The organism is Mesorhizobium sp. B2-4-3, assembly GCF_006442815.1.
Classification (GTDB): Bacteria; Pseudomonadota; Alphaproteobacteria; order Rhizobiales; family Rhizobiaceae; genus Mesorhizobium.
In genome coordinates, this window is the sequence record NZ_VFVL01000018.1 from 54,994 (window position 1) to 112,430 (window position 57,437).

47 protein-coding genes and 1 tRNA gene (2 of these 48 only partly in view) are annotated in these 57,437 nt (G+C 65.3%); 27 read left to right on the forward strand and 21 right to left on the reverse strand.

The features are described 5' to 3' along the window. The 4 genes from FJ956_RS17890 to hisS form a co-directional block, all read right to left on the reverse strand. On the reverse strand, window positions 1–1,627 hold the 5' portion of the coding sequence (locus FJ956_RS17890; protein WP_140679236.1) for an AMP-binding protein. The gene continues 140 nt to the left of window position 1, outside the view; 1,627 of the gene's 1,767 nt are visible here — the first part of the coding sequence; its start codon is at window positions 1,625–1,627; the stop codon falls past the left edge of the window. A gap of 206 nt (window positions 1,628–1,833) precedes the next feature. Beyond that, window positions 1,834–2,532 carry an ATP phosphoribosyltransferase gene (gene hisG, locus FJ956_RS17895; protein ID WP_140679237.1) on the reverse strand — a complete coding sequence of 233 codons (699 nt, stop codon included), beginning with the start codon at window positions 2,530–2,532 and terminating at the stop codon, window positions 1,834–1,836. After that, complete coding sequence (locus tag FJ956_RS17900; protein ID WP_140679239.1) at window positions 2,529–3,647, reverse strand: ATP phosphoribosyltransferase regulatory subunit; 1,119 nt, start codon at window positions 3,645–3,647, stop codon at window positions 2,529–2,531. The genes hisG and FJ956_RS17900 overlap by 4 nt, the downstream gene beginning before the upstream one ends. Window positions 3,648–3,893: 246 nt before the next feature. After that, window positions 3,894–5,459: a histidine--tRNA ligase gene (gene hisS, locus FJ956_RS17910; RefSeq protein ID WP_140679241.1), complete on the reverse strand. Its 1,566-nt coding sequence runs from the start codon at window positions 5,457–5,459 to the stop codon at window positions 3,894–3,896. A gap of 209 nt (window positions 5,460–5,668) precedes the next feature. Here hisS and FJ956_RS17915 point away from each other — a divergent pair, with 209 nt between their 5' ends. After that, window positions 5,669–5,896 carry a hypothetical protein gene (locus FJ956_RS17915; protein ID WP_140679243.1) on the forward strand — a complete coding sequence of 76 codons (228 nt, stop codon included), beginning with the start codon at window positions 5,669–5,671 and terminating at the stop codon, window positions 5,894–5,896. Between the two features lie 27 nt (window positions 5,897–5,923). Next, window positions 5,924–6,295 (forward strand): hypothetical protein, encoded by a 372-nt coding sequence (locus FJ956_RS17920; RefSeq protein ID WP_140679245.1) that lies wholly within the window; start codon window positions 5,924–5,926, stop codon window positions 6,293–6,295. Between the two features lie 46 nt (window positions 6,296–6,341). Here the strand turns inward: FJ956_RS17920 and FJ956_RS17925 are convergent, their stop codons facing one another. Next, window positions 6,342–6,980 (reverse strand): DNA-3-methyladenine glycosylase I, encoded by a 639-nt coding sequence (locus FJ956_RS17925; protein ID WP_140679247.1) that lies wholly within the window; start codon window positions 6,978–6,980, stop codon window positions 6,342–6,344. Between the two features lie 212 nt (window positions 6,981–7,192). Here FJ956_RS17925 and FJ956_RS17930 point away from each other — a divergent pair, with 212 nt between their 5' ends. Together FJ956_RS17930 and FJ956_RS17935 are read left to right on the forward strand one after the other, a co-directional pair. Next, window positions 7,193–7,933: a L,D-transpeptidase gene (locus FJ956_RS17930; RefSeq protein ID WP_140679250.1), complete on the forward strand. Its 741-nt coding sequence runs from the start codon at window positions 7,193–7,195 to the stop codon at window positions 7,931–7,933. A 370-nt stretch (window positions 7,934–8,303) separates the two neighbouring features. Beyond that, window positions 8,304–9,224 (forward strand): bifunctional 5,10-methylenetetrahydrofolate dehydrogenase/5,10-methenyltetrahydrofolate cyclohydrolase, encoded by a 921-nt coding sequence (locus FJ956_RS17935; protein ID WP_140679252.1) that lies wholly within the window; start codon window positions 8,304–8,306, stop codon window positions 9,222–9,224. A gap of 153 nt (window positions 9,225–9,377) precedes the next feature. On the opposite strand, the gene glcF is transcribed toward FJ956_RS17935, so the two are convergent. From glcF to FJ956_RS17955, 4 genes are all read right to left on the reverse strand, one after another. Then, window positions 9,378–10,703: a glycolate oxidase subunit GlcF gene (gene glcF, locus FJ956_RS17940; protein ID WP_140679254.1), complete on the reverse strand. Its 1,326-nt coding sequence runs from the start codon at window positions 10,701–10,703 to the stop codon at window positions 9,378–9,380. Window positions 10,704–10,712: 9 nt separating this feature from the next. After that, window positions 10,713–11,930 (reverse strand): glycolate oxidase subunit GlcE, encoded by a 1,218-nt coding sequence (gene glcE, locus FJ956_RS17945; protein WP_140679256.1) that lies wholly within the window; start codon window positions 11,928–11,930, stop codon window positions 10,713–10,715. A gap of 118 nt (window positions 11,931–12,048) precedes the next feature. Next, a complete protein-coding gene (locus FJ956_RS17950; RefSeq protein WP_140679258.1) occupies window positions 12,049–13,545 on the reverse strand; it encodes an FAD-linked oxidase C-terminal domain-containing protein in 1,497 nt (498 codons plus the stop codon). Window positions 13,546–13,707: 162 nt separating this feature from the next. Then, entirely contained in the window at window positions 13,708–15,030 is a 1,323-nt protein-coding gene (locus tag FJ956_RS17955) for a DUF3422 family protein (protein WP_140679260.1), read from the reverse strand. Between the two features lie 207 nt (window positions 15,031–15,237). Here FJ956_RS17955 and FJ956_RS17960 point away from each other — a divergent pair, with 207 nt between their 5' ends. The 3 genes from FJ956_RS17960 to FJ956_RS17970 all read left to right on the forward strand — a co-directional run bounded on the left by FJ956_RS17960 (window position 15,238) and on the right by FJ956_RS17970 (window position 18,029). Continuing rightward, window positions 15,238–16,041: an FCD domain-containing protein gene (locus FJ956_RS17960; RefSeq protein WP_140679262.1), complete on the forward strand. Its 804-nt coding sequence runs from the start codon at window positions 15,238–15,240 to the stop codon at window positions 16,039–16,041. 20 nt (window positions 16,042–16,061) lie between these two features. Continuing rightward, entirely contained in the window at window positions 16,062–17,198 is a 1,137-nt protein-coding gene (locus tag FJ956_RS17965) for an alpha-hydroxy acid oxidase (protein ID WP_140679264.1), read from the forward strand. Window positions 17,199–17,261: 63 nt separating this feature from the next. Then, window positions 17,262–18,029, forward strand: coding sequence for a metallophosphoesterase (locus FJ956_RS17970; RefSeq protein WP_140679266.1), 768 nt, complete (start codon window positions 17,262–17,264; stop codon window positions 18,027–18,029). A gap of 41 nt (window positions 18,030–18,070) precedes the next feature. Here the strand turns inward: FJ956_RS17970 and FJ956_RS31035 are convergent, their stop codons facing one another. Together FJ956_RS31035 and FJ956_RS17980 are read right to left on the reverse strand one after the other, a co-directional pair. Further along, window positions 18,071–18,202 (reverse strand): hypothetical protein, encoded by a 132-nt coding sequence (locus FJ956_RS31035; RefSeq protein ID WP_281405622.1) that lies wholly within the window; start codon window positions 18,200–18,202, stop codon window positions 18,071–18,073. A 292-nt stretch (window positions 18,203–18,494) separates the two neighbouring features. Beyond that, a complete protein-coding gene (locus FJ956_RS17980; RefSeq protein ID WP_140679270.1) occupies window positions 18,495–19,193 on the reverse strand; it encodes a type 1 glutamine amidotransferase in 699 nt (232 codons plus the stop codon). 85 nt (window positions 19,194–19,278) lie between these two features. On the opposite strand from FJ956_RS17980, the gene FJ956_RS17985 reads away from it, so the two are divergent. The 4 genes from FJ956_RS17985 (at window position 19,279) to FJ956_RS18000 (ending at window position 23,421) form a co-directional block, all read left to right on the forward strand. Continuing rightward, complete coding sequence (locus FJ956_RS17985; RefSeq protein ID WP_140679272.1) at window positions 19,279–19,926, forward strand: hypothetical protein; 648 nt, start codon at window positions 19,279–19,281, stop codon at window positions 19,924–19,926. A 31-nt stretch (window positions 19,927–19,957) separates the two neighbouring features. Beyond that, a complete protein-coding gene (locus FJ956_RS17990) occupies window positions 19,958–20,692 on the forward strand; it encodes a 16S rRNA (uracil(1498)-N(3))-methyltransferase (RefSeq protein ID WP_140679274.1) in 735 nt (244 codons plus the stop codon). Between the two features lie 206 nt (window positions 20,693–20,898). Then, complete coding sequence (locus FJ956_RS17995; protein WP_140643885.1) at window positions 20,899–22,272, forward strand: glutamate--cysteine ligase; 1,374 nt, start codon at window positions 20,899–20,901, stop codon at window positions 22,270–22,272. 102 nt (window positions 22,273–22,374) lie between these two features. Next, window positions 22,375–23,421 (forward strand): DUF937 domain-containing protein, encoded by a 1,047-nt coding sequence (locus FJ956_RS18000; protein WP_140679276.1) that lies wholly within the window; start codon window positions 22,375–22,377, stop codon window positions 23,419–23,421. Between the two features lie 221 nt (window positions 23,422–23,642). Here the strand turns inward: FJ956_RS18000 and FJ956_RS18005 are convergent, their stop codons facing one another. Then, window positions 23,643–23,933, reverse strand: coding sequence for a DUF1127 domain-containing protein (locus FJ956_RS18005; protein ID WP_140679278.1), 291 nt, complete (start codon window positions 23,931–23,933; stop codon window positions 23,643–23,645). A gap of 236 nt (window positions 23,934–24,169) precedes the next feature. On the opposite strand from FJ956_RS18005, the gene FJ956_RS18010 reads away from it, so the two are divergent. Beyond that, window positions 24,170–25,126: a LysR substrate-binding domain-containing protein gene (locus FJ956_RS18010; protein ID WP_140643877.1), complete on the forward strand. Its 957-nt coding sequence runs from the start codon at window positions 24,170–24,172 to the stop codon at window positions 25,124–25,126. Window positions 25,127–25,128: 2 nt separating this feature from the next. On the opposite strand, the gene FJ956_RS18015 is transcribed toward FJ956_RS18010, so the two are convergent. Further along, on the reverse strand, window positions 25,129–27,339 hold the full coding sequence (locus FJ956_RS18015; RefSeq protein WP_140679280.1) for an EAL domain-containing protein: 2,211 nt from the start codon (window positions 27,337–27,339) through the stop codon (window positions 25,129–25,131). 122 nt (window positions 27,340–27,461) lie between these two features. On the opposite strand from FJ956_RS18015, the gene xseA reads away from it, so the two are divergent. After that, window positions 27,462–29,027 carry an exodeoxyribonuclease VII large subunit gene (gene xseA / locus FJ956_RS18020; RefSeq protein ID WP_140679282.1) on the forward strand — a complete coding sequence of 522 codons (1,566 nt, stop codon included), beginning with the start codon at window positions 27,462–27,464 and terminating at the stop codon, window positions 29,025–29,027. A gap of 7 nt (window positions 29,028–29,034) precedes the next feature. Further along, window positions 29,035–30,153: a P1 family peptidase gene (locus FJ956_RS18025; protein ID WP_140679284.1), complete on the forward strand. Its 1,119-nt coding sequence runs from the start codon at window positions 29,035–29,037 to the stop codon at window positions 30,151–30,153. A 110-nt stretch (window positions 30,154–30,263) separates the two neighbouring features. Here the strand turns inward: FJ956_RS18025 and FJ956_RS18030 are convergent, their stop codons facing one another. Continuing rightward, entirely contained in the window at window positions 30,264–30,515 is a 252-nt protein-coding gene (locus tag FJ956_RS18030) for a DUF768 domain-containing protein (RefSeq protein WP_140643874.1), read from the reverse strand. Window positions 30,516–30,879: 364 nt separating this feature from the next. Beyond that, complete coding sequence (locus FJ956_RS18040; protein ID WP_140679288.1) at window positions 30,880–31,551, reverse strand: FCD domain-containing protein; 672 nt, start codon at window positions 31,549–31,551, stop codon at window positions 30,880–30,882. A 224-nt stretch (window positions 31,552–31,775) separates the two neighbouring features. Between FJ956_RS18040 and FJ956_RS18045 the strand changes: the two genes are divergently transcribed. From FJ956_RS18045 to FJ956_RS18100, 11 genes are all read left to right on the forward strand, one after another. After that, complete coding sequence (locus FJ956_RS18045; RefSeq protein ID WP_140679292.1) at window positions 31,776–32,654, forward strand: fumarylacetoacetate hydrolase family protein; 879 nt, start codon at window positions 31,776–31,778, stop codon at window positions 32,652–32,654. Further along, a complete protein-coding gene (locus FJ956_RS18050; RefSeq protein WP_140679295.1) occupies window positions 32,651–33,430 on the forward strand; it encodes an alpha/beta fold hydrolase in 780 nt (259 codons plus the stop codon). Before FJ956_RS18045 ends, FJ956_RS18050 begins: the two co-directional genes overlap by 4 nt. 52 nt (window positions 33,431–33,482) lie before the next feature. Beyond that, window positions 33,483–34,823, forward strand: a complete 1,341-nt coding sequence (locus FJ956_RS18055) for an amidohydrolase family protein (RefSeq protein WP_140679298.1) — start codon at window positions 33,483–33,485, stop codon at window positions 34,821–34,823. 47 nt (window positions 34,824–34,870) lie between these two features. Continuing rightward, a complete protein-coding gene (locus FJ956_RS18060; RefSeq protein WP_181170250.1) occupies window positions 34,871–35,872 on the forward strand; it encodes a branched-chain amino acid ABC transporter permease in 1,002 nt (333 codons plus the stop codon). Beyond that, a complete protein-coding gene (locus FJ956_RS18065; RefSeq protein WP_140679302.1) occupies window positions 35,869–36,897 on the forward strand; it encodes a branched-chain amino acid ABC transporter permease in 1,029 nt (342 codons plus the stop codon). The genes FJ956_RS18060 and FJ956_RS18065 overlap by 4 nt, the downstream gene beginning before the upstream one ends. 51 nt (window positions 36,898–36,948) lie before the next feature. Continuing rightward, entirely contained in the window at window positions 36,949–38,190 is a 1,242-nt protein-coding gene (locus FJ956_RS18070; protein WP_140679304.1) for an ABC transporter substrate-binding protein, read from the forward strand. A gap of 24 nt (window positions 38,191–38,214) precedes the next feature. Beyond that, a complete protein-coding gene (locus tag FJ956_RS18075) occupies window positions 38,215–39,000 on the forward strand; it encodes an ABC transporter ATP-binding protein (protein ID WP_140679306.1) in 786 nt (261 codons plus the stop codon). Next, entirely contained in the window at window positions 38,993–41,212 is a 2,220-nt protein-coding gene (locus FJ956_RS18080) for an ABC transporter permease (RefSeq protein WP_140679309.1), read from the forward strand. Before FJ956_RS18075 ends, FJ956_RS18080 begins: the two co-directional genes overlap by 8 nt. Window positions 41,213–41,301: 89 nt before the next feature. Continuing rightward, the gene (locus tag FJ956_RS18085) at window positions 41,302–43,506 is read left to right on the forward strand and encodes a flotillin family protein (protein WP_140679311.1); all 2,205 of its coding nucleotides are present in this window, start codon (window positions 41,302–41,304) and stop codon (window positions 43,504–43,506) included. Between the two features lie 306 nt (window positions 43,507–43,812). Beyond that, window positions 43,813–44,250 (forward strand): SRPBCC family protein, encoded by a 438-nt coding sequence (locus FJ956_RS18095; protein ID WP_140679313.1) that lies wholly within the window; start codon window positions 43,813–43,815, stop codon window positions 44,248–44,250. Between the two features lie 10 nt (window positions 44,251–44,260). Then, window positions 44,261–45,796, forward strand: a complete 1,536-nt coding sequence (locus FJ956_RS18100) for an SRPBCC family protein (RefSeq protein ID WP_140679315.1) — start codon at window positions 44,261–44,263, stop codon at window positions 45,794–45,796. A 164-nt stretch (window positions 45,797–45,960) separates the two neighbouring features. Here FJ956_RS18100 and FJ956_RS18105 read toward each other — a convergent pair. After that, window positions 45,961–46,037: transfer RNA gene (locus FJ956_RS18105), tRNA-His, on the reverse strand. Between the two features lie 339 nt (window positions 46,038–46,376). Further along, a complete protein-coding gene (locus tag FJ956_RS18110) occupies window positions 46,377–46,841 on the reverse strand; it encodes a phasin (RefSeq protein WP_140679318.1) in 465 nt (154 codons plus the stop codon). A 262-nt stretch (window positions 46,842–47,103) separates the two neighbouring features. Here FJ956_RS18110 and FJ956_RS18115 point away from each other — a divergent pair, with 262 nt between their 5' ends. Beyond that, complete coding sequence (locus FJ956_RS18115) at window positions 47,104–51,168, forward strand: PAS domain S-box protein (protein ID WP_140679320.1); 4,065 nt, start codon at window positions 47,104–47,106, stop codon at window positions 51,166–51,168. A 252-nt stretch (window positions 51,169–51,420) separates the two neighbouring features. Here FJ956_RS18115 and FJ956_RS18120 read toward each other — a convergent pair whose 3' ends face one another. Next, a complete protein-coding gene (locus tag FJ956_RS18120; RefSeq protein ID WP_140679322.1) occupies window positions 51,421–53,379 on the reverse strand; it encodes an acetoacetate--CoA ligase in 1,959 nt (652 codons plus the stop codon). Window positions 53,380–53,645: 266 nt separating this feature from the next. Here FJ956_RS18120 and FJ956_RS18125 point away from each other — a divergent pair, with 266 nt between their 5' ends. Next, window positions 53,646–55,523 (forward strand): AsmA family protein, encoded by a 1,878-nt coding sequence (locus FJ956_RS18125; protein WP_140679324.1) that lies wholly within the window; start codon window positions 53,646–53,648, stop codon window positions 55,521–55,523. A gap of 32 nt (window positions 55,524–55,555) precedes the next feature. On the opposite strand, the gene FJ956_RS18130 is transcribed toward FJ956_RS18125, so the two are convergent. The 3 genes in view from FJ956_RS18130 to FJ956_RS18140 are tightly spaced (at most 9 nt apart) and all read right to left on the reverse strand, a layout consistent with a single transcriptional unit that may run on beyond the window. Beyond that, complete coding sequence (locus FJ956_RS18130; protein WP_140679326.1) at window positions 55,556–56,374, reverse strand: ABC transporter permease subunit; 819 nt, start codon at window positions 56,372–56,374, stop codon at window positions 55,556–55,558. Further along, a complete protein-coding gene (locus tag FJ956_RS18135; RefSeq protein ID WP_140679328.1) occupies window positions 56,371–57,333 on the reverse strand; it encodes an ABC transporter permease subunit in 963 nt (320 codons plus the stop codon). The genes FJ956_RS18130 and FJ956_RS18135 overlap by 4 nt, the downstream gene beginning before the upstream one ends. 9 nt (window positions 57,334–57,342) lie before the next feature. Beyond that, window positions 57,343–57,437: the 3' end of an ABC transporter ATP-binding protein gene (locus FJ956_RS18140; protein ID WP_140679330.1), read on the reverse strand. The gene runs 1,045 nt beyond the window's last position; 95 of the gene's 1,140 nt are visible here — the last part of the coding sequence; its start codon lies off the right edge, out of view; the stop codon is at window positions 57,343–57,345.

Genomic DNA, 57,437 nt, shown 5'->3' on the forward strand with positions numbered 1-57,437 from the left:
GGCCGGCGCAGAAGGCCTTGATCTCCTCGGCGGTGGCGATCTGATCGGGCTTCAGCACGATCCAGGCGCAGAGCTCCTCGCCATATTTATCGTCCGGGATACCGAAAACCTGCACTTCCTTGATCTTGGGATGGCGATAGAGGAATTCCTCGACCTCGCGCGGATAGACGTTCTCGCCGCCGCGGATGACCATGTCCTTCACCCGGCCGACAATGTTGCAATAGCCCTCGGCGTCGATCGTGGCGAGGTCGCCCGTGTGCATCCAGCCGTCGACGTCGATCGCCTCGCGGGTCTTGTCGGCGTCGTCCCAATAGCCCTTCATCACCGAATAGCCGCGCGTGCAGAGCTCGCCAGGCTCGCCGACCGCGACGGTGCCGCCGTCGGCGCCGATCGCCTTGACCTCGACATGCGGGTGGATGCGGCCGACGGTGGAGACGCGTTTTTCCAGCGGATCGTCGACGCTGCTCTGGAAGGAGACGGGACTGGTCTCCGTCATGCCATAGGCGATGGTCACTTGCGCCATATGCATGAGCGAGACGACCTTCTTCATCACCTCGATCGGGCATGGCGAGCCGGCCATGATGCCGGTGCGCAGGCTGGAGAGATCGAAGCTGGAAAAATCGACATGGTCGAGCATGGCGACGAACATGGTCGGTACGCCGTAGAGCCCGGTGCAGCGCTCCTGCGCGACCGCTTTCAGCGTCGCGCCGGCATCGAAACCCTCGCCCGGGAAGACCATGGTGGCGCCGTTGGAGACGCAGCCCATCGTGCCCATCGACATGCCGAAGCAATGGTAGAGCGGCACCGGGATGCAGAGCCGGTCGTCGGCGGTGAGCCTGATCGCCGAAGTCACGAAATTGCCATTGTTGACGATGTTGGAATGCGTCAGCGTCGCGCCTTTCGGCGCGCCCGTCGTGCCTGAGGTGAACTGGATGTTGATGGCGTCGCCGGGCTTCAGGCCTTCCGAGATGCGGTCGAGGCTGTCATGCTCGTCACGCCCGGCCATGGCGAGCACGTCGCCGAAATTGAACATGCCGGGCGAGTTGTCGTCGCCCATCCGGATGACGATCTTCAGCGCCGGCAGTTTCTTGGCCTTGAGCTTACCGGGCTCGGCGGCGGCTAGTTCCGGAGCCAATGTCTCGATCATGCCGAGATAATCGGAGGTCTTGAACTGCGCGGCGGTGACCAGCGCCTTGCAGCTGACTTTGTTCAGCGCGTATTCCAGCTCGGTCAGCCGGTAGGCCGGATTGATGTTGACGAGGATCAGGCCGATGCGCGCGGTGGCGAACTGCGTCACCAGCCATTCCCAACGGTTCGGCGACCAGATACCGACGCGGTCGCCTTTTTCCAGACCCAGCGCCAGGAAGCCGGCGGCCAAGGCGTCGACGGCATCCGACAGCTCGCTCCAGGTGAAACGCTTGTCCTGACCGACGAAAACGGCGGCGTCGAGCGTGGCGTATCTGCTCACCGTGTCGGAAAACAGTTCGGGAATAGTCTTGTCGAGCAGGGGCACTAAGCGATCGCCCGATACATGCGCCTTGCCGCCCGGCGGGGCAATGAAGGTGCCGCTGGCGCCGCGCCCGCGCAGATTGGTGGCGTTCATGAGCTCGTCGAGTTTGATCGCCATCGCCGTTTCCTCCCGGGATGATCGAGCCTATCAGCCCGCAAAGGCGGTGGAAACCCGCCGAAGGTACTGCCGCTCACCCAGCCTCCGCTTCGCTCGGCTGACCTCTCCCCACTGGGGAGAGGAGATTGTCAGCGTCGTGGCCAACCTCTTCTCCCCGACGCGGAGAAGGTGGCCGCGAAGCGGCCGGATGAGGGAGAGCGCCGACGCTACCCCGTTATTGCTGACATCTTCGCGGCGATATCGCGCAGCTGCGCTTCATCTTTCGCGTCACGCGCCTTCTTCGAAGCCACTAGGCAGGCCTGCGACTTCAGGATCGTGCCGTCGCCCAGCACCTTGAGGTGATTGGCGCGCAGCGTCGAGCCGGTGGTGGTGATGTCGACGATGACGTCGGCCAGGCCTGCAGCTGGGGCGCCTTCGGTGGCGCCGAGGCTTTCGACGATGCGGTAGACCTGGATGCCGTGCTTGAGTGAAAAGAACTGCTGCGTCAGGCGCCAGTATTTGGTGGCGATCCTGAGCCGCCGGCCGTGGCGCTGGCGGAAATCGGCGGCGACGTCGTCGAGGTCGGCCATGGTGTCGACATCGAGCCAGATGGCGGGCACCGCGACCACGACATCGGCATGGCCGAAGCCGAGGCGGGCGACGATCTCGGCGCGCGCTTCCCAATCGGCGAGGTTCTCGCGCAAAAGGTCCTCGCCGGTGATGCCGAGATCGACCGCGCCCTGGCCGATCTCGCCGGCGATCTCGGACGCGGACAGGAAGGCCACCTCGACATCGTCGAGGCCGTCGATGCGGGCACGGTATTTGCGGTCGTCCTCAGGCAAGGTGACGGCCAAGCCGGCCTTGGCCAGCACTTCGAGGGACTGCTCCTTGAGACGGCCCTTCGACGGGATCGCCAGCGTGATCATCTCGCGCGCTCCTGCAAGGCTTCGATGCGATCGAGCCAGACCGAAAAGCCGACGCCGGGTATAGGCTTCCTGGCGCCGAGCAGCGTCAGCAGCCTATCGTAGCGGCCGCCGCCGGCCAGCGGGCGGTCGCTGTCGCCGGCGGCAATCTCGAAGACGAGGCCGGTATAGTAATCGAGCGGACGGCCGAAAGCGGCGTCATAGCGGATTTGCGCCGCGGACAGGCCATGCGCCTCTATCGCCTTGGCGCGGGCGGCGAAATTCTCCAGCGCCGGTCCCAGCGAGAGGCCGGCATCGGCGGCGAATTTTTCCAGCGCCGCGGTCGCGCCGCTGAGCGCGACGTCGATCTCGAGAAAACCTTTCAGCGCCGAAAACGCCTCGTCGGACAGCCGCACGCTGCGCAGCTGCGCTTTCTCGATCAGCCGGCGCGCGATGTCGACCGGGGCGCGGCCGGACGATGCCGACAGCCCGGCCTCCTCGATGCCGGCAGAGATATGCGCGGCGAGGCCTTCCGCATCGCCGTCGAGCGCAAGCAGGGCGACCGGACCGGAGAGCTGGCTGTTGCGCGGCGGATTGGCGAGATCGGCAAGCGCTGCTTCCAGCATCGGCGCCGAGCCGAAGGCGCGCGCGAGCCGCATGCGCCAGCCGCGTGGCAGGCCAAGCGCTGCCAGCACGGCCTCGAACAGGGTCTGGTCGCCGAGCGTGATGGCAAGTGTCTGGCCGGGCAGCACCAGCGATAGCAGCGCATGCGCATCGGCCAGCGAGCGGGCGTCGGCGGCGGCCATGTCGCGATCACCGAGATCCTCGATGCCGGCCTGGAAGAACTCGTTGCCGCCGTCGCGGCGCTGGCGGAACACCTCGCCCAGATAGGAATAGCGGCGCGGCGTGCCGGCCTGGCTGCCGATGTGGTCGAGGCAGACCGGAATGGTGAATTCGGGCCTTAGGCACAGCGTCTTGCCGGTCTCGCTTTCGGTCAGGAAGATGCGGCGCCGCAGGTCCTCGCCGGCCATGTCGAGGAACGGATCGGCCGGCTGCAGCACGGCGACTTCGACCGCGTGGGTGTCGCGGGTGGCGAAGAGTTTGACGATGTCGGCGGCGATGGCGGGACGGGAGGTCAACTTGCCCGCTCCATTCCGCGCACCCCTGCTTTGGGATCAGGGGGCCTATCGCCGAAGGTTGGCGCTCTACGGCGCCCCCCTCTGTCCTGCCGGACATCTCCCCCACTAGGGGGGAGATTGGCAGCTCGGGTTCCGCGCCTCTTCCTGCAACGTTCAAAATTGGCGAAAGCCGGCGTGACATCCGATCTCCCCCCTTGTGGGGGAGATGTCCGGCAGGACAGAGGGGGGCGCGACAGAACGCGGCCTCTACTTCCCACGTGCACGCTCCTCGGCCTGCGCCGCGAGTATCTTCCTCACCTCGGCAACCAGCTCCCCCTCCGCCACCGTCACTTGCGCCGGCCGTGCCGCCCGCCATTCGGCATTGTCGGTGATCTCGGCCGACAGGCGCGCGCCTTCGATCAGGTCCTTGATCTGCAGCTCGCCCTTGGCGCGCTCGTCGCCGCCCTGGATGATGGCGACCGGGCTGCCGCGGCGGTCGGCGTATTTCAGCTGCGCCTTCATGCCGGCGCCGCCGAGATACATTTCGGAGCGGATGCCGGCGGCGCGCAGGTCCGCGACCATCTTCTGGTAGCGGCCGAGGCTTGTCGTGTCCTTGTCCATGACCAGCACCACGACCGGGGCAATGACGTCGGAGATATCGAGCTTGCCGAGGTTCTTCAGCGCCGTCATCAGCCGGGAGACGCCGATGGAGAAGCCGGTCGCCGGCACCGGCTCGCCGCGGAAGCGCGAGACCAGCCCGTCATAGCGCCCGCCGCCGCCGACCGAGCCGAAGCGCACGATCTGGCCTTCATCATTGGGGATTTCGGCCAGGAGCTCGGCCTCGAGGACCGGGCCGGTGTAGTATTCGAGGCCACGCACGACGGAGGTGTCGACGAGCACGCGGCCCGCGTAGCCGGCGGTATCCACCATGGCCGCAATCGCCGCCAATTCCTCGACGCCTTCGCGGCCGGTATCGGCAAAATAGTCCAACGTCTTCAGCCAGCGGATCTGAGCAGCATTTGGCGAGATGTCAGTTGCCACCTCAAGCTTGCGCCATTCGCCGGCCACCGGGCCAGGTTCGTAATTCATGAAATAGAGAACGGTCTCGATCGCCCTGTGTTCGAGCCCGGCGCCCTTGGTGAAATCGCCGCTCTCGTCCTTGCGGCCGGCGCCCAGCAGTTGGGCGATGCCTTCGGGTCCGATCTTGTCGAGCTTGTCGATGGCGCGCAGCACCGTCAGCCGGCGGCCGGCATTCTGGTCGCCGCCGAGGCCGATCGCCTCCAGCACCCCATCCAGCACTTTGCGGTTGTTGACGCGGATGACATAGTCGCCGCGCTTGATGCCGAGCGCTTCCATGACATCGGCCATCATCATCGCCATCTCGGCATCGGCGGCGACACCTGCAACACCATTCGGCGTGCCGATGGTGTCGGCGTCGAACTGCATGAACTGGCGGAAGCGGCCGGGGCCGGGCTTCTCGTTGCGGAACACCCAGCCGGAACGGTAGCTGCGATAGGGTTTCGGCAGCTTGTCGAAATTCTCCGCCACGAAACGCGCCGTCGGCGCGGTCAGGTCGTAACGCAGCGACAGCCACTGGTCGTCATCGTCCTGGAAGGAAAAGACGCCTTCGTTCGGTCGGTCCTGGTCGGGCAGGAATTTGCCCAGCGCATCCGTATATTCGATCAGCGGCTGGTCGGCCGGCTCGAAACCATAGAGCTCAAAGACCGAGCGGATGGTCGCCATCATCTTCTCGACGGCGCGGATGTCTTCGGCGCTGCGGTCGGCAAAACCGCGCGGCAGCCGCGCTTTCGTCTTTTCGGATTTGTCGGCCATGGGATCGATCTTTTCTGGTAATGGGCGCGCGTTTCCTAAACGATGCCGCTTGGAGCAGCAAGGGTTAGCGCTTCTCCTTCTCTCCTTGCGGGTGAAGGAAGATCTGAAACAAAACCCGCGCCAAAAACGAAACAATTCCGCCGCGGGCGCGGCATGCTGCCGACACAATCGACGACCATAAAGCGCGTCGAAACAAGGGGTTCGGGGCCATGACGACGGCTAAAGACATCATCGAGAGCGGCACATCGGCCAGGCTGCGGCCCGCCGGCGGCACGCTGAAGCCGGCACAGCAGCCGGCCGGGCCGTTCGAGGCTGCGGCGGCCAAGCCGAGCGCCCGCGACGCACTGGTGACTGGCCTGCTGGTGATCTATCCGGCCTTCGCGGCCGTGGCGGCGATCCTGGCCGGGCTGTTCCTGGTCGGCGCCGGCAGCCTCTGACTTTTGCTCAACGATCGGGGGATCATCATGCAGTTGCGACTTGCGTGCGCGCTTTTCTGTGGCATGCCCGTTACCGCCAACGCGTGCCGGCCGGGCGATGTCCGTCTTGCCGGCCATTATTACCTGAACGGCGTCATGGAAGTCGGTTCCGAGCTGCTTTTGAAGAAAGACGGCAGCTTCGAATTCGCGCTCGCCTATGGCGCCAACGACCAGTACGGCAAGGGCTGCTGGGTGAGGAAGGGCTCGACCGTCGAGGTCATCCCGGCCGGCCGCAGCTCCGCCTCCACGCATCACACGCCCGACGACAGCGGCTTCAGTGGACTGGTGCTGACCGTGTCCGGCTCCAGCCTTGTCTGGGACATCAACGGCAGTGGCCATAAGGCAAGGTTCGAGAAATAGCGCGCCTTCTTCCTTCTCCCCCAGGGGGAGAAGGTGAGTCTGCGCCCTACTTCGGCCGCTTCAGCTTCTTGCGCTCTTTCTCCACCTCGGCGCGGCAGTAGCAGCCTTCGAGATGGTCGTTGACCAGGCCCATGGCCTGCATGAAGGCGTAAACTGTCGTCGGACCGACAAAGCTCCAGCCGCGCTTCTTCAACTCCTTCGAGATCCTGACCGACACCGCCGTCGTCGGGTTGGCGCGCAGATGCGCGAGGTCGACGATTTCGGGCCGCTCCTGCGGACCTGGCTCGAACTTCCAGAACCAGGCGGCAAGCGAGCCGAACTCGTCGACCATCTCGCGGGCGCGCTTGGCGTTGTTGATGGTCGAAACGATCTTGCCGCGGTGGCGGATGATGCCGGCATTGCCGAGCAGACGCTCGACATCCGCGTCTGTGAACGCCGCCACCTTGTCGAAGTCGAAACCGGCGAAGGCCTCGCGAAAATTCTCGCGCTTGCGCAGGATGGTCAGCCAAGACAGTCCCGACTGGAAACCTTCGAGGCATATTTTCTCGAACAGCCGCTGATCATTGGTGACAGGCCGGCCCCATTCATGGTCGTGATAGTGAAGATAATCCGGCAAATTGCCGTGCCAGAAGCAGCGCGCCTTGCCGTCGGGGCCGTCGAGAATGCCGCCATGTTCAGTCGCCATCGCTACCAAATCCGTTCGTTAACGCGCCTCGGCGCCAAGTTTACGGTGGCTTTACCAGATTCCTGAACCTGCCGGTAACCACACCAAAAGGTTTACTGACAAAGCGGCATTTTACGCATTCCGATTCATGCTTTGCTTGCCGCTCCGCGCCAAGGATCGCGAAGCCGAGGCCCTCCCTGCCCGGACGAGTTCGACGATCAAGGTGCGTTCCGATGAAGACAGCGTTTTGTTCCCTGCTAGGTGCCGCGGCGATCCTTGCCGCCGGCGCCACGACCTCCCTTGCCAATGACCGCTATGCCGACCGGCCGCCGGTCATGGTGAGCCCCGACCTTTCGGCGCCCTGGGTGCTGCAGCTTGGCCAGGCACCGGGCATCGTGCGCCCTGCCCGCCAGGCAACGCAGCCGCCGCTGCGCCACCTGTTCCAGGCGCAGCCCGACCGGCAGCGCACCGCGGCCGTGCAGCAGCCGGCCAAGCGCATGGTGATGCGGCCGCAGATCAATCCGGTCTTCCTGCCCCAGGAAGTCGCCTATGACGGGCCGGCGAAGCCGGGCACCATCATCATCGATACGCATCAGAACTTCCTCTTCCTGGTCGAGAAGAACGGCAAGGCGCGGCGCTACGGCGTCGGAACCGGCAAGCCCGGCTTCGAATGGTCGGGTACCCACAAGATCACCGACAAGAAGGTGTGGCCAGATTGGCGTCCGCCGGCGCAGATGATCAAGCGCGAGGCGGCCAAGGGCCGTTACCTGCCGACCTATCTTGCCGGCGGCATCGAGAACCCGCTCGGCGCGCGCGCGCTCTATCTCGGCACCACCGAATACCGCATCCACGGCACCAACCAGCCCTGGACGATCGGCGGCGCGGTCTCTTCCGGCTGCATCCGCATGCGTAACGAAGATGTCGTCGACCTTTACGAACGCGTGAATGTCGGAACCACGGTCGAGGTGATATAGTCATAGCGAATCAGCCGGTTAGACGGCGCAGCACTTTTAATTCCTGCTGTTGCCGCCAAGTCATAGTGCAATCCTGCGGGATGTGCTTAAACCGGCGGCAGAGTTTACGGGGGACGGGCCGTGTGGGGATACGGCCGGTCACGAAAGGGCAGCGCGGGCAACCGCGCTGCCCTTTTCATTTTTGAGCTTTTCTTCTGATGCGGGGCGCGGCAAGTCGCCCCGAAAGCAAGCGGTTTCGCTTTCGGGGCTGATTTCCCGGCACTCCTCTGCTATTGCAGCGCACAAAATCTCAGTTGTTACGCAATTCCAGACAGAAAGCCGCTCTCGCGCCTGTCCCCTGAATTGCTCAAGAAGGCAAAAGGTGCCAGCCATGACCCGGACCGACGACAGCCGCTTCCTGAAAGGCGGCCCGGTCGCCCAGCGCATCATCGCTTCGGTGCGCGAGGACGCAGCGATCGCCACGGCCGAGGGCTTCCCGCCGAAGCTGGTTTCGATCACCGTCGGCGATACCGCAGCGGTCGATGTCTATGTGCGCAACCAGCGCGCCAAGGCAGCCCTTGCCGGCATCTCCTTCGAGGAGCGACGCTTTTCAGCCGACATCACCGCCGGCGAGCTGGAGGCCGCTATCCACGGCCTCAACGCCGACCCGCGCGTCACCGGCATCATCATCCAGCGGCCGGTGCCGGCGCATATCCCGATCAAGACGCTGCAGGCGGCGGTGCATCCGTTGAAGGACGTTGAGGGCATGCATCCGGCCTCGATCGGCAACATCGTCTACAACCAGCTCGACCTGGCGCCCTGCACGGCTGCGGCCTCGGTCGAACTGCTGAAGGAGACCGGCCTCGAGCTCAAGGGGCTCGAAGTGGTCGTCGTCGGCCATTCCGAGATCGTCGGCAAGCCGATCGCCTTCCTGTTGATGAGCGAGGGCGCGACGGTGACGGTGTGCCACCACATGACGCGCTCGCTGGCAGCCCATGCGCGCCGCGCCGATGCGCTGTTCGTCGCCGTCGGCAAGCCCAGGCTGATCAAGGCCGACATGGTGAAGCCGGGCGCTGCCGTCATCGACATCGGCATCAATTCCGAGGTCGGGCCTGACGGCGAAACCCGTATCGTCGGCGACGTCGACACCGACAGCGTCAAGGAAGTGGCCTCCTGGATCACGCCGGTGCCGGGTGGCGTCGGCCCGCTCACGGTCGCGATCCTCTTGCGCAACACCATGGTGGCGCTCAACCGCCAGCGCGCGCTTTATCGCGCCACCTACGGCGTGCCGGATCAACTCGCGGCGGAGTAGGCCGGTACACGCCCCCTCACCCAGCCTCCGCTTCGCTCGGCTGACCTCTCCCCGGCGGGGAGAGGAGATTGTCGGCGCCAGCGCCAAACTCTTCTCCCCTCGGGGAGAAGGTGGCCGCAAAGCGGCCGGATGAGGGGGCGCCGGCGACGAAGATCACTCTGCGGCCGCAAGCCCTCGCTCAGAAACGCCTTCCGGCTTCGGACCGCCATAGGCCCAGTCGAGCAATTTTATCGTGTGCACCACCGGCAGCTTCGCAGCGGATGCGATCTGCGTGATGCAGCCGATATTGCCGGTGGCGACGATTTCGGCGCCTGTCGCCTCGATGTTTTTGACCTTGCGGTCGCGCAGCTTGGCGGAAATCTCGGGCTGCAGGATGTTGTAGGTGCCGGCCGAGCCGCAGCACAGATGCCCCTCGCGCGGCTCGCGCACGACGAAGCCCGCCTTGGTGAGAAGCTCCATCGGCTGGCGCGTGATCTTCTGGCCATGCTGCATCGAGCAGGCAGAGTGATAGGCGACGACCGTGCCCGGCTTGTGCACCGGCTCCGGCAGGTCGAGCGCGGCGAGATATTCGGTGATGTCCTTGGCGAGGGCCGAGACGCGTGCGGCCTTTTCGGCATAGGCGGGATCGAGGCGCAGCATGAAGCCATAGTCCTTGATGGTGGTGCCGCAGCCGGACGCGGTGATGACGATAGCGTCGAGCCCGTCCTTCTCGATGGCGCGCGTCCAGGCATCGACATTCCGCCTCGCCGAGGCAAGGGCCTGGTCCTCGCGGCCCATGTGGTGGACCAGCGCCCCACAGCAGCCCTCGCCGTCCGGCACCACGACCTCGACTCCCAACCTTGTCAGCAGGGAGATGGTGGTTTCGTTGATGGCAGGGTCGAGCACCGATTGCGCGCAGCCGGTCAGGATCGCCACGCGACCACGCGGTATGCCTTGCCCGGCATGCGTGCCTGGTTTCGCCATCGGCGATGCCGACGGGATCGCGGACGGCGCAAGCTTCAGCATCGCCGCGACCGGCTTCAGCGCCGGCAGCTTTTCGAACAAGCCGATGAACGGCCGGCCGAGCCCGGCAAGCTTCAACGCGGCGCGGAAGCGGGTCGGGTAAGGCAGCACGAAAGCCAGCATGGCACGCGTCAGCCGGTCGAGCAGCGGTCGCTTGTAAGTCTCCTGGATATGCGCGCGGGCATGGTCGACCAGATGCATGTAGTTCACGCCAGAAGGACAGGTCGTCATGCAGGCAAGGCAGGACAGGCAGCGATCGATATGGGTGACGATCTCCTTGTCCGCCGGCCGGCCGTTCTCCAGCATGTCCTTGATGAGGTAGATGCGGCCGCGCGGGGAATCCAGCTCGTTGCCCAATGTCACATAGGTCGGGCAGGTGGCGGTGCAGAAGCCGCAATGCACGCATTTGCGCAGGATCTTTTCCGATTCCGCGACATGCGGGTCGGCGAGCTGCGCGGCTGAGAAATTGGTCTGCATGTCGCGGTCCTAACCCATGCGGCCGGGATTGAGGATATTCTTCGGGTCGAACTCAGCCTTGAGCCGCGCCGACAATGCCGCGAGATGCGGCGGCTGCGGCTCGAACACCGGCAGCGCCGCACGGTGCGGGGCGGCGGCGCGCACCAGCGTCGCGTGGCCGCCGCCATATTTGCGGATCAAGCCGCGCAGCAGCTCGGCCTCTGGATCGTCCTCGCGCATCGACAGCCACACCAGGCCGCCCTGCCAGTCATAGAAGGCATCGACCGCCGCCTGCATACGCAGCGCCATCACCATGTGATGCGCCTCAGACGGCGCCATCGAGACGCGCCAGACCGGCCGCGTGCCGCCATCGGCGAAAGGCCGGCAATCGCGGATATCGCGCCAGATCATCTTCGACGCCTCGCCCGCGATCTCTTCGAGCGGACCCGCCTTGCCGAGCAGTTGCTTCAACGCCTCGATGCGATAGACGACCGAAGGCCCAAACCCCTCGACCCGCAGCAGCGTGGCGGCATCGCTGCGGTGCTTGCCGCCGGCAACGCGCGCGGCGATGCGCTCCGGCAGATGCGCGGCGCTCGACACTTCGGCGCTGGAGCCGAGCGCCAGCGCCATGGCGGCGAAGGCGGCATCGTCGAGCAAGCCGCGGATGGCCAGGGTCACCTCGGTTTCCGCCGCCGGCAGGACCTTGAAGGTCACGTCGGTCAGCACGGCGAGCGTGCCCCAGCTTCCCGCCATCAGTTTTGAGAGGTCGTAGCCGGTGACGTTCTTGACGACGCGGCCGCCCGATTTGAACGCCTCGCCGCGCCCCGAGACGGCAGCGACGCCAAGGATATGGTCGCGCGCCGCGCCCGCCTTCAGCCGTCGCGGGCCGGACAGGTTCGAAGCCAGCACGCCGCCGATCGTGCCGTTCTTACCCCCTTGGCCCGGCTCGCCGCCGAGCAGCGGGCCGTAGTCCATCGGCTCGAAGGCGAATTGCTGGCCGTTTTCGGTCAGCAGCGCTTCGAGCTCGGTGAGCGAAGTGCCGGCGCGGGCCGACAGCACCAGTTCGGCCGGCTCGTAGAGGGTGACGCCGGTGAGGCGCGAGAGGTCGAGTGTGTGCTCGGTCTGCAATGGGCGACCGATGTCGCGCTTCGAGCCGTGGCCGAGGATTTCCAGAGGCGTTTCCTCCGACGCTGCCCATTGGACGGTGGAGAGGATTTCGGCGGAAGAGGATGGAGCGAAGGTGGTCATTTTGCCTGGACCTGGTTCCTCGCCCCCGCAACGCGGGGGAGAGGTGGCTCGGGCGAAGCCCGAGACAGGCCGAGTTCCTTCGCGCGAAGGAACGCCGACATGCGAATTTGAGCCCCCATCAAAACCTCGGAATATCCGGAAACGCCACCTGGCCGCGATGCACGTGCATCCTTCCCAGTTCCGCACATCGGCGCAGTTGCGGAAACACCTTGCCGGGGTTGAGCAGATGGTTGGGGTCGAAAGCGCATTTCACCCGCATCTGCTGGTCGAGGTCGATCTGGTTGAACATTTCCGGCATCAGGTCGCGTTTCTCGACGCCGACGCCGTGCTCGCCGGTCAAGACGCCGCCGACCTCGACGCAGAGCCGCAAGATGTCGGCGCCGAAGCTTTCGGCCTTGTCGAGCTCGCCCGGCACGTTGGCGTCATAGAGGATCAGCGGGTGCAGATTGCCGTCGCCGGCATGGAAGACATTGGCGACGCCCAGCCCGTATTTCTGCGAAAGGTCGCGCATGCCGGCAAGCACCCTGGGCAGTTCCTTGCGCGGGATGGTGCCGTCCATGCAGTAGTAGTCGGGCGAGATGCGGCCGACGGCCGGGAAAGCTGCCTTGCGGCCGGCCCAGAAGCTCAGCCGCTCCTGCTCGGACTGAGAGATGCGGCAGGTGGTCGAGCCGTTGCGATAGGCGATCGCCTCGACGAGGCCGATCAGGTGATCGACCTCGACGCCTGGACCATCGAGCTCGACGATGAGCAGCGCCTCGACATCGAGCGGATAGCCGGCATGGACGAAATCTTCCGCCGCGTGGATCGCCGGGCGGTCCATCATCTCCATGCCGCCGGGAATGATGCCGGCGCCGATGATGTCGGCGACGCACTGGCCGCCCTCTTCGCTGGTCGGAAAGCCGATCAGCAGCGCGCGCGCCGTTTCCGGCTTCTTCAGGATGCGCACGGTGACCTCGGTGACGACACCGAGCAGGCCTTCGGAGCCGGTCATCACGCCGAGCAGGTCATAGCCTTCCTGGTCGAGATGGCTGCCGCCGAGGCGCACCACCTCGCCATTCATCAGCACCATCTCGATGCCCAGCACATTGTTGGCGGTGAGCCCGTATTTCAGGCAATGCACGCCGCCGGAATTTTCCGCGACGTTGCCGCCGATCGAGCAGGCGATCTGGGAGGATGGATCGGGGGCATAGTAAAAGCCCTCCTGCTCGACGGCGGTGGTGATGCCGAGATTGGTGACGCCGGGCTGGGCAACCACGACGCGGTTCGGATAGTCGATCGCCAGGATGCTGTTGAAGCGGCTCATCACCAGCAGCACCGCGTCCTCGAGCGGCAGCGCGCCTCCGGAAAGCGAGGTGCCGGAGCCGCGCGGCACGACGCGAATGTTGCGCTCGTTGCAGTATTTCAGGACGCGGGAGACCTGGGCGACCGTTTCCGGCAGCACGACGACCAGCGGCAATTGCCGATAGGCGGTGAGGCCGTCGCTCTCGAAGGCGCGCATTTCGTTGGCCGCGTCGACGACCCCCTCGCCCGGCACGATGATGCGCATGTCGGCGACGATCTCGGCGCGACGGCGCAGCGTTTCGGCATCGGGCTTGGGCATGGCTAGGCCGGACATCGGGCGGGCCTCATCTCGCTTGACTGGTCAAAATCTTTTACCAGTCCGTCGCATCCGTTGCAAACGCTGCTTTGGTCGCGCACGGCGCCAAGCGTAACCGCAAGCTTCCGCAGCGGCAATCTGCCGCTGCGGCCTGGGTCGCGCTCGATGAAGTTTGGCCGCCTATTCGCCCGGATGCTTCGCCGGCTCCGAATGCATCTTGCGTACACGGCGCACGCCCCACCATACCAGCAGGATGGCGACCGGCACCGAGGCCGCGGTAACGACTTCGGGCGCGAAAGCGTGGCCGAAGATCGAGGCGCCCTTGGCGACATAGCCGACGAGCCCGACGACATAATAGGACACGGCGGCCACCGACAGGCCTTCGACCGTCTGCTGCAGGCGCAGTTGCAGCCGCGCGCGGTTGTTCATCGAGGCGAGCAGGTCGCGGTTCTGCTTCTCCACTTCGACGTCGACCCAGGTGCGCAGCAGCGTGGTGGCGCGGGTGAGTTTTCGCGACAGGTTCGCCTGGCGCTCCTCGACCGAGCGGCAGGTGCGCATGGCCGGCGCCATGCGCCGCAAGAGGAAGCCCGCCCAGGTGTCAAAACCCTGCACCGGCTCTTCATCCAGCGCTTTGAGCCTTTCGGTGACGATACCGTCATAGGCACGGCTGGCGCCGAAGCGATAGAGACTGGACGCGGCGTCGGCTTCGAGCTCCGCGGCAAGTTCGGTAAGATCGGCGAGCAGCGTCTGGCTGTCGCGGGTTTCGACCGCCTTCATTTCCAGCGTCGTCTGCGCCAGGCGATCCTCGATGCGACGGGCGCGGCCGGACAGCGTCAACGCCATCGGCAGGCCAAGCATGGCGAGCGTCCGATAGGTCTCGATGTCGATCAGCCGCTGCGACAAGGCACCGGTGCTGGCTGGCGTCAGGCCGCGATCGAGCACCAGCATGCGGGTCAGGCCGTCGCCGTCCTGGCGGAAATCGGTGACGATGGCGGCGGCGCCCCGCTCGACCAGCGAATAGCACAGGCTGGTCGGGTCGAAGCCGGCAACCAGCTTTTCGCTCGCCTGCGTCCATTTGCGGATTTCGAGGCGGATGCCGGAAATCACGGTGCCCGGCGGCGAAAAACCATTGCCGAAGGGCGAATCCTCCTGCGCCCGGCCGTTTTCGGCCAGCGGCCCTTCCCAGAGATAGGTCGAGAATTCCGTATGCCGCTCCCAGCGCAGCGTGCCCTTGCCCCATTTCATGGCATGGTGGCGCGCATTGCGCTCGGGCGCGGCGATGCCTAGCCGCCGCGACAATTCCGAGAGCACGGCATGGTCGACAGCGGCGCCACCCTCGGTCATGAAGGAAAGCTGGATCAGCACGCGCGGCTTCTCGATCAGCGGGTGCGGACGCGCATGGACTTCGCCCAGCGCGCCAGGTCGCCCCTCATGCGCCGGGAAGCCCATCACGCTGCCTTGGGCGCGCGGCTGGAATTCGAGTTTGGACGTCTCGTCCGACACGGCTGGTCCCCCTGGTTTCGACCCATCGTGCAATCCGGTCGTCTTGCGGCAATCGGCGGGACGCGTAAACAGCAAATATCGGCGTCCGGGGAGGGTGACGCGAGGCGAACTCTGCGACCAAACTGGACGAATTGGATAAATAATTTGACCAGTTGGCGACAGAGGCTTTAATCTGAGCGATCTCCGTTCCGTTCTCCAGGCATCCCTTTGAGCGACATTTTCTCCAGGATCGAACATTCGCGCACCGCCGACGAGGTGGTGCAGCAGATCGAGAGCCTGATCCTCGAAGGCGTGCTGGGCACCGGCGACCGGCTGCCCGGGGAGCGCGAGCTGGCGCGCCAGTTCGAGGTGTCGCGGCCGATCCTGCGCGACGCGCTGAAGGCGCTGGAAGGCCGAGGGCTACTGACGACCAAGGCTGGCGGCGGCACGCATGTGGCCGACGTCATCGGCCAGCTCTTCACCAAGCCGGTGACGGACCTTATCTCCACGCACCGCAAGGCGGTGACGGACTATCTGGAATACCGGCGCGAGATCGAGGCGGTGGCGGCCGAATATGCGGCGCGGCGCGCGACGCCGGAGGACCTCGCGCTGCTCGACGGGATCATGGCGCGCATGGACGAGGCGCACCGGACCGGCGACTTCGACGACGAGGCGGAAATCGACGTCGAGTTTCATCATGCGGTGTGCGAATGCGCGCACAACATCATCCTCCTGCACACGCTGCGCTCCTGCTACCGGCTGCTCTCGGAGGGCGTGTTCCAGAACCGGCTGCTGGTTTTCAGCGTGCCCGGCGCGCGCGAGGCGCTGCTCGAGCAGCACCGGGCGATACACGCGGCGGTCAAGGCGGCAGACCCAGTCGCGGCGCGCAAGGCGGCGATGGACCACATCACCTATGTCGAACGTTCGATGGCGGAAGCCGAGCGCAGCGGCGACTGGCAGCGCGTGTCCAGGCTGCGCCTTAGACAACGCTCGGACGCCGGCGACATCGAACCCACACGAAAACGCTCCTAGCCATTAGCGGGGAACCCATCATGAGCGAAATCCTCACCATCGCCGACCTCAAGGACCTGGCACGCCGCAGGGTGCCGAAGATGTTCTTCGACTACGCCGATTCCGGCGCCTGGACGGAGAGCACCTACCGCGCCAACGAAGAGGATTTCGGCAAGATAAAATTCCGCCAGCGCGTGCTGGTCGACATGAGCAACCGCTCGCTGGAATCGACCATGATCGGCGAGAACGTGGCAATGCCGGTGGCGCTCGCCCCGACCGGGCTTACCGGCATGCAGCATGCCGATGGCGAGATGCTGGCGGCGCAGGCGGCGGAAGCGTTCGGCGTTCCGTTCACCCTATCGACCATGAGCATCTGCTCGATCGAGGATGTCGCCTCGGCGACCAAAAAGCCGTTCTGGTTCCAGCTCTACGTGCTGCGCGACAAGGATTTCGTGCTCAACCTGATCGACAGGGCCAAGGCGGCGAAGTGCTCGGCGCTGGTGCTGACGCTCGACCTGCAGATCCTGGGACAGCGCCACAAGGATATCCGCAACGGGCTTTCGGCGCCGCCCAAGATGACGCTTGCCAACATCATCGACCTTGCGCTGAAGCCGCGCTGGTGCCTGGGGATCGCCGGCACCAAGCGCCGCACCTTCCGCAACATCGTCGGCCATGCCAAGGGCGTCGGCGACGTCTCTTCGCTGTCCTCCTGGACGAATGAGCAGTTCGATCCGCAGCTGTCATGGAAGGATGTCGCCTGGATCAAGGAGCGCTGGGGCGGCAAGCTGATCCTGAAAGGCATTCTGGACAAGGAAGACGCCTTGATGGCGGCGCAGACCGGCGCCGATGCCATCGTGGTCTCCAACCATGGCGGGCGTCAGCTCGACGGCGCCGCCTCCTCGATCTCGGTGCTGGAAGAGATCGCCGATGCGGTCGGCGACAGGATCGAAGTCCATATGGATGGCGGCATCCGCTCCGGCCAGGACGTGCTCAAGGCGCTCTGCCTCGGCGCCAAGGGCACCTATATCGGCCGACCCTTCCTCTATGGCCTTGGCGCGATGGGCAAGGACGGCGTCACCAAGGCGCTCGAAATCATCCGCAAGGAGATGGACATCACGCTGGCGCTGTGCGGCAAGCGCCTCGTCGCCGACATGGGCAAGGAGCAGTTGCGCCGCTAGGGGCTTGTTCACCTGCCTGCGCTAGCTTCGCCCCGATATCCCGCACGGGGGAAGACACCCGCCTTGACCGAGACCGGCATCCACTACCTCGACGCAAGCGGGCCGGAAGGCATGCGGCTCTACGCCATCGGCGATGTGCATGGGCGGCACGACCTGCTCGCCGCCATGCACCGGCGCATCGAGAGCGAGCTGGAATATGCGCCCGGGGCGGACTGGCGCATCATCCATCTCGGCGACTATGTCGACCGCGGACCGGATTCCAGAAGCGTCATCGATTTCCTGATCGAGGCGCAGAAACGCGATCCGCGCAACATCATGCTCGCCGGCAACCACGACATCGGCATGCTCGAATTCCTTGCCGATGCCGAGCCGGACGGCCTGTTCATGAACTACGGCGGCGTGCAGACGGCACAGTCCTATGGCGTGGATCTTGTGCGCGACGCCCATTGGTTCGGCAAGGCGGAAGCGATCGCGCAGGGACATATGGCCCTGGTGAAAGCGGTGCCGCGCAGCCATGTCGATTTCCTGCAATCGCTGGCTTTTTCGGTGAGTTTCGGCGACTTCTTCTTCTGCCATGCAGGGATAAGGCCGGGCGTGCCGCTTGACCGTCAGAGCCGGCAGGACCTGATCTGGATCCGCGACGCTTTCCATGACCACCCGGGTCTCTTTCCCAAGGTGATCGTGCATGGGCACACGCCGGTACCCGAGGCCGAGGTCAGGGCCAACCGCGTCAATGTCGACACGCTTGCCTGGAAATCCGGAACGCTGAGCGCGCTCGCCGTCGATGGCGGCGACAAACGCATCCTCACCGTGCAGGGAAAGGCGCTTTAGGCGCGATCCCGGCGCGGACGTGCCTCAGATTTTGTCGGGATCTAGTTCAGCGAGGCGGTGACGCCGTAGCCGTCGACGGCCCGGTGGTTGTTCGCTGCGTCGGCGGCATAAATGCCCAGGCCGCAGAGCACGATGGCAGACAGCATGACAAAAGACAGGAGAGCTGCTTTCACGGACGTCATCTCTGGTTAAGCTTTCTGCATCTGAGCACGAGGCGGTTACCAATGCGTTGAAACGGTAAAATGCGTCTCAATGTTTCGACGATTTCGCGCTTCTAAGCAGATTCTGTATCGCCGGTGTGTCGGCTGGATCACACAAAAGGTTCATGGCGGTTGCACCGACGATACAAAGCGCGCCCTCTTAGGCGAGCGGCCGGACACAAACCAAGAAGGAAGAGTGTTTTCCCCAGGCGGAAGTCGACAGGCGTGCCAAATATGCCACGTCCGGCGAGGAAGGCCTGAATGATCAGATCGTCGCCACCCAGGCGCGGGCTATCGCTAGCCCGGCGGCATCGGCATCGGGGCCATTGCGGGCCAACTCGTCGCCGAGGCGGTCGTTCCAGTCGGGATGGCGCTCGGCGATCATAGCGGCGAAGGAGGTGCTCCAGTCGCGCACCATCGGCGTATCCGCCTCGAAGTGAAACTGGAAGCCATAGACGGCGCGGCCGAGGCGGAAGGCCTGGTTTTCTGCGACCGCGCTGCCGGCCAGCCGCACGGCGTTTTCCGGCAGGCCGAACGTGTCGTCATGCCATTCGAAGATCGGGAATTTCTCTGGCAGCGCCGCCAGGACCGGGTCCGATTTGGCGGCCGGCGTCAGCGACACCTTATGCCAGCCGAACTCGGTGGCGCCGCCGATCTGGTTGGTGCCGCCGAAGGCGCGCGCCACAAGCTGGCTGCCAAGGCAGATGCCGAGCACCGAGCGATCCTTGTCGGCGAAATCGCGTGTCAGATCCAGCAATGCGGGGAAATAGGGACAGACATCGTCGTCGAGCGCGTTCTGGGCGCCGCCCAACATCACCATGGCGTCATGCTCGCTGCTGTCCTGCGGCAGCGCTTCGCCGTGGTAAGGCTTGCGCAGATCGATGTCGGCGCCGGCTTCCACAAGGGCCGCGCCGATCTGGCCAAGGCCCTCATTGTCGAAATTCTGGACGACCAAGACCCGCATCGAAAACCTACTGACATGAAAGCGCTGGGGCGAGCGATATCATGCGGCCCTTGTTTCAGCCAAGATGCGCGGCGGAGAGAAAGCTATGCCACTGCAGAACCGGGTCGATCCCTTCGGCGCTATCCATGCCGTGCCGGAACGTGGCCTGTTCACCGGCAACCGCGGCATCATCCATGATCCCGAGACCAGGACGCTGCTGAACAAGCGTTGGGCCCTGCCGGCCTGGATCATCTGCGTCTGCCAGTTCCGCAATGTGCGGCGCGAGCCGATGGGCCGCAATCGGCCCGGCGGCAAGGCCGGCTGGACCGAATTGTTCTTCCTCGACGAGGTGACGGCTTTGGCCGCCGGCCATCGGCCCTGTTTCTTCTGCCGGCGCGAACGGGCGACCGATTTCGTGAGCCGCTTCGGCGAAGCGTTCGGCATCGAGCTCCCCCGCGCGCCGATGGTCGACAAGCGGCTGCACAAGGAACGGCTGGCCTCGGGCGGACAACCGCCCCTCGTGACCGTGCCGGAGCTTGGCGGCCTGCCTGATGCAACGATGATCGCGCAAGGCGACGTTGCCTATGCGCTGCGTAAGGGCAAGGCACGCAAATGGTCATTCGCGGGCTACGCCAGTCCAATTGCCTTCGATCGCTTTGCCGACCGGCCGCTGCGCCTGCTGACGCCGGCGACCAGCATCGCGGTACTGCGGCAAGGCTTCGCGCCGGTCTGGCATCCGACCGCCGATACTTGACGATACCCATCGCCTCGCCCATTGCTCAGCCATGCGCGCCAATTACAAGATGCAACGCCTGTTCGTGCCGGACGATCTCGGGCCCGGCCTCGAATTCGACGCCGGACAGCAGCAGAGCCATTATCTCGCGCATGTGCTGCGGCTCGGCGAAGGCGCCGAGGTCCTGCTTTTCAACGGCCGCGATGGCGAATGGTCGGCTTCGATCGCCGCGAAGTCCAAGAAGGCGGTCCGGCTGAAGGTGCTCGAGCTGCAGCGGCCGCAGCCGCCGCTGCCCGATCTCGTCTATTGCTTTGCACCGCTGAAGCAGGGTCGGCTCGACTACCTCGTGCAGAAGGCTGTCGAGATGGGCGCCGGCACCCTGCAGCCGGTCATTACCCAGCACACGCAGGTGGCGAAGCCCGGCATCGATCGGCTGCGCGCCAATGTCGTCGAGGCGGCCGAGCAATGCGGAATCCTGGCGGTGCCGGAGGTGCGCGAAGCGGAGAAGCTGGAACGGCTTCTTGCCAATTGGGACAAGGAACGGCGGCTGATCTTCTGCGACGAGGATGCCTCGACAAACAATCCGCTGCCGGCCTTGCAAGCGGTAAGCGAGAAGAAACTTGCGCTTCTGGTCGGACCTGAGGGCGGATTTTCCGACGACGAGCGCAAGATGCTGAGGGCCTTGCCTTTCGTCACCGCCATTCCGCTCGGGCCACGCATCCTGCGCGCCGATACGGCAGCGGTGGCAGCGCTTGCCGCCATCCAGGCGACGATCGGCGACTGGTGATCAAATCCTGTTGAGGCCTGGCTCAGGATTTTTTGCTTGATCGGCTACTGACATTTCGTCCATCTAGCGCCGGCGGCCGTCCGGCCACTGCAGCACCGCGCCTCCTTTTCGAGGAGCAGGGGGCGCTGTAACATTTAAAGTCTTGCGCAGGACGTCCAGCGGAAATCGGTGCCGGTTTTCGGAGATCATGCGCACGGAGGGGCTAGATGGCGCGCGACACAACCGATACCCAGCCCATCGAAGGCATCGACGAACTGGTTGGCTATCTGGCCGCCGGCAACAAGCCGCGCGACAAATGGCGCATCGGCACCGAGCATGAAAAATTCCCCTTCTACGTCGATGGCAACGCGCCGGTGCCCTATGGCGGCGAGCGCGGCATCCGCGCCATCCTCGAAGGCATGCAGGAGAAGCTCGGCTGGGATCCGATCATGGATGCCGGCCGCATCATCGGCCTGGTCGAGCCGACCGGCCAGGGCGCGATCTCACTGGAGCCCGGCGGCCAGTTCGAGCTTTCCGGCGCGCCGCTGGAATCGATCCACCAGACCTGTCGCGAGGGCAATGCGCATCTGGCGCAGGTGCGCGAGATCGCCGAACCGATGGGTATCCGCTTCCTCGGCCTTGGCGGCAGCCCGAAATGGTCGCTTGCCGACACGCCGAAAATGCCGAAGTCGCGCTACGAGATCATGACCCGTTACATGCCGAAGGTCGGCACCAAGGGCCTCGACATGATGTACCGCACCTGCACGATCCAGGTGAACCTCGACTTCGAAAGCGAAGCCGACATGCGCCGCAAGATGCAGGTGTCGCTGAAGCTGCAGCCGCTGTCGACGGCGCTGTTCGCCAACTCGCCCTTCACCGAGAGCCGGCCGAACGGCCTGCAGAGCTGGCGCGGCGACATCTGGCGCGATACCGACAACCAGCGCTCCGGCATGCTCGAATTCTGCTTCTCGCCCGATTTCGGCTTCGCCGACTACGTCGAATGGGCGCTCGACGTGCCTATGTATTTCGTCATCCGCGACGGCCATTATCACGACATGACGCGCTACACGTTCCGCCAGTTCATGGAAGGCGCCGCACGCAACGAGATTCCCGACGGGCTGCCGACGATGGGCGATTGGGCAAACCATCTCTCGACCCTGTTTCCCGACGTGCGCCTGAAACGTTTCCTCGAAATGCGTGGCGCCGACGGCGGCCCGTGGCGGCGCATCTGTGCCCTCCCCGCCTTCTGGGTCGGGCTGCTCTATGACGAGCAGGCGCTGGATGCCGCCGAGGCGCTGACGGCGAGTTGGACCTACGAAGAAGCCCTGGCGATGCGCAACGCCGTGCCGGAGCAAGGCATTGCGGCGCCATTCCGCAATGCCACCTTGCGCGACGTCGCCCGCGACGTGCTCGCCATCTCGCGCATGGGGCTCAAGAACCGCGGCAAGAAGAACCGCGACGGCTATGACGAGACCTCGTTTCTCAACACACTCGACGAAGTGGTCGCGCGCGGCACCACCAGCGCCGAGGAGATGCTGTCGGCCTATCACACGCGCTGGGGCGGCTCGATCGAGCCGGTGTTCATGGAGTATGCCTATTAACCGTCCGGGTTCCGCGTGACGGTGGCGCGACGAAAGCCGCTTCAATCAGGAATGGAAACGAACTAGGTTTCCTCCACGAGGATGTTCTCGGAGGAGATGCCAATGCCTTCCTTGTTCGACATATTCGCCCAAGCCCAGAACGGCGCCGGCATGCAGGCGCTGGCCCAGCAATACGGGCTCTCGATGCAGCAGACGCAGGCCGCGGTGCAGGCGCTTCTGCCTGCCTTCTCGCAAGGGCTGCAGCGCAATACCGCCGACCCTTACGGGATGGGCTCCTTCATGACGGCGATGGCGAGCGGCCAGCACGCCAAGTATTTCGAGGACGCCACGAGGGCCTTTTCGCCGCAAGGCATCAATGAGGGCAACGGCATTCTCGGCCATCTGTTCGGCTCGAAGGACCTCTCGCGCGCCGTGGCGAGCCAGGCCGCGCAGGCGACTGGCCTCAGCCAGCAGGTGCTGCAGCAGATGCTGCCGGCCTTGGCCTCGATGATGATGGGCGGGCTGTTCAAGCAGACCAACAATCAATTGAGTGGGGGGCAGATGCAGGCCGCCGGCTTCGGCGGCAGCGGCAATCCGCTCGGCGATATCATCGAGGAGATGATGCGGCAGAGCGGCGTTGCGCCAGCCCCGCAGCAACGCCAGGCGCCACAACCGGCGCCCAATCCCTATGGCGAGAATCCGCTCGGCAAGGTCCTGCAGGACATGTTCGGCGGCGGCGCGCCGCAGCAGCAGCCGCAGAGCCAACCGCAGCAGGCGCCCAATCCCTACGGGGAAAATCCCCTCGGCAAAGTGCTGCAGGATATGTTCGGCGGCGGCGCGCCGCAGCAGCCGCAGGGCCGGCCGCAGACTCAGCCGACGCAAAGCCCCTATGGCGACAACCCGCTCGGCAAGATCTTCGAGGAGATGCTGCGCCAGGGTGGCGGCGGTTTCGGCCTGCCGGGCGGGCAACCGGCGCCGCAGCCGCAACAGCGGCAGCCGCAGCAAAGCGCGCCGCAACAGCCGCAGACCAACCCGAGCGGCCGGCCGCGAAACCCGTTCGACGACATCTTCGGCAAGATGTTCGAGACCGGGGCGCAGCAGCGCGACGAGTATGAAAAGAATGTCGGGACGATCTTCGATCAGTTCAAGCGCGACATGGACCGGCGGTAGTTTTCTCACCGACCGGCGCGATCGCCATCCACGGGCGAAGCAAGGAGCGAAGCGACGCGGCGCTACTAAAAAGAAAAATGCCCGGTCCTGGAGGAGGAACCGGGCAATGTGCAGGCTGGCCGGCGGGGAACCGGCAGGGAGTGTGGGAGCCTGCATGAGACTTGGTCGCGCCGAGCCGTGAAAAGGTTCAACGCGACCGGAAATCCAGGCAACGCGGCCGTTCAGGCTACCTGACGAGCGAGATCCTCGATCGTGTCGGCGCGCTCGCTGGCGATGGCGCGCAGCTTCACCGTCGGGTCGCGGCCGAAGGGCACGGCGACGGCGACATGGAGGTCGGCGCGGGTCAGGCCAATATCGGCAAGCTCGGCGTCCGACATGTCGCCCAGGCGATAGAAAGCGCGGCGGTTTTTCCAGGCGACATAGGCGTTGGCGAGAGCATTGAGCACGCGCGTCGCAACGGCCGGACGCGTGGTGATGCGCGGGGTCTCGGAAGCGAATTCAATCGTGGTCATGTCAGTCTCTCCTACGGGACAGAGCGGACGAAACCAGGCAAGCGGCGCCTTGGGAGAAGCGCCGTTCCGGTTTCCATTCATTGACGTGATGCATGTCGTTGCCGCCAAAACCGGGGGCCACTTTTGGGCGACATGCACTGCTTTCATGTGGACGATGCCAATTTGCCATCGCGCGATTGATTAATCCAACGAATGTTTTTAATCTGTAACATCAACATCAATGATGGGTTGGACCGATGAAAGCGCCGCTCGACCTCGATCAGTTGCAGACCTTCATCTCGATCGCCGATACGGGAAGCTTCACCCGCGCGGCCGAGGAGGTGCACCGCACGCAGTCGGCGGTGTCGATGCAGATGCGGCGGCTGGAAGAGCGGATCGGCAAGCCGCTGTTCGAAAAGGACGGCCGCACCAACAAGCTGACCGAGGAAGGCGACAGGCTGCTTTCCTATGCCCGGCGGCTGATCCACCTCAACCGCGAGACCTTGGCCGCCTTCGACGACCAGCGGCTGGAAGGCACGATCCGCATCGGCACGCCCGACGACTATGCCGACCGCTTCCTGCCCGAGATCATGGCGCGCTTCTCGCGTTCCAACCCGCGCGTCGAGCTGACGGTCGTCTGCGAGCCGACGCCGGGGCTGGTCGAGCACATCAAGCGCGGCAATCTCGACCTGGCGCTGGTGACGCACAACGACACGCGCGGCCAGTCGGAGGTGGTGCGGCGCGAGCCGCTTTTGTGGGTCACCTCGGCCAACCACGCCACGCATGAGCAGGAAACCCTGCCGATGGCGTTCGGGCGGCCGAATTGCATCTGGCGGCGTGCCGCGGTCGACGTGCTCGACCGGCAGAGCCGCGAATACCGCGTGCTGTTCTCCAGCTTCTCGGCCACGGTGATCACCGCGGCCGTGCTTTCCGGTCTGGCGGTCTCGGTGCTGCCGGAATGCGCGCTCCGGCCAGGCATGCGCGTGCTCGGCGAGGCCGACGGCTTCGGCCAGTTGCCGGACTGCCGCATCGGCATCATGCGCGGCCAGACCTCGCAGCCGGAAATCGTCGACGCCTTGGCCCGCCACATCGCCGAGAGCCTCGACAACATTTCCGTGCCGGTCAGCGAGGAGGCGGGAAGCTTCGACTTCGCCGCGCTCGCCTTCGCCAAGATGAAACGGGTCAAGGCGAACCAGATCATGCCTGGCTGGTAAAGTCAGGCGCGCGCTGCCGAAAGTTCCCGGTCGGCGGACGAAACACCCGGCAGCGCAAGCAATTGGCCGGGCTCCAGCGGCGGCGACAGCAGATAGCCCTGCAACTGGCGGCATCCCATGCCGACCAGCAGGGCTTTCTGGGCGTCGGTCTCGACGCCTTCGGCGGTCACCTCCACCTTGAGCGCCAGCGCCAGCTCGATCAGCGTCTTGACGATTGCGCGGGCGCTTTGGTCCTCGTCGAGCAGACGCACGAAAGAGCGGTCGATCTTCAACTTGTCGATCGCCTGGCGGCGCAGATAGCTGAGCGAGGAATAGCCGGTGCCGAAATCGTCGAGCACGATGTGCACGCCGGACTGGCGCAGCGCGGCAATCACCGTGCCGATCGCGTCATTGTGCTCGAGCAGGACGCTTTCGGTGGTCTCAAGCTGCAGGCGGGACGGGTCGAGCCCGGTTTGTCTCAGGATCTCGGCGACCTCTTCGGCAAAGCCGACGTCACGCAGTTGCATCGGCGAGATGTTGACCGCGATCCACGGCAATTCGGTCGTGACGGCAAAGCGGCAGGCCTCGCTCAGCGCCCATTTGCCGAGCTCGCCGATGAGGCCGCGCTCTTCGGCAATGGCGATGAATTGCGCCGCCGGCAACGCACCATGCATTTCATGGCCCCAGCGGATCAGCGCTTCGGCCCCCAGTATGCCGCGGCCGTCGGCCGCGAAAACCGGCTGATAAGCGAGCTTGATGCCACCTTCGCCGTCGAGCGCCTTGCGGAGTTCGGATTCGACCTTGCGCTTGCGCAACAGGAGATCGTCCATGTCGCCGGCGAACAGCTTGTAGCGGCCACGACCGTTCTTCTTGGCCTCGTAAAGCGCGATGTCGGCCTTGCGCAACAGGTCGTCCGCATCCGTGTCCGATCCGGACGACAGCGCGATGCCGACGCTCGCGCTGACGAAGACCTGGTCGTCGATCAGCCGGAACGGCCCGCGCAGCTTCAAGAGCAGCCTTTCGGCGATGTCCTCGGCACTTCCGACGTCGGGAACGTCGAGCAGGATGACGGCGAACTCGTCGCCGCCGAGCCGCGCGACGGTATCGACTTCGCGGATCGTGTGCTTGAGCCGCGCCGCCGTCTGGCGCACGAGCTCGTCGCCGGCCGGATGGCCGAGCGTGTCGTTGATATGCTTGAAGCGGTCGAGGTCGAGGTAAAGCAGCGCCACGCGCGTCCTGTCCTGGCTGGCGAACAGCAGCGTGCGCCGCAAGCGGTCCTCGAACAGCGCCCGGTTGGGCAGGCCGGTGAGCGTGTCGTGGAAGGCAAGATACTGCGCCTGGTCCTGACTTGTCTGCAACGCGGCCGAGGCGCGGCGCAACCTGCGCAACAGGAAGACCAGCACACCGCCCGCCAGGAGCAGCGCGACCGCCAGGGCAGGAGCGATCTTGCGCACCAAAGCAAGCCCGGGCCGCAGCTGGTCCCAGCCGATATAGCCGAGGATGACGCCGCGCGAATCGACCAACGGCACGGCGGCCGGGCCAACCTGCTCGGACAGCGGCGCCAGGCGCGCGCCCTCGAGCAGGTATTTGCGGGCGAGCTTGCCGATCACCGCGTCGTTGATGAATTCGACGGACACATGCAGATATTCGGTGCCCGGCGCCTGGGTGACCTTGTCCGAGCTCGGCACCAGCGGCATGACGCTCAAGATCGCCGGCTTGCCGTCGAGCGATACCAGATCCTCGGCAAACAACTTCGCCGGCTGGCCGGACGTGTCGGCTTCGGGTGCCTGCGCAAGCATGCCGCGCAGTTTTTCGATGGCCGGAAGAAGGACGGGCTGATCCTCGCCATAGGCGGATGCGTCGACCACCTTGCCTTCGCGCATGGCGTGGATCGCATGATTGGCGGCGTCTAGAATATAGACCCGGTTGTGGCCGTAATAGGTGTACATCCAGACACTGAGATTCTCTTCGATCCAAGTCTGGTTGCCTGCCCTCACATTGGCGATCGCGTCATCCCAGACCGAAACGCTTTCCTGCTCCCGCTCCACGGCCGCGATCTGGTCCTGGAGGCCGTCGGCGATGAACATCTTCTGCCGTTCGAGCGAGGCATTATCGGCCTGGCCGGCCGCGTAGAAGCCGAAGCCGACGACGATGGCCAAAGCGAAGGCGGCGAGCGTCAGCACGGTCAGCGTGACCTGACGCGTCAACGGGCTGCTGTTGTGGCGTGCGCTCATCACGTCCCCGGCCGGCTCCCCTGGCGCGCCAGTCAAAGCAAATCGGGCTTAAAATCGCGTTATAATATTAGCGAGGTTTCTCCGTGCTTGACGCGCGCCGATAAGCGTTCCCCAATCGCCAAATGAGTGAAACAGCAACCGAATCACGCAGCAACGCCACCGAATACACGGTGAGCGAGATTTCCGGCGCGCTGAAGCGCACTGTCGAGGACGCCTTCGGCAATGTGCGGGTGCGTGGCGAGATTTCCGGCTATCGCGGCCCGCATTCGTCAGGCCACGCTTATTTCGCGTTGAAGGACGACCGAGCGCGAATCGATGCCGTCGTCTGGAAGACCACCATGGCGCGGCTGAAGTTCCGCCCCGAGGAAGGCATGGAGGTGATCGCCAGCGGCAAGCTGACGACCTATCCCGGCAAATCCAACTACCAGATCGTCATCGACAATCTGGAGCCGGCGGGCGCCGGCGCGCTGATGGCGCTGCTCGAAGAGCGCAAACGCCGGCTGCAGGCCGAAGGCCTGTTCGATGCCGGCCGCAAGCGGCGGCTGCCGTTCATGCCCCAAGTCATCGGCGTCGTCACCTCGCCGACCGGCTCGGTGATCCGCGACATCATCCACCGCATCAAGGACCGGTTTCCGCTTCATGTGCTGGTCTGGCCGGTGCGGGTCCAGGGCGACACGACCGCCCGGGAAGTGACCGCGGCCGTCAACGGTTTCAACGCATTGACATGGGACGGACCCATCCGCCAACCCGATCTGTTGATCGTGGCGCGCGGCGGCGGCAGCCTCGAAGACCTCTGGGGCTTCAACGACGAAGGGCTGGCGCGCGCCGTTGCGGCATCCGGCATCCCGGTGATCTCCGCTGTCGGCCATGAAACTGACACGACGCTGATCGACTTCGTCGCCGACATGCGCGCGCCGACGCCGACGGGTGCGGCCGAGATCGCCGTACCGGTCAGGGCGGACCTGGAGGCGACGCTCGCCAGCCTCGGCGCGCGGCTCAACGCCTGCGCCTCGCGGCATCTGGAGCGCAAGCGCCAGGCGGTGCGCGCTGCGGCGCGGGCACTCCCCTCGCCCGACCAACTGCTGGCGCTGCCGCGCCGCCGTTTCGACGATGCGACGAGCCGGCTGGGCCGAGGATTGACGGTGAATATCGAGCGCAAGCGGGCAACGCTGGAGCGGCAAAGGCTGACGCCGGCGACCCTGTCGCGGCGCCTCAATGAAGCGCGCACGCTGACCGGCCGCGACATCGCGCGTGCCCGCGCGGCGTTCTTCGCCATCGTGCGCGAGCGCCGCGCACACTTTCAGCGCAATTCCACGCGGCTGTCGCCGGCGCCGATCATCCGACGGCAGAAGCTGCAGGCCGACGCATTGGCCGGACTGTCGCGCAGGCAGGACCAGGCGACGGCGCGGCGGCTCGACCGGCTGCGCGCGGCTCTCACCCAGGCGGACCGGCTGCTTTCGACATTGTCGCACAAAGCCGTGCTGGCGCGCGGCTTCGCGCTGGTCAAGGACGCTGACGGCGCCGTCATCAAGCGGGTCGCGGAGCTGGCGCCCGGCATGGCGCTGCAGCTGGAATTCGCCGACGGCAATGCCGAAGCCATCGCCACCAGCGGCGGCGCGCGGCCGAAGCTGGCCGCGAAATCGCCCGCGAAGGCCAAGGAGCCGGGCAATCAGGGTTCGTTGTTCTGAGGTTTCCATGAGCAACCACGACCCGCATCTTCGCACGCCATCGGGCAAGCCGCGCCTGCGGTCGTTCGGCATCGCGCTCGACGGCACGCCCGGCCGTTTCAACGCCATCACCGACGTACCGGGGGTGTCGGTGGGCTACAGAACGCTGATTTCAGGCGACGGTCCGCTGCAGGTCGGCATCGGCCCGGTGCGCACCGGCGTCACCGCGATCCTGCCACGGCCGGTCGCCGATCTCGCGACGCCGGTGTTCGCCGGCGTGTTCAGCCAGAACGGCAATGGCGAGCTGACCGGGACGCATATCATCGAGGAAACCGGCGCCTTCAATTTCCCGGTTACCATCACCAACACGCATTCCTGCGGCGTCACTCGCGACGCCACCTTGCGCTGGATGCACAAGGTGCTGCCAGCCGCGCTCGATACCGGCTGGGGCCTGCCGGTGGCCGCCGAGACCTATGACGGCTTCCTCAACGACATCAACGGCCATCATGTCGGCTTCGAGCATGTCGCCGCCGCGCTCGACAGCGCCAGCGGCGGGGCCATCGAGGAAGGCAGCGTCGGCGGCGGCACCGGCATGATCACCTTCGGCTTCAAGGCCGGATCCGGCACCGCCTCGCGCGTCGTCGAATGGCAGGACAGGCGTTATACGCTCGGTGTCTTCGTGCAGTCGAATTTCGGCCAACGGCGCAATTTCACCATTCGTGGCCGGCGCATCGGGCCGAAGCTTGTCGACCCGGCGATCCGCGAGGCGACGGCGCGCGCCGAAAAGGGTTCGATCATCGCTGTCGTCGCCACAGACGCGCCATTCCTGCCGCATCAGATGAAGCGGCTCGCCCGGCGGGTGCCGCTCGGCATCGCCATGACCGGCGGCTACGGCTACCACAGTTCGGGCGATATTTTTCTCGCCTTCTCGACCGCCAATCCGGAGGCCGCCGAGGCGGCTTCCGGCCGCATCGCCCGCGCGGAGTTCATCCCGGACGTCGACATCGACCCATTCTTCGACGCGGTCGTGCAAGGTGTCGAGGAAGCGATCCTCAACGCATTGGTGGCGAACGAGGAAATGACGGGGCGCGACGGCAATTTCGTGCCGGCGCTGCCGAAGGCATGGCTGAAGGAAAAATTCGGATAGAGCGTTTCACGGAAACGCTCTATCTTTTTGTTTTACGCAATTCCGGACGGAAAACCGTTACACCCTTTTCCTGGAATTGCTCTAAGAGCCGGCCTGTTGCAGGCGGCTGTTTATTCCGCCGGCTTGTCGGGCTTCGCTTCGCTGGTGCCCTCTTCGGCGGCCTCCTCGAGGCGCGACGCGATCAGTTCCTGGATATCGCCGACCTCTTCCTGGATGTCCTCCAGGAGAATGCCTGCCTCGGCAGCCTTGGCGCAGCACTCCTTGGCAAGGGTCTCGGCCTGCTCGATCTTGATCGGCGAATGCTGGCATTGGACTTTCTCGCCAATCCATCCGCGCAAGAACTCGATCGCATGTTCACTCATACTGCTTCTTCCCTAGCGGCTAAGCCGGTTGGTAGCCATGAACGTCCGTACCCCCCATTCGAGCCGAGTCGGCCTCGACCGGCAAGACATCTTGCCCGTGGTTCGCGAAACCGAAGGAATGGAAGGGTTGAAGGTGCACGTTCAGATCGTTGAGAATGATGGGATTGTCGGCCGGGATCGACAGAAGGCCGCCGTTGTTGTTTTTGCTGGCTTTTTTCTATGTTCGACAGCGCATTTGTATCACAATGGGTAGCACAGACTGTGTCATGGCTTTCCGGTCAACGCTGCCCCGGCCTTAGCTGGAGCAGGCGCTATATAGTGGCATCCTCATGCGATGTCGACTCGGGGTCCTTCATCGGGGCGACTACCTCCCCAGAAGATTGCGCTCGACGGTCCTCAGATGCGTCAGCATCGCGTTGCTGGCGCCTTCGGAGTCGCGCGCCAGCAAGGCATCCAGGACGAGCTGGTGCTCGCTGCAATAAGTGGCGCGGCGCTCCTCCGAGAAGGAACGCTTCTTCATCTCGAACCATGGCCGCTGATTGCGCAGGATGCGCATGAGATTGTGGATCTCCTTGAGGAAGTCATTGCGCGAGCAAGCGAATATGCGGTGATGAAATTCCGCGTCCCAGTGCTCGAACGTCGGCATGTCCTGGGATGCGCAGGCGATCTTGTGCGCCTCGCGCACGGCGTTCAATTCGCCAGCGCTTGCGTTGGTCGCGGCGAAGGATGCCGCCGCCGGCTCCAGCAACTGCCTGATCTCCATCATGTCGGCCGGGCTGGTCCCTTCCATCCGCGCGACGGTCGTGGCCATGGAATCGGGATTGGCTGCCGTCAAGAAGGTTCCGCGACCCACATGCCGTACGACCGTGCCGTCATCCTCGAGCAGGCCGACGGCGCGGCGCACGGTGTTGCGCGCCACACCGAACTCGCTCGCCAGGTCACGCTCGGGCGGCATACGGCCGTTTTCCATCCATTCGCCCAGCGAAATCCGTTTCTTCAAGGCGATGGCGATGTCGTTGGCAACCAGCTTGGGCATGTTTGGCAGCGTTTATCTGATCCAATAATGAACCATTCATAGCAGCTTTTCGTGCGCCCGTCTATCATGCAGACCTGCCAGTAGGCCCGCAGTTGCATGGCCGCGAGCATTGGAACTATTTCATCCAGCCAATCCGAATCCAACTTGCGGCCTAAGCCAATTGGCGCTAGCGTGTTTCAAAAGAGCGGAAAATTGGCTCAAAATTGGTTCACGGGAGGAACTTCATGCGGGTCGCGACTTTCTCGCTCGCCGGCGAAAGGCGGGTCGGCCTGGTCGATCTTGCCGCCCAGACTGTCGCCCCCTTCGATTTTCCCGTCGAGCGCGCCGAGACCGGATTGCTGGCGCTGATCGAACGCAACGGAGCCGGCCTGCCGCGCACCCTCTCCCCGGTGCCGCTGGCGGGCGTAGAGATCGAAGCTCCGATTCCACAGCCACGCCGCAACATCTTCTGCGTCGGCAAGAACTATTACGAACATGCGCACGAATTCGCCCGCAGCGGCTTCGATTCCAGCGCCGGCGCGGGCGCGGTGCCAAAACACCCGATCATCTTCTCCAAGGTGCCGGAATCGGTCGTCCCCAACCACGCCAGCGTGCTGATCGACTCCTCCGTGTCGACGGCGATCGACTATGAGGCGGAGCTCGCCGTCATCATCGGCAAGGGCGGCCGCGGCATCTCGAAAGAGGAAGCCCTCGACCACGTCTGGGGCTATACGATCGTCAACGACGTCACGGCGCGCGACCTGCAAGGCAAATACAGCCAGTGGCTGATCGGCAAATCGCAGGACACGTTCTGTCCGATGGGTCCATGGGCCGTCACCAGGGACGAATTCGATCTCGCCAGCGCCGGCATCCGCTGTTTCGTCAACGAGGACCTGCGCCAGGATTCCAGGATATCGCTGCTCATCTTCGATATCCCGACCATTATCGCCGCGCTGTCGCAAGGCATCACGCTCAAGCCCGGCGACATCATCGCCACCGGCACGCCTGTCGGCGTCGGCATCGGCTTCGATCCGCCGAGATATCTCAAGCCCGGCGATGTCGTGCGCATCGAGATCGACGGCATCGGCACGCTGGAGAACCGCTTCGTGGAGAGGCCGCAATGACGACCGTGACCGTCGGCCAGGTCGTCGCGGAGGTGACCGGCGAAGGCGCGGCCGTGGTAATGATCCACGGCCTCGGCGGAACCTCGAACATGTTCCAGCCGCAGATGGGGGCGCTGACGGGCTACCGAGTCGTCCGGCTCGACCTGCCGGGCTCGGGCCGTTCGCCGCAGCCGATCGAGCCGCTCACCATCGAAGGGATGAGCGAAGCCGTGATCCGCGCCATGGCCGGCATGGGCGTTACCTCAGCGCACCTCGTCGGCCATTCGATGGGCACCATCATCTGCCAGCAGATCGCGGCGACACAGCCCTCCTTGGTAGCTTCGCTCGCGCTGTTCGGCGCTTTGGCCGAACCTGCGGAAGCGACCCGGCAAGGCTTGGCCAACCGAGCCCGTCTGGCACGCTCCGGCGGCATCGCCGACATCGCCGATCAGATCGTCGCCAACGCGATCTCGGCGCACACCAGGGAGACATCGCCCGCGGCAGCGGCCTTCGTGCGGGAATCGATCACCCGCCAGGACCCCGAATCCTATGCCCGCACCTGCGAGGCCCTGGCCAAGGCGACAGCTGTCGATGCGCGCCGGATTTCGGCGCCGACCCTGCTCGTCACCGGCGATGCCGACACGGTCAATCCGCCAGGCGTCGCCCAGGCGCTTGCCGACAAGATCAAGGGAGCCGTATTCTCCTCGCTCGATCGGTGCGGACACTGGGCCACGGTGGAAAGTCCGCGCGAGAGCAGCTCGAAGCTCGCCGATTTTTTGAGACGGGTTGATAGGTGAGGATTTCGGATCGGGCGTAGACTTACGCGCTCGGCAAGTTGGGAGGCTTGTTATGGCAGACGAAAACTGGGCCGGAAACGGGTCGGGAAGCACGCTCTTCACCAATGTGCGCGTGCTGGACGCATCAGGTGAATATCCCTACACCGGCGAGGTGCTGGTGCAGGGCAACCGCATCAAGCAGATCACCAAGGGCTCGTCCCGCTTCGGCTCCTCCGCGTCGTCTTCCTATAATGGCGGCGCGCCAGGGGGCGTCACCGTGATCGACGGCATGGGCGCGACGCTGATGCCCGGCATGATCGACGCGCATCTGCATCTGTCCTGGAACAACGCGCCCGGCATCGATCCCATCCAGATGATGGAGATCGAGGAGCACATGCTGGTCACCATGGAGATGGCCAAGCTGGTGCTCGATGCCGGCTTCACCGCCGGCCGGGGCGCGGCCGCCGCCAAGCCGCGGCTCGACGTCGTCGCCAAGAAGTTCATCAACCAGGGCCGGTTTCCCGGACCGCGTTACCTCGCGGCGGGACCGGAGATCACCACGGTCGGCGGCCTCGGCGATTCCGCGCCCTCGCATATTCCGCATGAGGGCCTCAATCTCGGCATCGTCGTGTCCGGCCCGGAGGAAATCCGCCGCACCGTGCGCCAGTTGATCAAATACGGCGTCGATTCCATCAAGCTCAACCTCTCCGGCGAGAGCATCACCGGCATGGGCGCGGAGGAAACCCCGATGTCCGAGGAAGAGGTCGCCATGGCCGCCTCCGAGGCGCGCTGCCGCAACAAGGTCCTGTCGGCGCACGCACGCTCTTCCGGCTCGGTCAAGCAGTGCGTGCGCCACGGCATCCAGAACATCTACCACGCTTCCTTCGCCGACGAGGAAGCGCTCGACATGCTGGAAGCGGTCAAAGACAGGCACTTCGTCGCGCCGGGCATCGCATGGCTGATCAACACCGCGCGTTACGCCGAGCAGTGGGGCATCAAGCCCGGCTCGCCGCTGTCGCTCGAATATGAGCGCGAGCTCGAAATGTGCGTCGACACGATGAAGAAGATGCACCGGCGCGGCATTCGCGTGTGCATCGGCGGCGACTACGGCTTTGCCTGGACGCCGCAGGGCACCAACGCCAAGGACATCCAGACCTTTGTCGAGATGCTCGGCTTCTCGCCGATGGAAGCGATCCAGGCCGGGACCAAATATGGCGGCCAGATCATGGGCATGGGCGACGAGCTCGGCCTGATCAAGGAAGGCTACCTCGCCGATATCCTGTTGATCGACGGCGACCCGATCTCGGACGTGCGCATCCTGCAGGACAAGAACCGCATCCTCGCCATCATGAAGGACGGTAAGTTCCACAAGGCGCCGCGCATGAACGAGCAGCGCCGGCGGCTGACCGCATGAGCATACTCGACCAGCCATCGTCGTCGTCGCTGTCTGGTGGCGGCGGCATGACACGCCGCCAGGCCTGGGGGCTCGTCGGCCTGCTGGCCGCGGCGATCGTCGCCTGGCTGGTGTTCGCCGTCTGGCCCGCCTGGCTGAACGCGATCCTGATCTCCAAGAAGGCCTTCGTCAGCGCCATCCTCAACGGCCTGACGCTCGCCGGCCTGTATTTCCTGGTCGCCAGCGGGTTCACCCTGATCTTCGGCCTGATGCGCAACATCAACCTGGCGCACGGCTCGCTTTACCTGCTCGGTGCCTATATCGGCTACGAGGTCACCAGCCGCACCGGTTACTGGCTGCTCGGCGTCGCCGCCGGCTTCGCGGTGCTCGCCATCATCGGCGTCATCATGCAGGTTTTCGTCTTCCGCCGCCTGGAGGGCGACGACCTCAGGCAGACCCTCGTCACCATCGGCATCTCGATCGTCGCCGCCGACCTGATGCTGGCGGTCTGGGCCGGCGGCACCTACCAGATCGCCACGCCGGAATGGCTCGACGGCGCCTTGACCCTGCCCGTCATCACCGCCGTGCGCTCGAACGGCGCCTCGGTTTTCTTGACCTATCCGCTCTACCGCGTGGTCGTGCTGGCGGCGGCGATCGTCATCGGGGTCGGGCTCTGGCTGATGCTCAACAGAACGCGCGTCGGCATGATGATCCGCGCCGGCGTCGACGACCGCGCCATGCTGTCGGCCTCGGGCGTCAACGTGCATGCGGTGTTCGCCATCGTCTTCGCGGTCGGCGCCGGACTTGCCGGTTTCGCCGGCGTCGTCGGCGGATCGGCGCTCTCGGTCGCGCCCGGCGAGGATGTGCGCTATTTGCTTGCCTCGCTGGTCGTGGTGATCGTCGGCGGCATGGGCTCCATCACCGGCGCTGCGATCGGAGCGCTGCTCATTGGCCTCGCCGAGCAGATCGGCCTCGTCTATTTCCCGACCTATGGCGTGGTGCTCACCTTCGTCATCATGGTGGTGACGCTGGCGGTGCGGCCGCAAGGCATCATGGGGAAGGCGCGATGAGCCTGACCACGGTCGCCGACGGCGCGGTGCCGCAGCAGAACTGGCTGGACAAGATCGGCGCGGGTCACGTCATCCTTGCCGTCGCGCTCGTTCTCTATCCGCTGGTGGCATCGGATTTCTTCCTGACGCAGATCGCCGGCTACTCGATGATCTTCGGCGTGCTGGCGTTGTCGCTGATGCTGCTGGCCGGTTATGGCGGAATGCTCAGCCTGGCGCAGATCACGGTCGCCGGGATCGCCGCCTACGCCGTCGCCATCCTCGGCAGCAACAATTCCAACGTGCTGGGCTTCGGCTGGCCCTGGTGGATCGTCGTGCCCTTCGCGGTTGCCGCGGCGGCGGTGTCGTCGGCGCTGATCGGCTGGATCTCGGTGCGCACGGAAGGCATCTACACGCTCATGATCACGCTGGCGATCGCGACGGCGACCTTCTACTTCGCCCAGCAGAACTACGCGATCTTCAACGGCCATTCCGGCTACGCCGGCATACACGCGCCGGTGTTCTGGGGGATCGACTGGCGGGACCCGAAACCCTTCTATTACCTCTGTCTCGGCCTTGCGGCGCTGTCGTATGCGGCGGTGCTCTATGGCTCCCGCTCCACCTTCGGCATGACCTTGCAGGCGATCCGCGACAATCCGCGAAGGATGCGGGCGCTGGGCTATCATGTCACCGCGCACAAGGTCTTCGCCTGGTTCCTGGCAGGCATCCTCGCCGGGCTGGCGGGCGTGCTTCTGGTGTGGTTCAACGGGCGCGTCTCGCCCGGCACTATCGGCGTCGACGTGGCGATCGACATCCTGATCATCGCCGTCATCGGCGGCCTGCGCCACCCGATCGGGCCGTTCGTCGGCGCGATCGTCGTCATACTGATGCAGACCTTCGCCATCGACATCGTCGGCGCCGAGCGTTTCAACACGCTGATCGGCCTAGTGTTCCTGGCGATCGTCTTCATCTCGCCGGATGGAATTCTTGGGTTGTGGGGGAGGATCAAGCCACATCTTGCCCAGGGATCCTTGCGCGCCGGCCCCTAGCGGCTGGCGCGGAGGAAGCACTGCTGACCAATCAAACGGGAGGAACCGAAAATGCACAGACGTACATTGCTGGCCCTGGCGCTGTTCACCGGGCTGACCGCGCCTTCGATGGCGCTCGCCGCCGACGACACGATCAAGATCGGCCTGCTCGCCACTTTCGAGGGGCCGTTCACGGTGCTCGGCGAGGATGGCGAACGCGGCGCCATGACTGCGGTCGCCGAGACCAACGGCACCGTCGCCGGCAAGAAGATCGAGATCGTCAAGGGCTCGTCCGACGCCTCGCCCGACAGCGCCGTGCGCGCCGCGCGCAAGCTTGTCGAGCAGGACGGCGTGAAAGTGCTGGTCGGCCCGCTTTCGGGCGATGAAGGCCTCGCCGTCAAGGACTACGCCAAGACCAAGCCGGACGTGACGTTCATCAACGGCACCTCGGCCGCGCAGGACACGACGCTGCGCAATCCGGCCGAGAACTTCTTCCGCTTCTCCACCGACGGCGCGCAGTGGATGGCCGGCCTCGGCACCTATGCCTTCAACGACAAGGGCTACAAGAAGGTCGCCACCGTCGCCGAGGATTACTCCTTCCCCTACACGCAGGTCTTCGGCTTCATGGCCGAGTTCTGCAAGGCCGGCGGGCACGTGCCGTCGAAGTCCTGGGTGCCGATCGGCAACAAGGACTTCTCCTCCGTCATCGCGGCGATCCCCGAGGATGTCGACGCCATCTACGTGGCGCTCGGCGGCGCCGACGCCGTCAACTTCCTCACCCAGTACCAGCAGGCCGGCGGCTCGGCTCCTCTGATCGGCGGCTCGATCACCGTCGACCAGACCGTGCTGACTTCGAAAGGCAAGCTGAAGGATGTGCTGAAAGGCACGCCGTCTGCCGGACCGACGGCCGACACCAATGACGCGCCGGCGTGGAAGGCGTTTGTCGACGCCTACAAGAAGCAGCCGGGCGCCTTCCCCTCGCCCTCGCTCTTCGCCCATGGCTACTATGTGAACATGAAGGCGACGTTGCTGGCGCTCGACCAAGTTGGCGGCGATGTCTCCGACGGCGGCAAGAAATTGCGCGAGGCCTTGTCGAAGCTGTCCTTCGACACCCCAACCGGCAAGGTGTCGCTCGACAAGAACCGCAACGCGGTCGCCGACATCTTCCTGACCGAGGTCACCGAAGGTTCGGACGGCAATCTTCTGAACAAGCTGGTCAAGGTCGTGCCGCAGGTCAACCAGACGCTTGGCATCCCCGAGGACGAGTTCATGAAGCTCGGGGCGGTTAATCGCGACAATCCGAGCTGCCCGTAACGGCATACGGCAAGAGCCCCGTCAGTGACCGAAAACCTGGCCGCGAACCGTCTGCAGAGCTCCGGTGCCTACGCGCTGGAGCTCGATGGCGTGGCGCGGCATTTCGGAGCGCTGGTGGCGCTCTCGGGCATAGACATGAGGATCGCGGCCGGCGAGCGGCGCGCGGTCCTCGGCTCCAACGGCGCCGGCAAGACTACCCTCTTCAACGCCGTGACCGGCGACTTCCTGCCGACCGCCGGACGCATCCGCTTCTTCGGCGAGGACATCACCGACCTGCCCCCGCACGAGCGCATCCGCCGCGGCCTGCGCCGCACCTACCAGATCTCGCAGCTGTTCAAGGGGCTGTCTGTTATCGATTCCATCTTTCTCGCCTGCCGAGGCGTCTCGCGCCGGCGGTTTTCGCTGCTGAGGCCCGCCGCCGCCGACGTCAACATGGTGCAGGCGCGATCGATCCTCGAGGCGGTTCATCTCGAAGCCCATCGCGACGCCTTGGTGGCGACGCTCAGCCACGGCCAGCAGCGCCAGCTCGAAATCGCGCTGGCGCTGGCCGGCGCGCCACGCTTCATCCTGTTCGACGAACCGGCGGCGGGTCTTTCGCCGACCGAGCGGCGCGACCTCGTCGCCATCCTCAACGCGCTGCCGAAGCATATCGGTTTCATCATCATCGAGCACGATCTCGACGTCGCGCTGCGCGTGGCGGACTATGTGTCGATGATGCACAATGGGCACCTGTTCAAGGAAGGCACGCCGCAGGAAATCGAGGCCGATCCGGAGGTCCAGCAGATCTATCTCGGAGGCAAGCATGGCTGAACGCTCCGCCGGCAAAAGCCCCAGGGCGGTGCTGAAGATAGAAGAGCTGCAGGTCTTCTACGGCGAGAGCCATGCCTTGCAGGGGATTTCGCTGACGCTGCAGAGCGGCGTGCTTTCCGTGGTCGGCCGCAACGGCATGGGCAAGTCGACGCTGTGCAACACCATCGTCGGACTGAAGCGCACGCGCTCCGGCTCGATCCGCTTCGATGGCCGCGAGATCACCGCGCTCGAACCGCACGAGATCCACCGCCTCGGCGTCGGCTATGTGCCGCAGGGGCGGCGCGTCTGGCCGAGCCTGACGGTCGACGAGCATCTGCGGCTGGCCGCCGGCAACCGGCGCGATGCCGCCTGGACGGTCGAGCGCGTCTACCAGACCTTTCCGCGCCTGGCGGAGCGCCGCCACAATGGCGGATCGCAGCTGTCGGGGGGCGAGCAGCAGATGCTCGCCATCTCGCGCGCGCTCCTCAGCGACCCGAAGCTTCTGGTGATGGACGAGCCGACCGAGGGGCTGGCGCCGATCATCGTCGACCAGGTCGAAAAGATGCTGGTCGACCTTGCCGCCGAAGGCGAGATGGCGGTGCTCGTGATCGAGCAGAACATCGGCGTCGCCACCGCCGTCTCCAGCCAGGTCGCGATCATGGTCAATGGCCGCATCAACCGGCTGATGGACGCGGCCGCGCTCGCCGCCGACCGCGACCTGCAGCAGCGGCTGCTCGGCGTCGGACGCCACGCCGAGGAAGCGCCTGTCACGCCGACGGAAGCGGCGCAGGCGAAGGAGCAGCTGGCGGCCGTCTATCGCGTCGACCGCACGGCCGCCGGATCGGTCGAGCCGGCGGGGGGCGACGGCATCTATCGGCCCGTCACCCAATTGCCCAACCGCTGGAACGTGCCGGTCACCGAACTGAGGCAGGCGGCCGTCGACAAGACGGCGCCCCAGGACGACCCGAGGAAGGTCTTCGCCATCCCCTTTGCCGAGCGCATCGGCAAAACCGTGCTGGTCGTCGGCACGTTCGACACCAAGGGCAAGGAATTGCGCTTCGTCGCCGACCGGCTGAAGTCGCTCGGACTGCCCGTGCGCACCGTCGACCTGTCGACGTCGGGAAAGCCGTCGAGCGCGGACGTGCCCGCCATGCAGGTGGCCGGCATGCACCCGCGCGGATCCTCGGCCGTCTTCACCGACGATCGCGGCGGCTCGGTCAGCGCCATGGCGGAGGCTTTCGCGCGCTGGATCGAGCGGGAGCCGCGCATCGGCGGCGTCATCTCGGCGGGCGGCTCCGGCGGCACCACGCTGGCGACGTCGGGCATGCGGGTCTTGCCGGTCGGCATCCCCAAGCTGATGGTCTCGACGGTCGCTGCAGGCGACGTCGCCAAATATGTCGGCGGCGCCGACATCATGATGTTCCATTCGGTCGCCGATGTTCAGGGGTTGAACTCCATCACCGAGCAAGTGCTGTCCAACGCCGCCCATGCCATGGCCGGCATGGTCGCGCAACTGCCCAATGCAGAGGCGTGGGACGCCCGGCGCAGGCTGGCGCGCCCTGCCCTCGGCATCACCATGTTCGGCGTCACCACGCCGGCGGTGCAGGCGGTGACGAAACGGCTCGAAGCCGACTATGACTGCCTCGTCTTCCACGCCACCGGCATCGGCGGGCGCGCCATGGAGAATCTCGGCGATTCCCGGTTGCTGTCGGCCTTCCTCGATCTCACCACGACCGAAGTGGCCGACATGATCGTCGGCGGCGTCTTCCCGGCGACCGAGGATCGTTTCGGGGCGGCGATCCGCACAAGGCTGCCCTATGTCGGCTCGGCCGGCGCGCTCGACATGGTCAATTTCGGGCCGCGCGAGACCGTGCCGGAAAAGTTCCGCGGCCGCAAATTCGTCATCCACAATCCAAACGTCACGCTGATGCGCACGACCCGCGACGAGAACCGCGCCTTCGGCGAATGGATCGGCGCGCGGCTCAACGCCATGGACGGACCGGTGCGCTTCCTGCTGCCCGAGGGCGGCGTGTCGCTGCTCGATGCGCCCGGCCAGCCCTTTCACGATCCGGAAGCCGACAACGCTCTGTTCGAAGCGATCGAAAGGATCGTTCGCAGGACGCCGCAACGCCATGTCGAGCGCGTGCGCGCGAACATCAACGACGCCCCCTTTGTCGATGCGGTGATCAACGCGTTCCACGCGATCACCCCGAAGCTGCAGAGGCGGGCATGAAGCAATGGACTTTCGCGCCACCGCGGGTGGATGTTTGAAATTGGTGCCGGTCGCCTCGCGCCGACCGGATCGTGCTGGGAGGATAGGTGATGGACGCGCAGAGCTTTGGCGCTTTCCTGTTGTGGCTGATCGTTGCCGCGGTCGTCGTGGTGATCGCCGTCTACATCCTGCGATGGCTCTATCGCCGCTCGACGAAGGAGACGGCGTTCGTGCGGACCGGCTTCCTGGGCGAGAAGGTGGTGGTCAATGGCGGCGCCTTCGTCATTCCGGTGCTGCACGAGATCACCCCGGTCAACATGGGGGTGCTGCGCATCGAGGTTCGCCGCGAGGACGCGCTGGCGCTGATCACCAGGAACCGCATGCGCGTCGACCTGATCGCGGAGTTCTTCGTCCGCGTCGGCGCGAGCCGCGAATTCGTTGCCGCGGCCGCGCAGACGCTCGGCCGCCGCACATTGCAGCCCGACGACCTGCGCGAATTGCTGGAGGGCAAGTTCGCCGGCGCCATGCGCACCGTCGCCGCCCAGATGACGCTGGAGGAGATGCACGAGCTGCGCGGCGACTATGCCGCCAAGGTGCGCAGGCTGGCCGAGGAGTCGCTGGCCGCCAACGGGCTTGAACTGGAAAGCGTCGCCATCGTCGACCTCGACCAGACCAGTCTCGAATATTTCGATCCGTCCAACGCCTTCGATGCCGAAGGCCTGACGCAGCTGACGGAGTCCATCGAGACCAGGCGCCGCATGCGCAACGAGATCGAGCAGCGCACTTTGGTCGACATCCGCAACCAGAACCTCGACACGCAGCGCAAGGTGCTGGAGATCGAGCGCGACACCGAATATGCGCGCCTCGAACAGGAGCGCGAAGTGGAGATAAGGCGCGCGGCGCAGCGCTCCGAGCTCGCCAGGGAGCGCGCCGTGCGCGACCAGGAAGCCGAACAGGCGCAGCTTTCCGCGCGCGAGGCGGTAGAGAAATCGCGCCTTGCCCAGGAGCGCAGCATCACCGAGGAACGCATCCGCAGCGAGGAAGACACGCAGCGCCGCGAGATCGCGCGCCGCCGCGCGCTCGACGAGGCCGAGATGAAGATGCGCGAATTGACCGAGCGCGAGCAGATCGCTCTCGGACTTGCGCTGGAGAAGGCTCGCATCGAGCGCGAAGGCGCGCAGAGCGGGCTCGAGATCGAACGCAAGAAGGCGCTCGAAATTGCCGAGCTCGAACGCCAGATCGCGCTGGCCGAGAAGGCGCTGGAAGTCACCAAGGCCGAGGCGGAAAAGCGCCGCGCAGAGATTGTCGAGAACCAGGCAACCGAGACCGCGCGCATTGCACAGGAACGCGTGGTCGACGAGGTCCGGATCGAACGGGAACGCCATCTCGAAGCCTTGCAGATCGCCAAGCGCCAGGCCTTCGAGGAAGCCGAGATCTCGGCCGGCGAAGAGGTCGAGCGAGCCCGCATCACCACCGAGCGCGGTATCGAGGAGGCTCGCCTCATCAAGGAACGGGATCTGCGTCAGCTCAGCGTCGACCGCGACCAGAAGATCGAGATCGCCGAGATCCAGAAGGCTATCGACATCGCCAAGAAGACGCAGGAACGCTCCTCGGCGATCGCCGCCTCGGAAGCCGTCCGCGCCAAGGCCATCCAGGCCGAGGAACAGGCCTTGACCGCCCGCGAGCGCGAGATCGCCGAGCGCCGCAAGCTGACCGACCTGATCGCCGCTAGCCGAGAGGCGGAGCGCGAAGCGCTTCGCGTCACGGCCGCCGCCGAAGCCGAGATGAAGGCCGCAAAGAGCCTGGCGGAGGCACAGAAGATCGCGGCTGTCGCCGCCGCCGAATCGGAAAAGATCCACGCCCTTGCCGCCGCCCAGCGCTACGAAGTCGATGCGGCCGGCCACCGGCAGATCAACGAAGCGGAGAACCTGCTCTCCAGCGAGGCGCGCGCCGGGCGCCTGCGCGGCAAATTGCTGGATCACATGGAAGGCATCATCCGCGAGAGCGTCAAGCCGATGGAGAAGATCGACGGCATCAAGATCCTGCATGTCGACGGCATCAACGGCGGGTCGGGCGGCAACCGCAACGTCACCGACGAGGTGATCGATTCGGCGCTGCGTTACCGGGTTCAGGCGCCGATGATCGACAATCTGATGAAGGAGATCGGCATCGAGGGCGGCTCGCTCGGACGCATGACCGACGTGCTGCGCGATGCCAAGGACATTTCGAACCTGGCCCGCGACAAGCGACAAGAAGGGCAAGGGAAGGGCAAGGGCAAGACCGCCAAGGACGACGATGACGACCGCGACCATTGAGGTGAGGGCGGTGTTTCCTTGCGCTTCGTTGGGCCGTGCGAGACGACGTCCTGCGCCCGATTGCCGTGCTGCGTCGGTTCGCGATGATTGCCAAGTGGTTCCCCCACTCCGCCGCTGCTTCGCAGCGCCACCTCTCCCCCCTCCGGAGGGAGAGGAAGGGAGCCCGCCGCGGACGGTTCGCGCCCTTCCTCTCCCCCGTCGATCGGGGGAGAGGTGTCGAGCGAAGCTCGACGGAGCGGGGGTCGAGCTGGCGCGGCGCGAGACAGTGCATGCGTGGACTGCCATGCCCACAGGCGGCTCTCAAGCATGACCAAGGTCTATGTCTCCTCGGTCATCCCGGCCCCGGCCGCGGACGTCTGGAAGGTCGTGCGCGACTTCAACGGCTTGCCGGACTGGGCGCCTTTCGTGGCCGAGAGCCGCATCGAGCAGAACGCGCATGCCGACCGGATCGGCTGCATCCGCAGTTTCACGCTCAGGGACGGCGGACGGATCCGCGAGCGACTGCTGGCGCTGTCGGACTACGACCTCTCCTGCAGCTATGCGATCCTGGAGAGCCCGATGCAGGTGGAGAACTACGTCGCTACCCTGTCGCTGACGCCGATAACCGACGGCAATTTGACGTTGGCCGAATGGCAGGCCGAGTTCGATTGCGCCCCCGGGCGCGAGGCGGCGCTGACGCAGCAGATAGGCAGCGGCGTGTTCCAGGCCGCGCTCACCGCGCTGAAGCAGCGCTTCGGACGCTGACCCGCCGCGAATGGTCCAGGTCCGCCAGAGCACGATCATCGATGCCCCGATCGAGGAGGTCTGGGCCATCCTGCGCGATTTCAACGGCCACGACCGCTGGCACCCGGCGATTACGTCGAGCGAGATCGATGGCGGCGAGCCGGCCGACGCGGTCGGCGCCGTGCGCCATTTCCGTCTGGCCGACGGCGGCGAGCTGCGCGAGCAGCTTCTGGCGCTGTCCGACAAGGAGCGCCGGCTGAGCTACTGCCTGCTCGAGGCGCCGTTGCCATTGATGGGCTATGTCGCGTCGATACGGCTGAAGCCGGTGACCGACGGCAACGCCACCTTCTGGGAATGGCGCTCGGAATTCCACCCGCCGGAGCATCGCCGCGACGAACTGGTGAAGCTGGTCGCCGAAGACATCTATCGTGCCGGCTTTGCCGCGATCCGCAATCTGCTGGGGCGCCGCGGCGCCGCCACGCCGGCCGAGGCGAGGCCGTCGCCGGCAATCATGCCGTCGAGGCCAACAGGCGTTGTGCCCCGCTCGACCCCCGTACCGTCGATCCTCGCACCGTCCCTGGGCACGCAAGAAACGACGCGCGCGATCCTCGTCGACCGCTATGGCGGGCCGGACGTGCTGCAGCTGAAGGAAATCGCATTGCCGCCGCCGGCGCCCGACGAGGTGCGGATCCGCCATACGGCGATCGGCGTCAACTTCATCGACGTCTATTGCCGCACCGGCTTCTTCGATCTCTTGCGGCTGCCTGGCGTTCCCGGCATGGAAGCGGCAGGTGTCATCGAGGCTGTCGGCGCGGCAATATCCGGCCTGTCGGTCGGCGATCGGGTGGCCTATGCCTGCCCGCCGGTCGGCGCCTATGCCGAGCGCCGCAACATGACGGCCGACCTGCTGGTGCGGCTGTCGGACGACATAGCGGACGAAGCCGCCGCCGCGAGCCTGCTCAAGGGCGTGTCGGCCAGCTTCCTGCTGCATGACGTCCATGCGGTTCGGCCGGGCGAGATCGTGCTCGTCCACGCCGCCGCCGGCGGCATCGGCCAATTGCTGGTGCAATGGGCGCGCCATCTCGGCGCCACCGTGATCGCAACCGTGTCGAGCGATGACAAGGCGCGCATCGTCGAGCGTCTCGGCGCGCACCATGTCATCGTCTACTCCCGGGAGGATTTCAGCGAGGCGGTGATGCGGCTAACTGCCGGCGCAGGCGCCAACGTCATTTACGATGCCGTCGGTGTCGACACGTTCGCCGGCTCGCTCGCGGCCCTTGCCACACGCGGCCATCTCGTCAGCTTCGGCCAGGCGTCGGGGCCGGTCGGCGCCTGGGACATCGACCGCCTGGCCTCGAAGTCGATCACCGTTTCGCGGCCCAATTATGCGCATTACACCGACACGCCCGAGAAGCTCGCGCCGCATGTCGACCGCTTCTTTACGGCATTTCGCCAGCGCGCCGTCAGGATCGGGCAGCCTGCGTCCTACGATCTGGCCAAAGCCGCGGACGCCCACCGGGACTTGGAAGCCCGCAAGACCAGCGGGGCGCTCATTCTGTTGCCGTAGCAAGGATGATTGGCTGATCACCTGACGGCCGACGATCCAAACTGGACTACAGACGCCGGTTCTTGGTGCGCAAACGGAAGCACGATCCGCAATCGAACGTCACAATTTACGTCGATAGATCGGCATTTACGTCGATAGATCGGCAATTTACGCGAAAAGTGCGATGGTACCGTTGGCTGGGATCGAACCAGCGACCTCCGGATCCACAATCCGGCGCTCTAACCAGCTGAGCTACAACGGCACGCCTGCCTGAGCTGGATCGAGGAAGCTTCTTTCTCCGCGATCCGCTCTGTCGTTCGGCGATGCGTCAAATACGGGCTATCGGATTCTAATTCAAGGGCCTTGATAAGGTAAAGGACGGGTTTCCTCATCCGCCTTCGTCAAGGCAAAAGAAAAGGCCGGCGGGAGGAGGTGCCGGCCTTTTCCTGTTACGAGCCAGCGGGAGGAGGTGCTGGCTGGTCACCCCGGAAACGGAGGGAGGAGGTTCCATTTCCGGGTATCTGGTTGTTCCACCCTATCGCACGACTATTTGTCTGACGAAATGCGACGTTTTGCTGCATCGCAGGGTTGTGCGCTAAAATCAGGCAGCCTTAGCGTCCTTCATTGCTTTCTCAAAGGCGCTCTTGACCGGCTTGGAGACGTCCTCGACCGCCTTGGTGGTAACGGCCTGGAACTCCTTGGCCTGCTCGACTACCATTTCGACGCGCTTGCGCAGGAAGGAGGTCTGCAGCTCGATGACTTCCGAAAGGGTCTTGGCGCCGACCAGGGCTTCGAGGTGCGAGAAGCCAGCCTCGGCATTGGCGCGCAACGCGGCGATGGCCTTCAGCGAAACGTCGCTGGAAACGGTCTTGGCGGTCTCGTAGGTCGACTCCAGAACCTTCTGGGTCTCCTCGGCGCCGGTCTTCAGCTTGGCATAAGCTTCCTTCGACTGCTCGACGCCCTTCTCGGCGAAGGCGCGGATCTGGTCGGAGGCCTTGGAAGCGTCGAAGCTCGGGAATTCGACGTTCTCGATGGTCTCTGCGGTCTTGGCGGTGGTCTTGGACATTTTCCAACCTTTCGGGGCAGCGGCTTTGACAGAAAGCCGTCTCGTTCATGTATGATGGCAATATAAAGGATTTTTTGTGCATTGCAACATCTTTGTTGCACCGCACCATAAAATCTTCCCCTACGTTAGTCATGAGAGCCGTTAACCAAGAGCCCAGAGATTTCGACCGATGCAAGCCTTGGCTTGTGGACCTCCGGGCCGCAGGCTTTTATTAACAAAGCGTTAACTGAAAAAATGCCCGCTCCGGAGGGTTGGCCAGCGCATGCCGCCTGAAAACTACTCCTTCCTCGACGTTGCCGTGCTCGACGCGGTGCGCCAGCGCTTTGCCGCGGGCGATGCCTTGGCCATTTTGTCGGTCGACCTCGAACAGGTGATCTGGGCGAACGGTCCGGGGGCGTCGGCGTTCGGTTATCCGGATATCGAGGCCATCATCGGCGCCTCGGCGCGGCTGCCGCTGGTCGCGCGCCGGCAGATCATGGCGACCAGCGGCTTTCCCAATATCGGCAGCGATCGCGCCATCACGGTGAGGCTGGCCACCGGCATGGTGAGCCGCGCGGCCGGCTTCCTGGCCAGCGCAGTGACGATGCCGGACGGCGAGACGGCAATCATGCTGGCGGTGCCGGCGGCGCAGACCAGCTCGCGTAGCACCGGCGAAATCGCCAGCCGTGCAATCGGCGGCTTCACCGAGGCCGGGCATTTCATTGCCTTCGTCGACGCGCAAGGCGATGTCGAAGCAGCCTCGGACGGCTTTGCGGCGCTCGGCATCGAGCCGCGGACGCTGGCTGCCCTCGTCGCCGATGTGGCAAGCAGCGGCGACCGTATCGTCAAGCGGCTCGTGCCGGGTGCCGATACCTCCTACCCGGCCGGTTTTGCACGGCTCACCGACACGCGCCATCTGCTGGTGGTGATCGACGAGGACCAGCTCGACGACTCCGATGGCGGCCAAGACGATCAGCCGGTCACCGATCAGGGCGATCAGACCGGCGATCGACAAGTTGCGGCGCCCGAGGCGGTTAGCGCCCCGCCGCCAGGTGAAAGCCCGGCACTCGAGCCCGAGCCTCAGCCTGTCCAGGACAACCAAGTGCCTACCGTGGCGGCTGGCGAAGACACCGAGCCAGCCCCGGAGGCTCCCGACGGCGACGCACGGCCCGACGCGGAGAGCCGGACCCTGGCGGGCCAGCGGTCTACCCGGACCGACCATCAGGCCGACGCCGCCGACACCAGCCGGCAGGCCGCCGATGCCGGCGCCGGCCAGCACGACCATTGGTACTTCAATGCCGGCAACGAAGACGCTGGGCACGCTCAGCCGGCGGCGCCGGCGAAGGGCGCACCGGAGGGGGCCGCCACGGCCGAAGGCCAAGGGCAGGATGGCGGCGAAGCCGCCGCACGCGAAACCGCCACGCCCGCCCAGCCGACCCCGCCCCGCGGCATCGACCGCTCCGCGCCGCCGCTGCGCTTCGTCTGGCGCACCGACGCCGAAGGCCGGTTCAGCGCGCTGTCGCCCGAATTCGCCGACATCGTCGGCCAGCCTGCCGCCGATGTGATCGGCCGCCGCTTCAAGGACGTCGCGGCCACTTTCGGCCTCGACGCCTCGGGTGAGATCGCCGGCCTGCTCGACCGGCGCGATACCTGGTCCGGCCGCTCGGTGCTGTGGCCGGTGGCTGGAACCGGCCTAAAGATCCCCGTCGATCTGGCGGCGCTGCCCGTCTATGGCCGCAGCCGCGCCTTCGAGGGTTTTCGCGGCTTTGGCGTCGCGCGCGGCGCCGACGCAGTGGTCGATCCGGAAGCGCTTGGCATGGCCCTGGTGCCGAATGCCGCACCAGCCGGAGCCGCTGCTGCAGCGGCCGAGACACCGCTCGAGCAGCCAGGCTCCGAACAGACCGAACAGTCGAAGCCTGAAGACCCCTTCCAGGGCGAGGTGCCGGCATTGACCATCGTGCCGAAGCCGGAGCGGCGCTTCGCCGACAAGGTGATAAGGCTGGCCGAGCATCGCCAGCCGGCCAACGACAAGCAGCCGGGAAGCGACACGCCGGCAAGTCAGAGGAGCCTGTCGATCCTCGAGCGCAGCGCCTTCCGCGAGATCGGCGAGCGGCTGCGCAAGGACAGCTCCGCGCCTGCCGAGGAACCCGCCCCTGACGCTGACAAGCAGCCGGATGCCGCTGTCGCCAGCGAGGATGCGGCGGTGAAGGAAGCGGCCAACGAAACGAGGGCCGACGTTAACCAGTCGCTTCCACCCGACGCGGCGGAGCACGACGATTCCGCGCGGGAAGCAAGCCCAACATCCGCAGCGCAAGCCCCGGAAGCTGATGACGCGAAGGCCGATGCGGAGACCGCGGAAGCGGAGACCGAGGCGGAAGACCAGGAAGATCTGGCGCGGCTCGACGGCATCGATGGCGCTGCCGAGACGGGCGACACCGGCCAGGCCGAGACCTCGGCCGTTTCCGGCTCGCTGCTCAACTTTGCCGATGACGAGAAACCCACGGAAGACGCCGGTGGCGCGCCGGTTTCCCAGAGCGAGCAAGCAGAGGGCGCCCGGGAGGCTGCCGAACCTGCTGCCGCAGAGCTGCAGCGGTCCGTCGAAGAGCCCGCGGCGCAGCCGGTCGCGGCCGGGCAGTCGGGCCCCGATGCGACGGCCGACGACAGCATGACCGCCGACGATTTCCGCGATGCGCAGGACAATGAGGATTGGGCAGGCTCCGACGCCGATGCCGCCGCGGCGGCGGAAGAACAGCCGGAAGAAGCGGCAGCGCCGGCGCGGCCGCGCCTCGACGTGCCGCCGCTCAAACTGTCGGGTTTCGTGCCGTCCGCTTTTTCGACCGGCGAGGACGCCAAGGCGCCCGATACATCCATCCTCGCCAGGCTGCCGGTGCCGCTGCTCATCCATTCGGGCGACATGCTGCATTATGCCAATGACGCCTTCCTCGAACTCACCGGCTACGATGCGCTGGACGACCTCGCGGATGCCGGGGGGCTGGGCGCGCTCTTCGCCGATCCATATGCCGAGGACACCGCGGCGGACGAAAGCGACCACTCGCTGAAGCTCAAGACCCGCCAGGGCCAGGAATTCCCGATCGACGCGCTGCTGCGCTCAGTGCCGTGGCGCGGCGGCAAGGCGCTGATGCTGGTGGTGCGGCGCTCCGGCGAGGACGACGCGGCGCATTTCACCGCCGCCAATGACGAACCGGCGCTGCAGCCGGACGTGCCGGAACTGAAGTCGCGCATTGCGGAAATGCGCACCATCATCGACACCGCCACGGACGGCGTCGTGCTGATCGGCCGCGACGGCGACATCCGTTCGATCAGCCGGCCGGCGGAGGCGCTGTTCGGTTTTGACAGCGACGAGGTCGCCGGCAAGCCCTTTGCCTCGCTGTTCGCCATCGAGAGCCAGCGCGCGGCGCGCGACTATCTCGCCGGCCTTTCGGAGCCGGGGGTGGCGAGCGTCTTGAATGACGGCCGCGAGGTCATCGGCCGCGAGGCGCAGGGACGTTTCATTCCACTGTTCATGACCATCGGCCGGTTGCCCAACGACAGTGGCTTCTGCGCCGTGGTGCGCGACATCACGCAATGGAAGCGTGCCGAGGAAGACCTGACGCAAGCGCGCGCGGTGGCCGAGCGCGCCTCCTCGCAGAAGACGGATTTCCTGGCCCGCATCAGCCATGAGATCCGCACCCCGCTCAACGCCATCATCGGCTTTTCCGAGCTGATGGTGGACGAGAAATTCGGCCCGATCACCAACGACCGCTATCGCGACTACCTGCGCGACATCAACCGCTCGGGCAACCATGTGCTCGACCTCGTCAACGACCTGCTCGACATCTCGAAGATCGAGGCCGGCCAGCAGGAGATGGATTACGAGGCAGTGTCGCTCAACGACACGCTGGCCGAGACGGTGGCGATGATGCAGCCGCAGGCCAATCGCGAACGCGTCATCATCCGCTCCAGCTTCGCCTCGCGGCTGCCGGAAGTGGTGGCGGACCTGAGAAGCGTGCGCCAGATCGCCCTGAACGTGCTGTCCAACGCCATCCGCTACACCCAGGCCGGCGGCCAGGTGATCGTCTCGACCGCATACGAAGCCTCGGGCGATGTCGTCATGCGCGTGCGCGACACCGGCATCGGCATGACCCAGGCCGAGATCGAGCAGGCGCTGAAGCCGTTCAAGCAGATCAATGCGTTGAAGCGCGGACGCGGCGACGGCACTGGCCTTGGCCTGCCCCTCACCAAGGCCATGGTGGAGGCGAACCGAGCCCGTTTCGCCATCACCTCGACGCCTGGCGAAGGAACCCTGGTCGAGGTCGCCTTCCCCTCGACCCGCGTGCTCGCCGAATAACATCGCAGGAAAAGGGTTCGGCCAAAGAAAAAGGCGTCCTGGAGGACGCCTTGAGAAATGGGATGCTGTCACAACGGGGGCTTGAGCTGAACCTCAGGGGCGAGGAACGGGATTTCTCCCTCAAGTTACACGCGACTATCGGGGTCGTCCCTTAACAAGTCCTTACCGGGTGCCAAAAAAATTTACGAATGTGTACCACCCGTAAAATCTAGGTAAATTCGCCGGACAGATTTCGTTAACCACGACATGCCGTCAGCCCGCCAGCTGCGGCAGGTCGCGGAACAGCTCCAGCGCTTCCGGATTGGCGAGCGCTTCCTTGTTCTTCACAGTGCGGCCGTGGACCACGTCGCGTACCGCGAGCTCGGTGATCTTGCCCGACTTTGTGCGCGGGATGTCTGTGACGGCGACGATCCTGGCCGGCACGTGACGCGGGCTGGCGCCGGCGCGGATCCTGGCGCGGATGCGCTTTTCCAGATCCTCGTTGAGGGTCACGCCGGCGGCCAGCCGCACAAACAGCACGACGCGCACGTCGTTGTCGAAATCCTGGCCGATGCAGAGCGCCTCGAGGATTTCCGGCATCTGCTCGACCTGGTTGTAGATCTCGGCCGTGCCGATCCTGACCCCGCCCGGATTGAGCGTGGCGTCGGACCGGCCGTGGATGATCATGCCGCCATGTTCCGTCCATTCGGCGAAGTCGCCATGGCACCAGACATTGTCGAAACGCTCGAAATAGGCCGCGTGATATTTCTTGCCTTCGGGATCGTTCCAGAAACCGATCGGCATCGACGGGAAGGTCCTGGTGCAGACAAGCTCGCCCTTCGCCTGCCGGATCGGCTTGCCGTCGTCGTCCCAGACGTCGACCGCCAGGCCAAGGCCGGGGCCCTGGATCTCGCCGGTCCAGACCGGTTCGGTCGGCACGCCGAGCACGAAGCAAGACACGATGTCGGTGCCGCCCGAGATCGAGGCCAGATGCACGTCCTTCTTGATCCCGTCATAGACGAAGCGGAAATCCTCCGGCGACAATGGCGAGCCGGTGGAGGAGATGGTGCGCACGCTCGACAGATCGTGGCTGGCGATCGGCTTCAGACCGGCCTTGCGGACCGAATCGATGAATTTGGCCGAGGTGCCGAAATAGGTCATCTTCTCGGCATCGGCGAAATCGAACAGCGCATTGCCGTCGGGGTAGAAGGGCGAGCCGTCATAGAGCAAAAGCGTCGCGCCCGAGGCGAGGCCCGAGACCAGCCAGTTCCACATCATCCAGCCGCAGGTGGTGAAATAGAACAGGTGATCGCCGTCGAGCAGGCCGGCATGCAGCCGATGCTCCTTGACGTGCTGGATCAGCGTGCCGCCGGCCGAATGCACAATGCATTTCGGGATGCCGGTCGTGCCCGAGGAGAACAGGATGTAGAGTGGATGGGCGAAGGGCAGCCGCTCGAAGCTGACAGTCCTGGCGGCAAAGGGCGAGAGCGCCTCTTCGAGCGCGGCTGCCTTGTCGATGGCGGTGGCGACATCGCTCGAGGTGCCGAGATAGTCGACGATGAGCACCTTGCGCACGCTCGTGAGTTTCTCGGCCACGGCGCGCACCTTGTCGGCCACCTCGATCGCCTTGCCGTTGTACCAATAGCCGTCCGGCGCGATGAAGACGACCGGCTCGATCTGGCCGAAGCGGTCGAGCACGCCCTGCTCGCCGAAATCGGGAGAGCATGACGACCAGACGGCGCCGATCGAGCTTGCCGCCAGCATCGCCGCGATCGTCTCGGGCATATTCGGCATCATGGCGGCGATGCGGTCGCCGGCCTTGACGCCGAGCGACAGGAAGAGCTGCTGCAGCCGCGAGGTCAGCGCATGGAGCTCTTTCCAGGACAGCCGCCGCTCGACCTTGTCCTCGCCGCGGAAGACGATGGCCGGGCCGCTGCCGGTCTTCTGCAGAAGGTTCTCGGCGAAATTGAGCCTGGCGTCGGGGAAGAAGCTGGCGCCGGGCATCTTCTCGCCGTCGACGAGGTGCCGCGCGCCCTTGTCGCCGACAAGCCCGCAGAAATCCCAGACCAGGCTCCAGAAGGCTTCGCGGTCGTCGATCGACCAGCGATGGAGTTCGGCATAGCCGGAGAACGACAACCCGGCCTTCGCTTGCGCGGCCTTCATGAACGCGGTCAGGGGCTCTGCGTCGATCCGCTCCTGCGTCGGGGTCCACAAAGGTGTGTCGGCGGCCATGATCGCTCCTCCCAAAGCGCGTCGCGTTCGAGCCAGTTAAGCCCAACGTCGCCTATGCCATCGTCCCAGAAACGGCCCGCGATTGCGGATCGGGATCGTGCAGACCGCTTATGCATATTGCAGCGCAGCAGAGCAAGATTTTGTTCGGGCGCCCCATGGCTACCGCTGCGCAAATGCCATCGCAAGGCCATAAAGACTTGAAAAGCGTCGGCGCTCGGTTACACCCGTCGGGCGATTTTGTCGGCAATGAAAGCATACGGGGCGAAATGCCATCATCTTTGATCCGGCGTGGGGTGTGGGCGATCGGCCTTGCCGTGCTTATCATCGCGCTCGCGGTCGCGGCGCTGCCGCTGATCGCCTCGACCCGCATCGTGCGCGACCGCATCGCCTGGGAATTGAGCGCCTGGAGCGGCTTCAGGGTGACGATCGACGGCTCGCCGCGCATCGAAGTTTGGCCGAAGTTCCGCGCCATCCTCAGCGGCGTGACGCTGTCGCAATGGACCGAGACCGACGCGCCGCCGGTGGTCGAGGCCGATCGCGTGGAAGTCGATCTGTCCGCCATGGCGGCCTTGCAGGGCAACGTCGCCTTCTCGACGGCGAGGCTGGTGCGCCCGACGATCAGGGTTCAGCGCATGGCGAGCGGCTTCTATCTGCCGCCGCTTCCGACCGGGGGGCGCATCACGCGCTCGATCGACACCGCACGCGGCGTGGTCACCGCCAACCCGCAGAAGCCGGATCTCGGCAAATTGCCGTCCGATCCGTTCGGCACCGTCGAGTTCCGCGATGGTCGCGTGGTGACCTCGGTCGACGGCAAGGACGCCGAAATCCTGAGCAGCCTGAGCGGCCAGGTGAACTGGGAAGCGATGAACAGCGAAGCATCGCTGACCGCGACCGGGATCTGGCGCGGCGAAAGCGTGCAGCTCGATTTCTCCTCGGCGAGACCGCTGGTGCTTTTTGCCGGGGGAACCGCGCCCGTCACCCTTTCCTTCAAGGCGGCACCCGCGACATTCTCCTTCGACGGAACGGCCTCTATGTCGGACAATGCCTATCTGGACGGCCAGGCGAAGTTTGCCGCGCCGTCGCTGCGGCGCGTGCTGGAGTGGTCGCAGGCAGGCATCGCGCCCGGTGCCGCGATCGGCGCGGTCTCGATCGCCAGCAAGGTGAACGCCTCGGCGGGGCGGGCGAAATTCGAGAACACCACCGTCACGCTCAACAACAATCCGGGCATGGGAGCGCTGGATTTCTCCTTCGCCGAAGGCAGTCCAGTGATCGCCGGCACGCTCGCCTTCGACACGCTGGACCTGAGATCCTTCCTGTCGGCTTTCACGCCTGTCGCGCCCACCGGCGAGACCGGCCCCGGCGACATCGACACCAGCTTCGCCGACCGCATCAACCTCGACCTCAGGCTGTCGGCGGCCCATGCCACGGTGGGACCGGTCCAGCTTGCCGACGTCGCGGCCACCGCGCAGGTCAAGAACGGCCTTGCCGTCTTCGACATATCCGACGCGTCGGCCTTCAACGGCAACATCCAGAGCAGCCTGCGCTTCGACCGCAAGCCGGAGGGCACGCAGGTCGAGATGCGGCTCCTGGCATCGGATGTGGACACGGGAGCCTTTGCCACGGCGGCGGGAATGACGCGGCTGGTGCCGGCCGGCACCGGGACGGTATCGATCATCCTCAAGGGACCGGGCAAGGCCTGGAACTCCATCTTCGAGAATGCCGACGGATCGTTCTCGGCGACTTTCGGGCCAGGCACGCTCAACGGGCTCGACCTGCCCGCCTTCCTCAAACGCAACCAGCAAGGCGGCTTCTTCGCGCTCGACGACGTCGCCAATGGCTCGCTGCCGATCGACGGCGCCGAGATCAAGGCGAGCATTTCGAAGGGCGTGGCGCGCCTCGACAAGGCCGAGATCAATTCGCAAAAATACAAGATCTGGCTATCCGGCATCGCCTCCTATGTCGGACGCGGGCTGGCGCTTTCGGGCGGAGTGGTGCCCAACGGACAGCCGGCACAACAGCCCCAGACCAACGGTCAGGCGGCCAGTCCGGCTCCCGCGCCGCCGAGCCAGTCGCTGTTCTTCGTCGGCGGCAACTGGAGCGCACCGTTCATATCGCCGATCGCACCCGGCGTTTCAGGCCAGTAAGCGGGACCCAAAGCGCCCCGCTTTTGCGTTACTCAACCGCGCTGCGCGGCCTGCTCGTCGAGCTGGCGCTGGATCTCGCGGCGCTTGTTGGCGATCGAGGCGATGATGACGCCGACCGCCACCACCGCGATCAGGATGGTGCAGGCGGCGTTGATTTCCGGCGTCACGCCGAGGCGCACCTGGCTGTAGATCTTCATCGGCAGCGTGGTGGCGCCGGGACCCGAGGTGAAGCTCGCGATGACCAGATCGTCCAGCGAGAGCGTGAACGCCAGCATCCAGCCGGAGATGATCGCCGGCAGGATGACCGGCAAGGTGATCTGGAAGAAGGTCTTCACCGGCGGCGCGCCGAGATCCATCGCCGCCTCCTCCAGCGAGCGATCGAAGGAGACCAGACGCGACTGCACGACGACGGCGACGAAGCACATGGTGAGTGTGATGTGGGCGAGCGTGACAGTGAGGAAGCCACGGTCAAGGCCGACAGCGACGAAGAGCAGCAGGAGCGACAGGCCGGTGATGACTTCCGGCATGACCAGCGGCGCAAACACCATGCCGGAAAACAACACCCTGCCGCGGAAGCGCGTGAAGCGCGTCAAGGTCAGCGCGGCGAGCGTGCCGAGCACGGTCGCCACCGTTGCCGAGATGACGCCGACGCGCGCCGTCACCCAGGTGGCGTCCATCAGGCCCTGGTTATGGAACAGCGACACGTACCATTTGGTCGAGAAGCCACCCCAGACGGTGACGAGCTTCGATTCGTTGAAGGAAAAGACGATCAAAAGCACGATCGGCAGGTAGAGAAACGCAAAGCCCAGCACGATCGAGGTGATGTTGAAGCGGCTCCAGGTCGAGTTCATTTGCTCTGCTCCTGTGCCTTGGCCTGAGCCTGCTGGAAGAACATGATCGGAATGGTCAGCACCAGGAGCAGGATGACGGCGACCGCCGACGAGACCGGCCAGTCGCGGTTGGAGAAGAACTCGTTCCAGAGCGTCTTGCCGATCATCAGCGTCTGCGAGCCGCCGAGGAGGTCGGGGATGACGAACTCGCCGACCGCCGGAATGAACACCAGCAGGCAGCCGGCGACGACGCCGGGCAGCGACAGCGGGAAGGTGATCTTCCAGAACGCGCCGGCCGGCGGACAGCCGAGGTCCTGCGCGGCCTCGATCAGCGAATAATCCATCTTCTCCAGCGAGGAATAGAGCGGCAGCACCATGAAAGGCAGGTAGGAATAGACGATGCCGATGAAGATCGCCGTGTAGGTGTTGAGGATCACCAGCGGCTGGCTGATCAGGCCCGTGGCGAGCAGAACCTGGTTGAGCAGGCCCTCGGGCTTCAGGATGCCGATCCAGGCATAGACGCGGATCAGGAACGAGGTCCAGAAGGGCAGGATCACCAGCATCAGCAGGGTCGGGCGGATCGTCGCCGGCGCCCGCGCCATGCCGTAGGCGATCGGATAGCCGACGATCAGGGTGAGTATCGTCGAGATACCCGCGATGACCAGGCTCGTCACATAGGCATTGAAATAGAGCGCGTCCTGGGTGAGCCAGGTGTAGTTATCGAAGTTGAGCTCGCGGACGCCGGCGAAAAATCCCGAAACGCCGTCCTTGAAGCCGATCACCGGCGTATAGGGGGGCATCGAAATCGCTGTTTGCGACAACGAAATCTTGAACACGATGATGAAGGGAACAAGAAAGAAGAACAGCAGCCAGAGATAGGGGACGATGATGACGAGGCGGTTGACGAAGCCTGTTGCCAGCTTCGCCGGCAGTGTTGCGGTTTCAGTCGATGGGGCGGCAGTCGCTGCGATATCCGTCATCTCAGCCTCCTACCTGGCCAGCACGACGCCGGCATCGGGCCGGAAGGAGACCCAGGCGCGATCGTTCCAGGTGAGCGGATCCTCGGTGACGCGCGAGGCGTTCA

What these genes read in the sequence shown, in the direction of transcription:
- FJ956_RS18135 (WP_140679328.1), bottom strand. Translation starts at nt 57,333, where the DNA reads ATGACGGATATCGCAGCGACTGCCGCCCCATCGACTGAAACCGCAACA.
- FJ956_RS18065 (WP_140679302.1), top strand. Translation starts at nt 35,869, where the DNA reads ATGAGCCTGACCACGGTCGCCGACGGCGCGGTGCCGCAGCAGAACTGG.
- FJ956_RS18000 (WP_140679276.1), top strand. Translation starts at nt 22,375, where the DNA reads ATGCCTTCCTTGTTCGACATATTCGCCCAAGCCCAGAACGGCGCCGGC.
- FJ956_RS17985 (WP_140679272.1), top strand. Translation starts at nt 19,279, where the DNA reads ATGCCACTGCAGAACCGGGTCGATCCCTTCGGCGCTATCCATGCCGTG.
- FJ956_RS17995 (WP_140643885.1), top strand. Translation starts at nt 20,899, where the DNA reads ATGGCGCGCGACACAACCGATACCCAGCCCATCGAAGGCATCGACGAA.
- hisS (WP_140679241.1), bottom strand. Translation starts at nt 5,459, where the DNA reads ATGGCCGACAAATCCGAAAAGACGAAAGCGCGGCTGCCGCGCGGTTTT.
- FJ956_RS18060 (WP_181170250.1), top strand. Translation starts at nt 34,871, where the DNA reads ATGACACGCCGCCAGGCCTGGGGGCTCGTCGGCCTGCTGGCCGCGGCG.
- FJ956_RS17990 (WP_140679274.1), top strand. Translation starts at nt 19,958, where the DNA reads ATGCGCGCCAATTACAAGATGCAACGCCTGTTCGTGCCGGACGATCTC.
- FJ956_RS18010 (WP_140643877.1), top strand. Translation starts at nt 24,170, where the DNA reads ATGAAAGCGCCGCTCGACCTCGATCAGTTGCAGACCTTCATCTCGATC.
- FJ956_RS18125 (WP_140679324.1), top strand. Translation starts at nt 53,646, where the DNA reads ATGCCATCATCTTTGATCCGGCGTGGGGTGTGGGCGATCGGCCTTGCC.
- FJ956_RS18070 (WP_140679304.1), top strand. Translation starts at nt 36,949, where the DNA reads ATGCACAGACGTACATTGCTGGCCCTGGCGCTGTTCACCGGGCTGACC.
- FJ956_RS18120 (WP_140679322.1), bottom strand. Translation starts at nt 53,379, where the DNA reads ATGGCCGCCGACACACCTTTGTGGACCCCGACGCAGGAGCGGATCGAC.
- FJ956_RS18005 (WP_140679278.1), bottom strand. Translation starts at nt 23,933, where the DNA reads ATGACCACGATTGAATTCGCTTCCGAGACCCCGCGCATCACCACGCGT.
- FJ956_RS18040 (WP_140679288.1), bottom strand. Translation starts at nt 31,551, where the DNA reads ATGCCCAAGCTGGTTGCCAACGACATCGCCATCGCCTTGAAGAAACGG.
- FJ956_RS17920 (WP_140679245.1), top strand. Translation starts at nt 5,924, where the DNA reads ATGCAGTTGCGACTTGCGTGCGCGCTTTTCTGTGGCATGCCCGTTACC.
- FJ956_RS17980 (WP_140679270.1), bottom strand. Translation starts at nt 19,193, where the DNA reads ATGCGGGTCTTGGTCGTCCAGAATTTCGACAATGAGGGCCTTGGCCAG.
- FJ956_RS17925 (WP_140679247.1), bottom strand. Translation starts at nt 6,980, where the DNA reads ATGGCGACTGAACATGGCGGCATTCTCGACGGCCCCGACGGCAAGGCG.
- FJ956_RS18080 (WP_140679309.1), top strand. Translation starts at nt 38,993, where the DNA reads ATGGCTGAACGCTCCGCCGGCAAAAGCCCCAGGGCGGTGCTGAAGATA.
- FJ956_RS18130 (WP_140679326.1), bottom strand. Translation starts at nt 56,374, where the DNA reads ATGAACTCGACCTGGAGCCGCTTCAACATCACCTCGATCGTGCTGGGC.
- FJ956_RS18025 (WP_140679284.1), top strand. Translation starts at nt 29,035, where the DNA reads ATGAGCAACCACGACCCGCATCTTCGCACGCCATCGGGCAAGCCGCGC.
- FJ956_RS18095 (WP_140679313.1), top strand. Translation starts at nt 43,813, where the DNA reads ATGACCAAGGTCTATGTCTCCTCGGTCATCCCGGCCCCGGCCGCGGAC.
- FJ956_RS18045 (WP_140679292.1), top strand. Translation starts at nt 31,776, where the DNA reads ATGCGGGTCGCGACTTTCTCGCTCGCCGGCGAAAGGCGGGTCGGCCTG.
- FJ956_RS17965 (WP_140679264.1), top strand. Translation starts at nt 16,062, where the DNA reads ATGAGCGAAATCCTCACCATCGCCGACCTCAAGGACCTGGCACGCCGC.
- FJ956_RS17915 (WP_140679243.1), top strand. Translation starts at nt 5,669, where the DNA reads ATGACGACGGCTAAAGACATCATCGAGAGCGGCACATCGGCCAGGCTG.
- FJ956_RS18100 (WP_140679315.1), top strand. Translation starts at nt 44,261, where the DNA reads ATGGTCCAGGTCCGCCAGAGCACGATCATCGATGCCCCGATCGAGGAG.
- FJ956_RS18115 (WP_140679320.1), top strand. Translation starts at nt 47,104, where the DNA reads ATGCCGCCTGAAAACTACTCCTTCCTCGACGTTGCCGTGCTCGACGCG.
- FJ956_RS18015 (WP_140679280.1), bottom strand. Translation starts at nt 27,339, where the DNA reads ATGAGCGCACGCCACAACAGCAGCCCGTTGACGCGTCAGGTCACGCTG.
- xseA (WP_140679282.1), top strand. Translation starts at nt 27,462, where the DNA reads ATGAGTGAAACAGCAACCGAATCACGCAGCAACGCCACCGAATACACG.
- FJ956_RS17930 (WP_140679250.1), top strand. Translation starts at nt 7,193, where the DNA reads ATGAAGACAGCGTTTTGTTCCCTGCTAGGTGCCGCGGCGATCCTTGCC.
- hisG (WP_140679237.1), bottom strand. Translation starts at nt 2,532, where the DNA reads ATGATCACGCTGGCGATCCCGTCGAAGGGCCGTCTCAAGGAGCAGTCC.
- FJ956_RS17950 (WP_140679258.1), bottom strand. Translation starts at nt 13,545, where the DNA reads ATGTCCGGCCTAGCCATGCCCAAGCCCGATGCCGAAACGCTGCGCCGT.
- glcE (WP_140679256.1), bottom strand. Translation starts at nt 11,930, where the DNA reads ATGACCACCTTCGCTCCATCCTCTTCCGCCGAAATCCTCTCCACCGTC.
- FJ956_RS17935 (WP_140679252.1), top strand. Translation starts at nt 8,304, where the DNA reads ATGACCCGGACCGACGACAGCCGCTTCCTGAAAGGCGGCCCGGTCGCC.
- FJ956_RS18110 (WP_140679318.1), bottom strand. Translation starts at nt 46,841, where the DNA reads ATGTCCAAGACCACCGCCAAGACCGCAGAGACCATCGAGAACGTCGAA.
- FJ956_RS18085 (WP_140679311.1), top strand. Translation starts at nt 41,302, where the DNA reads ATGGACGCGCAGAGCTTTGGCGCTTTCCTGTTGTGGCTGATCGTTGCC.
- FJ956_RS18030 (WP_140643874.1), bottom strand. Translation starts at nt 30,515, where the DNA reads ATGAGTGAACATGCGATCGAGTTCTTGCGCGGATGGATTGGCGAGAAA.
- glcF (WP_140679254.1), bottom strand. Translation starts at nt 10,703, where the DNA reads ATGCAGACCAATTTCTCAGCCGCGCAGCTCGCCGACCCGCATGTCGCG.
- FJ956_RS18055 (WP_140679298.1), top strand. Translation starts at nt 33,483, where the DNA reads ATGGCAGACGAAAACTGGGCCGGAAACGGGTCGGGAAGCACGCTCTTC.
- FJ956_RS18050 (WP_140679295.1), top strand. Translation starts at nt 32,651, where the DNA reads ATGACGACCGTGACCGTCGGCCAGGTCGTCGCGGAGGTGACCGGCGAA.